Consider the following 57,671-nt stretch of genomic DNA (forward strand, 5'->3'; position numbering starts at 1 on the left):
CCGTGGCCGCCTCGAGCTCGAGGTGACCGAGGGCGCGCTCATCCATAACGTGGAGGCCGCGTTCCTGCTGCTGGACCGGTTGTCCCGGTCTGGCATCAAGATTGCCGTCGACGACTTCGGAACCGGCTATTCAAGCCTCTCCTACCTCAAGCGCTTCCCGCTGAACCGGGTGAAGATCGACCGGTCCTTCATCAGTGAGCTGGACAGTGCCGGCGAGGACCGGGCCATCGTCGGCGCAATCGTCTCGCTCGCCCATGCGCTCGGAATGGAAGCGATCGCCGAAGGCGTGGAAACGTTGGCCCAACAGCGCTGGCTGGCCACCATCGGCTGCGATCAGGCGCAGGGCAACCGCTATGGTCGCCCCCTGCCGCACAATGAGATCGTCACACGCTGGAGTAGCGGCGATCGCCAACCGGCGCAGGGTGACAGGCAGACGGCCAACGTGCTGGCTGAAGCGCCGTCCTGACGGCGCGGCCGCCTTGACAGCGCCGATGTCCGCCGTCTCCGCTCCTGCCGGGGTCTGAGCGAGGAAGGATCATGCAACGCGGACTCGGCCTGATCGGCACCGGCTACTTGGCCAAGGCGTTTGCGGTCGGCTACCGGGCAATGCCCGTCCTATTCGGTCCGGACGCGGGGGTTCCGGTGCTGGAACTGGTCTGCACGTCCAGCCTGCCCGGCGCCGAGCGGGCGGCGGCGGCGCTTGGTTTTAACCGCGCCACAGCGACGTCGGAGGATGTGATCGTCGATCCGTCGGTTGAGATCGTCGTCGTGAACACGCCGAACCACCTCCATGCGCCGATGGCGCTGGCGGCCATCCGGGCAGGCAAGCACGTTCATTGCGAGAAGCCTCTGGGGCTGTCGCCCGCGGAGTGCCGCTCCATGACGCTAGCGGCGGAAGCCGCGGGGGTTCGCACCATCGTTGGCTTCAACTACCGGCAGAACCCGGCGACGGCGCTGGCCCGGGAGATCATCCAGAGTGGAGAGATCGGCGAAGCGATTTCCATCCGCGCCACTCACAACGAGGACTTCATGGCCGACCCGGACATTCCGCTCGGCTGGAAGCATCGCAAGGCCACGGCCGGCCATGGCGCGCTGGTCGATGTGGGTTCGCACATCGTCTGCATCGCGGAGTATTTGCTGGGTCCGATCGCGCGGGTTTGCGGCCGGCTGCGTACGGTGATCGAGACCCGGCCGGTACAAGCCGGCGCGTCGGAGCGGGGACCAGTGGAGACAGACGACGAGGCCAGGTTCCTGCTGGAGTTCGTGTCCGGCATGGGCGGCATGATCGAGGCCAGCCGCATCGCGACCGGCCGGAAGATGCAGCTAGGCTACGAGGTCTACGGTACCAGGGGCTCGCTCTGCTTCGACCAGCAGCGCATGAGCGAGTTGCAGCTCTACGAAGCGAAGGGGCCAACTGGTCGGCGCGGGTTCAAGACCATCCCGATCGCCGCGGAGCACCCGGACTATGGCGCCTTCGGCGCAGGCCCGGGTCACGGCATAGGCTTCAACGATCAGAAGATCATCGAGTGCCGACGCTTTCTGGAAGCCATCGCCACCGGCAGGCCCGCGTCACCGGACTTTCGGGCGGCCTGGCAGGTGAGCGAAGTCCTTGAGGCCGTCGCCCGCTCGTCCGAATCGGGCAGCTGGGAAGCAGTATCACCAATCTGACCTCGGCTGACCGGCCGTAGCCGCGCCTTAAACCTGACCGGCGCGGCGTTTGTCCGCAGAACGACGCAGTAGCACTCCGTGAGCTGGAGGAGCTTGGCGTCGTCCGGTCCGTACCTAAGGCGAAGGTGAGGCGACTGGCCCGGAGACCTACGGACGCCGAATGGTCACGCCGGGAATACCGCGAACGTCGAGGTCACCCTCGGCCTTCACTTCGCCACCGCTAACAGCGCTTACCTTTGCGGTGGCGACGGCTGTTAGAGTGCCTCCGGCGCACATGACCAGCGCCGCCAGCAGGATGTCTTCAGAACGAGCCTGAAGGCCGTTTCGCCGTTGGCACGGTGAAGTCCTGCCTCCACCAGCGTCCTGCTGGTTGGGCTCGGCAGGCGATGCCGTTCCAGTCCAGCCGGCCGACGGCCCGCAGCTTCACCGTAGCGCTTCCGGCACCTGCCGACACCGCTCCTTCGGGGCCTGAAGTGCCCACAGCTCATGGCAGTTCATGCTGGCCGCCCAAGCTTGCGGCTACCGGCCGAGCCATCGACATCATCCCGCGGGGAAGGCGCAATGGTAGCCTATTGATCCTCGAATCGCAGGCTGCGCCAGTTCCGTGGATGCGGCAGATTGATCGTGAGGTTCAGCATGATCCGGTGGGTGGCAGGAAGAGGGCTGGCCGATCCTTGCTGCGATTCCCGTCCAGTTCCTGGAGATCGACTCCGGTCAGCGCGCCCAAGGCGGCGGTCGGTTCATCCAGGAGCAGCAGCCACGGCCGGTGCACGGGGAGCCTGGCAATCCCGTTTCGTTGCGCCGTCCCGCACGAACATCTTCTGCAGGCGATGCGCTCTGTCAGCGACCCGATCTGCGCCTGGACCACCATCGCTGCTCCCTCGGTGACCCCATCCACGCAGGTTCCATGACCGATTTCATGTTGTCCAACCCGTCGCTGAGTTGGGCATGGCACCGCCAACCGTTCGCGATGATCGTGCGCGGCGGCCAACTGGCCAGCATGTCGAACCGCGCGAACAGGACGAACCGCGGCACGGTACGGATCACCTGCCCTTCCAGCGGGAGGTGCCCCATGCCCTGGCTTGGGCTCGTGAATTCGGCTGCGGTTGCGCGCATTCAGCCGACCGCGATGCCGCCGCGCGGCCGCGATTTTGCCAGGCAGATCCGCTGGCAGCGGGATGCGTCGGACGAGGGCGAGCCGCCTGAATCCGTTCACACGCCTGCCAGCGGATTGAGGCCGATCGCGCTCGGCATGGCCAAGAGTGGCAGGCGTATCGGAATGAACGCAGGAAGCGCGATCGGTGCTACGCAGGCGAAACCAGACAATCGGCCGGTGCCCCCTGTCGCGTCGGGCCCAGTCAGCAACACCACCAGGCAGAGCTACCTGCAAGCGTGCCGAGGAGAGGTGCGAGCGCAACGCCGATGCGGGGCCGGACAAGCACCCGGCCGAGCGGGATACCAGCACGTGTTCCTGCAGGCCAGCACCCGTCCAAAACACTGCCAGGGCCTGGCAGGTGTCTGTAGGTGCTGTAGGTGTGCGACGGCGGCGGGAGGAAGCGGCTCTGCATCCGATCGGCTACTGATCCCCTTCCAGCAACACCGCCACCAGCAGGGGCAGCAGGAGACCATCAGCGCCGCGCGATCGACTGGCCATCGGCGCACCGCCCCAGGGCAAGCTCAGCGCCGCCATCACTGCCTGCACGTCGACATGCAGCCACGGTCCGCTCGGCCCGCACAAGCTGCCGGGACTGCAGCCTGCTGCGGCAGCTTGGCCACCTTGGCCGACAGAGCCTGCTGGTTCGCAAGCTCTGCATGGACGACGGCGGGTGCTTGCCCATGGTCGACCAGTATCTCGCGCACGTTCAACAGCCGATGTTGTTCAAGGCCCAGATCTCGGCGGAACAGGATCGAGCCGGGGCGGTTTGGGCTGCTTCATCATCGGTCGAGGCCTGCCCAGGCACCGGCGCGCAACGCTCTGGCACCAGGCGTACCTGATCGTGTTGCAGGAGAAGCAGCATCGCGTCCGCATGGCCGAGGTCGCGCCCCTCGCACGGACGGAGCAAGAACGCGAAAGCATCCGTCAGTCATGGCGAAGCTGCCATCTTTGGGCCGATCGTGGCCTCCGTCCCGGCATCGGGCCAGGTGATGAGCGTTGTCCATTCAGGCGTGGATCAGACTTGGCTGGCGCGGAAGCCTGCCGAACGGAACGATGGCACCTGTGGCCGAGCCGAAGTCGAGGTTGCCGGCGTTCAGGACCTCGACGGCCCCTGTTGCTACCGCGCGATCGCGCCCGTCGCACTGCCATCGTCCGCGACGCAGACGCTGCTCAGGGATCTCCCGGCTGTGCGGGATCGGACTGAGCGGCTTGTAGTGGATCTCACCAAGCTTGATGGTTCTCCGCCGGCAAGGAGGAGCGGCAGTGTCGCGCCACCGTCGGCATCCTGGCCAGGAGGCAGACCGTCCTGCAGTTCGCTGGCCGCATGAAATGGGCCATCGTGTTCCACCGCCCGACAGTCGGGATTCCGGCAGTGACTTTTCCAGGCGGAAGACTCATCTGCACGAGTGAACCCGGCAGCCAGGCCAGAACCGGGGGGCTGGATTTATCTACATCCTCTGGGACATGGCTCCCCGGGGAGGTTCAACCTCTCACGTCATGGGCAGCTCGACGAGGCAACCCTTGTCGATGGCCGGAAGCTTGGTCAGCAATCCCAGACGCCGTTGTTGGTATCGAAGCGGCTCCGGCTGGCTCTGGCGGCATTCCGGACATGTAGCGTTGCGGCTCCTGCCTTTCCCGGCTCTTGGCCCGTACCGGCCCGGCCGATTGTGGCAACGCGTATCCAGCCGGCCGCTGCAGCGAGATATCGCCTTTCCAGTTGGCTCGGCACGCTGCCAATGGCCGTCTGCGAAAGCCAGGCAACGTCGGCCTGCGCTTCCACCTGCTCAACACAGAACACCGGGTGATCGTCGCCTGACGGCCATGTTCCCCGACTGGCGAGCCACCAAACTACCGCCTTCCCTCGTCAATGAGCCGTCCCGCGCCCGCTGGAGCAGCGTACCTGTTGCGGAGAGCGTGACACCATGGTCGGACCAAGGTGAATTGGTCCGGACCCTGCGGTGACCGGATCCGGCCGTCGGCGCAGTTCCGGGCCACAGCGTGGTCGACGGCGGGCCGCGCCTCTCTGCCTCAGGAATTGAATTGCCGTAGATAGGCTCGATCTCACCCGACATGCATGGATGCGGGCCAGATCCGCCAGCCACTACTTGCCGAGGCCGTACAGCCGGCAAGGCGAAGCAACATGACTGCCGGCTTCGGAGCGCCGGACATCCTGTCAACGGCGTGCTGACCTGGGGTCCGATGTTCCTCCAGCGGACAGGCAAGGACGCCAAAGAGCCTTAGCTTCATTGGAACCCCAGGTCATTGAAGCGTTCGCGCTACCAGCCACCCGTGAGGGCAGCGATGCTTCACCTGCTCCAGACTGCCAGGTCGCCCATGGCCTGCTCCGCCGCGAAGCCCTGTGCCCAGTCTGCCAGCTGTCCGGCTACGATCGCGGCCCGCATGCCCCGCATCAAGGACTGGTAGTACCAGAGATTGTTCCAGGTCAGCAGGATGGCGCCCAGGATCTCGTCGCTGCGCACCAGATGGTGCAGATAGGCACGGGAATAGTCGCGGGCGGCCGGGCAGTCGGAAGCCTCGTCGAGCGGACGCGGATCATCGGCGTGGCGGGCGTTGCGCAGGTTCATCGTGCCGCGCCGGGTGAAGGCCTGGGCGGTCCGCCCGGAGCGGGTGGGCATCACGCAGTCGAACATGTCGATGCCGCGCATGACCGCTCCCACCAGGTCGGACGGCTTGCCTACGCCCATCAGGTAGCGCGGCCGGTCGGCCGGCAGGTGAGGCTCGGTTCCCTCGATCGTGCGGAACATCTCCGCCTGCGGCTCGCCGACCGCAAGGCCGCCGATGGCATAGCCGTCGAAGCCGATCTCCCGGAGGCCCATCGCCGACAAGCGGCGAAGCTCGGCATCCGTGCCGCCTTGGACGATGCCGAACAGGCCGTAGCCCGCGCGCGGCCGGAACGCGTCCTTCGAGCGCGCCGCCCAGCGCAGCGACAACTCCATCGCGCGCCTGACCTCGTGGCGCTCGGCCGGCAGTTTCAGGCACTCGTCCAGTTGCATGGTGATCGTCGCATCGAGCAGATGCTGGATTTCGACGGAGCGTTCCGGCGTCAGCTCGTAGCGGGTGCCGTCGATATGCGAGGCGAAGGTCACGCCCCGCTCGGTAAGCTTGCGCAGCTTGCCCAGCGACATGACCTGGAAGCCGCCGGAATCGGTAAGGATCGGGCCTGGCCAGTTCATGAAGCGATGCAGGCCGCCCAGGGCCGCCACCCGTTCCGCCGACGGGCGCAGCATGAGATGATAGGTGTTGCCGAGTACGATCCCGGCACCGGTCGAGCGGACCATTTCGGGCGTCATGGCCTTCACCGTGGCAGCGGTGCCGACCGGCATAAAGGTGGGGGTTGGCACCTCGCCGTGGACGGTGTGCAGGATACCTGCCCTGGCCGCCCCGTCTGTGGCGACGATCTCGTGATGAAACTGGGTCAAGCCGCGTCCGCGTCGTTGCGCTCAAGAAGGGAGGCGTCGCCATAGCTGAAGAAGCGGTAGCCAGCACGGGCGGCGTGGGCATAGGCAGCCTTCATCCTGCCGGTGCCTGAAAAGGCGCAGGCCAGCATGAACAGCGTGCTCTTCGGCAGATGGAAGTTCGTGAAGAGCCGGTCGACGACGCTAAAGCGGAAGCCCGGCGTGACGAACAGGCGGGTCTCGGCAGTGCCCGGGCGCACCGAGCCATCCGGTCCCGCCATCGATTCCAGCGTGCGCAGCGCCGTGGTCCCGACCGCCACCACCCTTCCACCTGCACGGCGGTGCGCCTCGATCCTGGCGGCCGCCTCGGCCCGGAGTTCCAGCCACTCGGCATGCATCACATGATCGGCCGTGTCGTCAGCCTTCACGGGCTGGAACGTGCCCATGCCGACATGGAGCGTGACGAACTCGGTCGCAACTCCACGCTCGGCAATCTGATCCAACAGCGCCCCCGTCAGATGCAGGGAGGCGGTCGGAGCTGCCACCGATCCGTCCCTGCGCGCGAAAACCGTCTGGTAATCCCTCAGATCCTTCGGATCGCCTCCCGGTGCCCGGCGGATATAGGGAGGCAGCGGCATGCGGCCCTCGGCCTTGATCAGGTCCAGCAGGCGCTGTCCATCCTGATCGAACCGCAGCAGCACCCGTCCCTCGGGATCCTTCTCGACCACCCACGCAGCAAGGTGAGCGGAAAGCTGCAACCGGTCATTCGCCCGCAGGCGCTTGCCAGGCCTTGCCAGGGCCCACCAGGCATCGCTGCCCGCCGGCTGCACCAGCGTAATCTCGACGGCGACCTTGTCGCGGCGGCCAAAGAAGCGGGTCGGCAGGACCGCCGTGTCGTTGAGGACCAGGAGGTCCCGCGCGTCCAGCAGGCCCGGGAGGTCCCGGACGTGGAGGTCGGCCAGGTGGCCGGCGACATGGAGGAGCCGCGCGCTTTCCCGCGGCTCCGCCGGCGCCTGCGCGATGGCACCTTCCGGCAACTCGAAATCGAACTCGGCGACCCGCAAGGTTCAGCCGCGCCCCCGGCGCTGGTCCAGCTGGAGCAGGATGTGCGGGCTGACGAAGCTGGAGATGTCGCCGTTGAGCTTGTGGATCTCCTTGATGAAGCGCGACGAGATCCACTGGCAGTGCTCGGAGGCCATCAGGAAGATCGTCTCGATCTTCGGAGCCAGCCGCTTGTTGTTGGCCGCCATCTGGAATTCGAACTCGAAGTCGGAGACGGCCCGGAGCCCGCGCACGACGATGTCGGCCCCCTGCTCCTGGCAAAAATGCATGAGCAGGTTCTCGAACGGCTTCACCTCGATCCGGGTGCCGTTGCCACCCTCCATCACGTCGATCTCGGCACGGATCATGCCGATCCGTTCCTCTAGGGAGAACAGTGGGTCCTTGCCGACATTGACGGCGCAGGCGACGATCAGCCGGTCGACCAGGGCGGTGGCACGACGGATTACGTCCATGTGCCCATTATGCAGGGGGTCGAAGGTGCCTGGGTAGATCCCCACACGGGCTCTGGTCACGGCAGCCTCTCCTGGCGGCAAGGACGAGGCGGACGAAGGCCGCCGCGTCGCATCGATCACTCCACGACCGGCTCGGTCGAGTCGCCGTTCTCTTCGTCCAGCGCAGCATCCGCGAGACGCACGGCGCCGACGACATGCTCGTCCTCTTCCGTATGGAAGAGCTTCACGCCCTGCGTGTTCCGTCCGGCGATGCGGATACCGGTGACCGGGATGCGGATGAGCTTCCCCTTGTCGGTCATCAGCATCAGGTGATCCAGGTCGCCGATCGGGAAAGTCGAGGTGACCTGGCCGTTGCGAGGCGAGGTCTCGATGTTGATGACGCCCTGCCCGCCTCGGCTGGTGATCCGGTACTCATAAGCCGAGGTGCGCTTGCCAAAGCCGTTGCGGGTGACGGTCAGGAGGAACTGCTCGCCGGCGCGCAGGCGCTCCACCTCCTCTTCCGGCAGGCCAGGCCCGACGGCCTCGCCATTGCCGTTCTCGACCTCCTCGCCCTCGGCGCGACGGCGGGCCGTCGCGATGCGCAGGTAGGCGTCCCGGTCCTCGATGGTCAGGTCGGTATGCTTGAGGATCGACATGGAGACCACCTCGTCTCCCTCGGCCAGGTCCATGCCGCGCACGCCTTCGGAGCTGCGCGAGCGGAACACCCGCAGGCTCTCGACCGGGAAGCGGACGGCACGACCGCCGCGGGCGGCCAGCAGCATGTCGTGGCTGTCGTCGCAGACATCCACCCCGACCAGCCGGTCGCCCTCATCCAGCCCCATCGCGATCTTGCCGTTGGAGGGCACGCGGATGAAGTCGGACAGGTCGTTGCGCCTGATCTTGCCCCTGGCAGTCGCGAACACGATCGACAGGTCGCCATAGGTGCTCTCGTCCTCGGGCAAGGGCAGCACGGCGGAGATCGCCTCGCCCTCCTCCATGGCCGGGAACAGGTTGATCATCGCGCGTCCGCGCGCCTGGGGGTTGCCCAGCGGCAGCTTGTAGACCTTGAGCTTGTAGACCCTGCCGCGCGTCGTGAAGAACAGGACGGGCGTGTGGGTCACCGCCACGAACAGGCGCGTGACGACGTCGTCCTCATGCGTCCGCATGCCCGCCCGGCCCTTGCCGCCACGACGCTGCGAACGATAGGTCACCAGCGGCACGCGCTTGATGTAGCCAGCCTGGGTCACGGTGACGACCATGTCCTCGCGCTGGATCAGGTCCTCGAGGTCCTGGTCGAGATCACTGTCCAGGTCGATCACGGAGCGACGCGCGTCCGCGAACCGGTCGCGGATGTCGATCAGCTCTTCCTGCATGACCTCGAGCAGGCGCTCGCGCGAATGGAGGACATGCAGCAACTCCTTGATCTCGACCGCCAGCTTCTCGACGTCCTCGACCAACTCGTCGCGTGCCAGGGCGGTCAGGCGCTGCAGCTGCAGAGCCAGGATCGCGCGCGCCTGCGCTTCGGAGAGATTGTAGGTCTCGGACGGCGGCGGCGCGTCCACCAAGCCGGCCTCGGCCCGCTCGAGCAGCGGCAGGATATCGGCCGAGCGCCAGCTGCGCTCGGTCAACCGCACCCTGGCTTCGGCGGAATCGCGCGACGAGCGGATCAGCGCGATCACCTCGTCGATGTTCAGCACCGCGATCACCAGGCCGATCAGGCCATGGATCCGCTGGCGGGCCTGACCCAGCCGGTAGGCGGAGCGGCGGAGGATCGTCTCCTCGCGGAATTCGATGAACGCCTTCAGCGTGTCGATCAGGCCGAGCGTGGTCGGCCGGCCGCCCACGAGCGACACCATGTTGATGCCGAACGAGGTCTGCACCGGCGTGTAGCGCCAGAGCTGGTTGAGCACGACGTCGGGATCGGCATCACGCTTGAGCTCGATGACGACCCGGATGCCCTGTCGGTCGCTCTCGTCGCGCAGGTCTGCGATACCCTCGACCTTCTTGTCACGGACCACCTCGGCGATCCGCTCCACCATCCGCGCCTTGTTCACCTGGTAGGGAACTTCGGTGATGATGATGGCCGGCCGGTCCTTGCGGACCTCTTCGACATGGGTCTTCGAGCGGATCAGGATGCTGCCACGGCCGTTCTGGTACGCCGTCATGATTCCGCCGCGGCCCAGGATGATGCCGGCGGTCGGAAAGTCCGGCCCCGGCACGATCTCCATGATCTCGGCGAGCTCGATCGACGGGTTCTTAATGAGCGCGATGCAGGCGTCGATGATCTCGCCCAGATTGTGCGGCGGGATGTTCGTCGCCATGCCGACGGCGATTCCGCCGGCCCCGTTCACCAGCAGGTTCGGGAAGCCCGCAGCCAGCACCGACGGCTCTTCGGTGCTCTCGTCGTAGTTCGGCCGGAAGTCGACGGTATCCTCGTCGATCTCGCCGATGACCGCCAGCGCCGCCCGCGACAGCCGCGCTTCCGTATAGCGCATCGCCGCCGGCGGATCGTCGTCCTGCGAGCCGAAATTGCCCTGGCCATCGATCAGGGGCAGGCGCAGCGAGAAAGGCTGCGCCATGCGGACCATCGCGTCGTAGATCGCGCTGTCGCCGTGCGGATGGTACTTACCCATCACGTCGCCGACGATGCGCGCCGACTTGCGATGCGGCTTGCCCGGATCGAAACCGCTTTCCTTCATCGAATACAGGATGCGGCGCTGCACGGGCTTCAGCCCGTCGCGGACATCCGGAAGCGCCCGCGACACGATCACGCTCATCGCGTAATCGAGGTAGCTCTTCCTCATCTCCTCTTCGATGGGGACGATGTCGTACGGACGCGGCTCGGTTGCCAAGGTGCGTGATCTCTGACGATGTGACGGAACGGCGAACGGCACCGAGCGGAATTCTCCGTCTCAGTGCGCGTGCCTTCTAGCAGGCTGGAACGGCGCGTGCCAGCACCGCCCAGCAACAGGCCAAAGGCCGATACGAGCAGCCGGGACCGACGGACCATCCCACTGGAATCAAGGGTTTATATGGGCATCCGGCGGCTCGGCGCAATCCGGCGGCAGGCGATCAGGCAGAGCCGTCTAGCGTCGTCGAGCCGTAATAGTGCCACAGGAACATGGCGCCTACGCCGCGCCACGGCGCCCAGTGCTCGACCATCGGGCGCAATGCCTTCGGTGTCGGCCGCCTGTCCAGCCCGCGCAGGCGCTGGTAGCCCACCTGGACCGCCAGATCGTCCGCAGGGAACACGTCCGCGCGGCCAAGCGCGAACAGGAGATAGATGTCGGCGCTCCATCGGCCAAAGCCGTTCAGCGCGATGATCTCTGCGGCCACCTCCTCGTCGGAAGCCGCATGGTGCCGGTCCAGGCCGAGCCGTCCATCCATGACGGCAGCCGCCAGCCCCTGCGCATGGGTGATCTTGCGAAAGCCGACGCCGCAGGCCCGCAGTGCCTCGACCGTCTGGCCGGCGATCCAATGATGATCGGGAGGCGCACCGGCGGCCTGTTCCAACCGGCGCCAGATTGCGGCGGCAGCCCGCACCGAGATCTGTTGCGCCGTCATGATCTGCAGCAGCGTCGCGAACCCCGGCGGCAGGATCCGTGGCGGCGGATCGCCGATCCGCTCCCGCAGTGCTGCCAGCTGTGGATCCCTTGCCGCCAGGACATCCATGGCGTCCCGGATCCGCGCCTGGTCCAGGAGACTAACTGTCGATGCAGGCGTGCTCATCTGGCACGGCCGTACGCCGGCCGGCGCCGATCCGCGTCGGCCCTTGTCGAAGATAGTGAGCGTGTAACCATGCCGCGTTCCTGATCCGGCGAAGAGCGCCGACTTCTAGGGGCCCCAGGTGCCAGGTACTAGCCCGGGCGCATCGGCCACGGCCTTGTGGAGGCGGTCACTTCCGGATGAATGCCATGAGGAAAGGTCGAACCATCAAGACCCTGATACCGCTGGTGATCGGCCTTGCCATCCTGTCGGCTGCCACGGTGCTGACCGTGTGGAACGAACGGCGGGCGGGTGGCGGGTCGGATCTGCGCACCTTCATCCGCGCAGCCCTGAAGGACGTACCGGCCGAGCACGTTCCTGACGGCGTGGAAGGGCAGATCGTCCGGATCGCCGGGACGACCAGTGCCGCGGGCGACGTCCTGGAGCCTGTCCTGCAGCGATCGGCGCCTGTCCTGCGTCTCGACCGGATCGTGGAAACGGCGCAGTGGCAGGAGCGGCAGATCGTGACCCAAGGTGGCCGCGACCTCGTCTACGAGTTGGTCTGGTCGAGCGTCCGGATCGATTCCTCCAGGTTCCGTGACGCGGGCGGGGCCCATCCCAACCCGCCATTGCGCCTGCAGAGCGAGCGGCTGCTGGCGCCGTCGCCGAAGCTCGGCGCCTGGTCGGCCGACCTGGCCATCTGGCATGCCATCGAGGCTACGGCCCCATGGGAATTTCCCGAGCAACTGGTGGTGGACGCCGTCGGCACCGTGCGAAGGTTCGGCACGTGGTGGTGGTCCGGTGATCCTGAGCACCCCGCGCCCGGTGACCTGCGCCTGCGCTACCTCGCCGTTCCCCACGGCGACGTCACGATGATCGGGCGGGCCACGTCCCGCAGGCTAGCGGCGCCGGTCGACGAGTTGGGCAATCCGTTGCCCCTGGCAGCCGCCGGCAAGGTTCCGGCCGACGTCATCCTGGGCGACGCGGGCAGGACCGCCGCGATCGAGGCGTGGAAGGTCCGGGCCGTGGCGCTCGCGGTATTCCTGCTGGGTAGCCTCATTCTCGCGTCGGGCTTCAAGCGCTTGGCGCCCGAGGTCCTCGGGCGCTTCGGCGGGAGCGTGCCGTCGCTCGGGAGTCTTCTTGGCCTGCTTCTATGGCTGGCGCTGTCCGTAACCACCTGGTTACTCTTCCGCCTGCGCTAACCTACGAGACAGACGTGGGTTTTTGGCATGCCCTGAGTGCTTCAAAGGACGGCTGGGGCATGCTAGGCCCGTGATCTGGCTTGGCTGGAAGCCGATAGGCAGCGCCGAAAGGATCGGGAGCGATGGAACGCGAGCAGATGGCCTACGACGTGGTGATCGTAGGCGCCGGCCCGGCCGGGCTCGCCTGCGCCATCCGCCTCAAGCAGCTGGCAGGCGAGGACCTCTCTGTCTGCGTCATCGAGAAGGGGGCCGAGGTCGGCGCGCACATCCTGTCCGGTGCGGTGCTGGAGCCGCGTTCGCTCAACGAACTGCTGCCGGAATGGAAGAGCACCGGAGCCCCGGTCGAGACCGAGGTCACCGAGGACCAGTTTCTTTTCCTGACCGAGAAGACCGCCCGGCGCCTGCCGACGCCGCCGCAGATGCACAACCAGGGCAACTACATCATCTCGCTGGGCCTGCTCTGTCGATGGCTGGCCGAACAGGCCGAGGGCCTGGGTGTCGAGATCTATCCCGGTTTCGCCGCGGCCGAAGTGCTCTACGATGACAAGGGTGCGGTGCGGGGCGTGGCGACCGGCGACATGGGCGTGGGCCGCGACGGCCAGCCGACCGACGCCTACCAGCCGGGCATGGAACTGGTCGGCCGCCTCACCGTGTTTGCCGAAGGCTGCCGAGGCTCGCTCACCAAGACGCTGTTCCAGCGCTTCGACCTGCGGGACGGCGTGGATCCGCAGACCTATGCGATCGGGATCAAGGAACTGTGGGAGGTCGACCCGGCGCAGTTCCACAAGGGCCGCTCGACCCACTCGATCGGTTGGCCGCTCGACCAGCAGACCTATGGTGGATCCTTCCTGTACCACTGGAAGGACAACCAGATCGCGTTCGGCTTCGTCGTGGGCCTGGACTATGCCAATCCCTATCTGTCGCCGTTCGACGAGTTGCAGCGGCTGAAGCTGCACCCGGCGATGCGCCCGACTTTCGAAGGGGGGCGACGCATCAGCTACGGCGCCCGGGCGCTGAGCGAAGGGGGCTTGCAGTCCATTCCCAGGCTGATCTTCCCTGGTGGCGCGCTCATCGGCGACACGGCCGGTTTCCTCAACGTGCCCAAGATCAAGGGCACCCATACCGCGATGAAGTCCGGCATGCTCTGTGCCGAGGCTGCGGTGGATGCCCTGAAAGCAGCCAGCGACACGCCGGTCCTCCTGGAATCCTACCCTGACTCGTTCCGGAAATCCTGGCTCTACGAGGAGCTATACGCCGTCCGGAACATCCGGCCATCCTTCCGGCGCGGGCTGATGGCCGGCCTCGCCTACTCCGCGACCGACACCTACGTCTTCCGCGGCAAGGTGCCCTGGACCCTGCATCACCATGCCGACCACAGCGCCACCGAGCCCAAGGCCAAGCACCAGCCGATCCCCTATCCCAAGCCTGACGGCAAGCTGACGTTCGATCGGCTGAGCTCGGTCTTCCTGTCCGGAACCAACCACGAGGAAGACCAGCCTTGCCACCTGCAGCTGAAGGACCCGACGGTCCCGATCCGGATCAACCTGCCGGAGTATGACGCACCCGAGCAGCGCTACTGTCCAGCCGCCGTCTACGAGATCGTGCAGGAGAGCGACGGCCAGCCACGACTGCAGATCAACGCGCAAAACTGCGTCCACTGCAAGACCTGCGACATCAAGGACATGACGCAGAACATCAACTGGGTCACGCCGCAAGGCGGCGGCGGCCCGGTCTACGGAACGATGTAGAGCCTACGTGGCGCCAGCTCGCCTCGCCATGTAGATTGCGCCGTTGACCCGGATGCGCCGGCCACCGATGCTCTGGTCCGCTCGGCCCGGTCCTGAGGAACGTCATGAACAACGCGCCGCTTGCTGTTGTCCTGCTTGCATCTATCGGCTTGCTGGGTGCCTGCGCGCCCGCCGGCACTGAACGTCCCGGAACGGCTGCTGCCGAGGCGGTGCCTAAGCCGTCCGAAGCGGCGACCATCGATGCCGCGGTGGAGGCTTCCCTCCTCGACCTCTACCGTGCGGCCCCAGGCTCCCAGGCGCTGGTGGAGAAGGCGAAAGGCGTGCTGGTCTTCCCGTCGATCACCAAGGCCGGGTTCGTCGCAGGTGCGGAGTACGGCAAGGGTGCCTTGCAGGTCGGCGGGCAAACGGTGGGCTATTACAGCCTGACCGCCGGCTCGATCGGCTTCACCGCCGGCGTCCAGGAGACGGCCCAGGCCATCCTGTTCAACACGCAGGAATCGCTCGACGCATTCCGCGCGAGCAATGGTTGGACGGCCGGGGTGGACACGTCGGTAGCACTGCTCAAGATCGGCGGTTCCGGCACGATCGACAGCCGGACAGCCAACTCGCCCGTCCAGGCCATCATCTACAACACGTCCGGGCTGATGGCAGACGCATCGGTCCAGGGTCAGAAGATCACCAAGATCACGCCCTGATTCCTGGGCAGGGGACGTCGTGGCGTGAAAGATGCACGGCGGCTCCCGGGCGGCCTGTCCGAGCTCACGCCCGCCGAATATCGGGCAGACGCGACCGTCCAGGTCGCGGGCCTGCTGCTTGGAATCGTCGGCTCGACCGTGCTTCTGGCAACCGCCCCGCCCCGGACATCGCCCTGGCAAGCCACGGCCCTGGCAGCCTACGCCATCGGGCTCGTCGCCATGCTCGGCTGCTCCGCTCTCTACCGCCTGACCCGTGACCCCGTCCGCAAGCACATCTTCCGTCGTCTCGACCACGCCGCGATCTTCCTGATGATCGCCGGCACCTATACGCCGCTGATCGTGAATGGCGGGCGCCACGCCCTGTTCCTGCTGGCCCTCGTCTGGCTCGTCGCGCTGGCCGGCATGGCGATCAAGCTGCTGGCCCTGCCGGTTCCCGAGAAGCTGTCGGTCGGGATCTACCTGGCCCTTGGCTGGACGATCCTCCTTGCGCCGGGAGAGGTGTTCGCCTTGCCGGCCGGGGCCCTGGCCCTGCTGGTGATGGGCGGGCTGCTCTACAGCATCGGGGTCCTGTTCTACCTCTGGGAACAGCTGCGCTTCCACGTCGCGATCTGGCATGGCTTCGTGCTTGCCGCCGCCGCATGCCATTACATTGCGATCATGCTGACGCTGCCAGTCTGACCGGCCGGTCCAGCGTGGGCGCCGTCAGGCACTGCCCGGTCGCGTAAACAGTTCCACGCCGTCCGCGGTGATGCCGACCGTGTCTTCCGCCTGGGCGGCCCAGCCCCGGTCGCGGGTCACCATCGACCAGCCGTCCGGCAGCGTCTTGAGGTCCGGCCGACCGGCCACGAGGATCGGCTGGACCGACAGGAACATGCCTTCCTCCAGCCGTTCGCCCTGGCCGGGTGTGCCATGGTGGGGGACGTGCGGCTCCATGAAGAACTCGCGGCCGATGCCATGGCCGCCAAGATCGCGGACAACGGCAAAGCCCACGCCGTTCACCCGCGCTTCCGCCACCGCCTGGATCGCGTGACCCAGGTCACCGATGGTCATGCCCGGCCGGAGCATGGCGATCCCCGCGGCCAGCGCCTGCTCGGCGCGCTCCGCCAGCAGACGGCCGCGCGGCGTGGGTGTCCCGACATGGAAGCTGCGCGCGATCCCGGCATGCCAGCCGCCGAGCTTTGCCTTGAACGCGATCTTCACGAGGTCGCCAGGAGCCAGCTTCTTGGCCGCGCTCGGGATGCCATGACAGACGACGTGGTTGACCGAGATGCAGGTCGCGTTCGGGAAGCCGCGCATGCCCTTGGTGGCCGCGACGCCCTCATGTTCTTGGATGCACTGCTCGACGATTGCATCCAGATCGGCCGTGCTGGTTCCCGGACGGACGGCGCTGGCCGCAGCTTCCATGGCGAGCGCCGCCAGTCTGCCCGCGGCGCGCATGCCGGCGAACGCCGCAGCCAGTTCGGCCGAGCGCGTCACGCCGCCTTCTGGACCAGCTTGTAGGGCGGCTTCTCGTAGCCCAGTGCGGAGCGCGTGAAGACCTCCACGCCCGTCTCGGTCACGGCGACCGTGTGCTCGAACTGCGCGGACGAGGTCTTGTCGCGGGTGACGCAGGTCCAGCCATCGGCCAGCACGAGCACGTCCGGGCGGCCCACGTTCACCATGGGCTCGATCGTGAAGAACATGCCGGGCTGGAGCACGACGGGATCGCGCCGCTCGAACTGCAGCTTGCGCGGGATCTTGTAGTGCTTGACCTCGGGCGCATCGTGGAAGTTGCGGCCGACACCGTGGCCGACGAACTCCTCCACCACCGAGAAGGCGACGCCGTTGCGCCGTTCTTCCACCACCTTCTGGATCGCCTCGCCGACATCGTCGAGTGTGGCACCCGGCTTGACCGCGTCGATGCCAGCCCACATCGCCTCGTAGGTGCGCTCCATCAGGAGCAGGTCCTTCACCTTGGCGCGCGGCAGCGCGAACATCCGCGAGGTGTCGCCATACCAGCCGTCGAGGATGACGGTGACGTCGATGTTGAGCGTGTCCTCGGGCGTCAGCAGCTTCTTCTCGCTGGGGATGCCGTGGTTCACGACCCGCCCGATCGAGATGCAGGACGAAGCGGGATAGCCCTTGTAGTTCTTGGTGGCGGGGATGCCGCCATGGTCCAGCATATAGCCTTCGATCAGGCGATCGAGCTCGGCGGTGCTGATGCCCGGCCGGATATGCGGCGTGATGAAGTCCAGCGTATCGGCGGCGAGGCGGCCTGCCTTGCGCATGCCCTCGAAGCCGGCCTCGTCATGGATCGGGATCGAACGGTTCTCGAGGCCATGCTCGATGAAGCGGTTGGCGAAATTCTCGGCAGCCGCCGAGATCCCGGCGAGGGTGCCGAAGTCGAACGCCTCGTCGGGCTTCTTGAAGATGGTCTTGGTAGGCTTGGCGGGGCGGTTCATGCGGGACGATCGCTGGAATGCTGCGCAACGTGCGACGGGTCCGGCTACACGGCGGTGCGCGGATCCGTCAACCTGGGCGGGCGCGCAGCTTCTCCCGCCAGGCTGCATAGAGCCCGCTCGCGACGATCAGCATCGCGCCCATCACCACATAGATGCTGGGCACGTCGCCAAAGACAATCCACCCGGACAGCGCCGCCCAGATCAGCATGGTGTAGGTGAAGGGCTGCACGACCACCGCCGGGGCGAACTGCAGGGCCAGCACCAGACCGTAATGGCCGAACACCCCGAGCGCGGCAATCCCGCCCAGCAGGAGCCACTGCCCCGTCGTCGGCGGAGTCCAGAAGAACGGTCCGACCAGGCTCAGCGCGATCGTGCCGCCAACTGTCTGCCAGACCATCGAGGTCGCCGCCGCATCGTGGCGACCGGCGATGCGGGTCATGATCTGGTAGAACGCGTACATGATGCAGCAGCCGAGCATGATCAGCATGCCGGGCGTGATCTCGGCAAAGCCCGGACGCACGATGATGAGCACGCCCAACAGGCCCACGCCCACCGCGATCCAGCGCCGCAATCCCACCTGCTCGCCCAGCAGCGGCACCGACAGGGCGGTGACGACCAGCGGGGTCAGGGCGAAGATCGCATGCGCGTCGGCCAGTGGCACGGTCTGGTAGCCGAACACGACGAAGGTCATCTCTGCGGAGATCAGGATTGCCCGGCCGATCTGCAGCCTCGGCCGGGCACTGCGCAGGGTCGAACGCAGCCCGCCGGGTGCCGCCAGCGCCAGGGCCAGCGGGATGGAGAGGGCATAGCGGACCCAGAGGATCTGCACCGGCTCCAGCTGGGTGGACAGCGTCTTGCTGGCCGCGTCCATCCAGCCGAAGCAGAACATCCCGCACAGGCAGATCAGGATGCCTTTGGCCGTCTGGTCGAGCTTCACGCCTCCGCCATGGCGAAGACCTTGGGCCGGTACGGCCCGTGGCTGCGCTCGACGGCCGCGGCCGCCTGCAGCACCAGCGCCTCGGCAAATGGCCTTCCGACGATCTGCAGGCCGATCGGCATGTTGTTGCTGTCCAGGCCCACCGGCACCGAGATGGCTGGCAGGCCCAGCCAGTTGAAGACGCCGATCAGCTGGCCGATCGCATTGGCGGTCTCGACGAAGCGCGCATCGCCACCCGTGTCGGTATCGACGATGCGCGGTGTCTGGACCGGACAGGTCGGCAGGACGACGAGATCGGCCTTGCTGAAGATGGCAGCGCAGAACGCGTCCAGAGCCGGGCCCCGGCTGCGCTGGGCCAGCAGATAGTCGACCGCCGAGAGGGCGAAGCCCGGCTCCATGCGCGCCAGCGTCTGGGGGACGAAGTCGCTGCGCCGCTCGGCGACATGGTCGCGATGCACGGAGCCGCACTCGGCCATCAGCACGAGCCGGCGGATCGCGTTGATCGCCTCGACCTTGTCGAGCGAACCCTCGGCGATGGTCGCTCCTTCCTGGCCCAGCCGTGCGATCGCGTCGCGCACCGCCAGATCGATGACCGGATCGACCGTACAGCCGAGCCCGCCGGTCGCATGGAACAGGCGCAGCCCGCGCACGCCGCGCTCCAGCCCGGCATGATAGGCCGGCACGGGACGACGGCTCGTCGTCGTGTCGTCGGGGTCATGCCCGGCGATCGCCTGCAGCATCGTCGCGACATCGCGGGTGGTGCGCGCCAGCGGCCCGATATGGTCCAAGGAGAAGCTGAGCGGCATGGCCCCTGCCCGGCTGACCAGGCCATAGGTCGGCTTCAGCCCGACCAGCCCGCAGAACGAGGCCGGAATGCGGATCGAGCCGCCCGTGTCGGAGCCGAGGGTCGCCGGGATCAGGCCCGCCGCCACGGCCGTGGAGCCGCCCGAGGTCGAGCCGCCGGTGATCCGCTCCAGGTCGTGGGCGTTCTTGGGCGTGTCGGTGTGGTTGTTGTGGCCGGTCACGCCCAGCGCGAACTCCACCATGTTGAGCCGCCCGACATCGATGGCCCCCACCAGGTCCAGGCGCTGCAGGACAGCCGCGGTGCGGCTGGCCACGTACGTGCCGCGGATCCTGGAGCCCTGCCCTGCGACCTGGCCCTCCCGGTAGAACATGTCCTTGTGCGCCATCGGCACGCCATGCAGCGCGCCGCGCAGCCTGCCCTTGGCCCGCTCGGCGTCACAGGCGGCTGCCAGCTCGAGCGCCCGCTCGGGCCAGAGCAGCGCGGTGGCGTTCAACGCGCGTCCCCGTCCGTCCAGCGCCGCGATCACGGCACGCGTCGCTTCCACCGAGCCGATCTTGCCGCTGCGGATGGCGTGGGCCAGTTCGTCCAGCGACAAGGCGAGGATGTCGCTGCTCATCGGCCGCTCTCCGGCTGGGCATTGCGGTCGAGCGCGACCAGGAAGTCGCCCGGCTCCGCCTCCATGGGAATGCCCGTGCAGGCGTCGCGCAGGATCGCCACCAGCTGGGCACAGGTCGCTGCGGCGGATGCCGGCACGTCGATGCCAGCCGGTGTCGCCACTTGTTGCTTGTCCTCGCCAGCCATCGCAGGTTTCCTCTCCCTTGGACGCGACGCACAGCGCTTAGCACCCCGCCCCATCCGGAGACAGCCGTCCCGTCGCCATGGATCGAGGCGGGACGGTTAACTGGCGCGTCCGTGCAGGTTGTCCACGGCCGGCGTGGTGGAAACTGGAACCGGTCAAGAGTCTTGCGAGTTTCCAGCTACTCGGGCACCGGTTGACCGGGCCGAGATGAACAAGAGGAACGCTGTACATGGACATGACCGGCGAGTACCGGATCCCGGCTCCGCGGCAGGTTGTCTGGGAGGCATTGAACGACCCGGAGACCCTCAAGGCTGCCATCGTCGGCTGCGATGAGCTGAACCGGACCGGCCCGAACAGCTTCGAGGCGAAGGTGACGGCGAAGGTCGGCCCGGTGAAGGCCAAATTCGGCGGCAAGGTCCAGCTTGAGGACCTCGATCCGCCGAACGGCTACCGGATCGTCGGCGAGGGCTCGGGCGGCGCTGCCGGTTTCGCCAAGGGCGGGGCGAAGGTCGACCTGATCGAGGATGGCGACGCGACGATTCTGCGCTACGCCGCCAAGGCCGACGTCGGCGGCAAGCTGGCCCAGATCGGCTCACGGCTGATCGCCGGCACCGCGAAGAAGATGGCTGACGATTTCTTCGGCCGGTTCTCGCAGCTGGTCACCACTCGCATGGGTGCGTCCCCGGCAGCGACGGCGACACCTATCGCGTCCACCGCTGCTCCGACGGCCGCGGCCGCCGTGGCAGGCCCGGTCGTGGAGACGCCGTCGCAACCCGTGGCAGCCGAACCGCTGGTCATCGAGCCGTTCGGCAACGACCCGGCGACCACGCGCCCGGCGGCGACGGACACTTCCCCGGCCCCCGGAGCGGCGACCGGTCTGCCGTCCCGCGAGGAACTGGACCAGATGGAAGCCGCCCAGCGGGGCGTCCCGGACCGGCCGGTGGACGTGCCACCGGAACCGCTCGCGCCGATGCACGGCAGCGGCATGACCGCGGCGGGCGCGGTCCATGGTGCCACCGTGGAGGAGACGCCGGTCGGCTATGAGCCCGGCCGGATCACCCAGGCGCCCGTTACCGCTCCGCCCGGTCCCGTGCCTGGCATGCCGGAGCCCACTGGCACCGTGCCGGTCGACGACCCTGCGCGGACTTCCGCGCATATCCAGGCTTCGGCCGAGCCCTCGGCCGTCACGCCACCCCCGCCCGTCGGCCCGGCTGCCACCGGCACGCCGCGCGCGAGCACCGGGCCCACGACCGCGACGGGGTCGACCCCGGCCAAGGGTGGTCTGCCGTGGATGTGGATCATCATCGCGATCCTGGTCGTCCTGGCGCTGATGTTCCTGCTGGATTGACCGGCATCTTCGCCGAACGGCGCGTTGACGCTGCGCTGGCGTTTCAATAGCTTCCGCGGAAAGGCAGCACGGTTCCAGGGGTCGCCGCGCATGAGCGCGCCCCTGGTCTTCCGCCGCTGCCGCGAGGGGCGCACTGACGGTTCGGGACCGCGATCCTGGCCAGGGAGAGGTTGATGACGACCGTTTCAATGACCGTGAACGGCAAGGCGGTCACGAAGGACATCGAGCCGCGCATGCTGCTCTCCACCTTCCTTCGCGACGAGCTTGGCCTCACCGGCACGCATGTCGGCTGCGACACCTCCCAGTGCGGCTGCTGCGTCGTCCATGTGGACGGCGATTCGGTCAAGGCCTGCACGGCGCTGGCCGTCCAGTGCGAGGGCTCGCAGGTCACCACCATCGAGGGCTTGGCCACGAACGGCACCCTGCATCCGATGCAGGAAGCATTCCGCGACAATCACGGCCTGCAGTGCGGCTTCTGCACGACCGGCATGATCATGTCGTCGGTCGACCTGGTGAAGAAGGCCAAGGAGCAGGGCGTCACGCTCGACGAGCACTATGTCCGCGACGGCCTGCAGGGGAACATCTGCCGCTGCACGGGCTATCACAACATCGTCAAGGCAGTACTGGCCGGCGCGCAGTCGATGTGAACTGGCCCAGCGCCAGCATTGTAGAAGAACAAGCAGCGGCCGGATGACCTCGATCAGGGGGCGGACAGGAACATGGCGACGAACGGAATCGGTTCGGCAGTGAAGCGCAAGGAAGACTTGCGCTTCATCACGGGTAGTGGCCGCTACACGGACGACATCAACGTCGCGAAGCAGGCCTATGCCTGCTTTGTCCGCAGTCCGCATGCGCACGCGACGATCGGGACGATCGACAAGAGCGCGGCCGAGGCCATGCCTGGCGTGATCGGGGTCTTCACCGGCGAGGACGTCGCGGCCGACGGCCTTGGCGGGCTGATCTGCGGCTGGATGGTCAAGTCAAAAGACGGCTCGCCGATGAAGGCCGGGCCGCACCCGATCCTGGCGCACGGCAAGGCCCGCTATGTCGGCGACCATGTCGCGGTGGTGGTGGCCGAGACCTACGAGCAGGCCCGGGACGCTGCCGAGGCGATCGTGGTCGACTACACCCCCCTCCCGGCGATTGCGGACGTGGCGAGGTCGCACGACAGTGGCGTGCCGATCCACGACGACATCGCCAACAACCTGGTCTACGACTGGGAGATCGGCGACAAGGCTGCGACCGACAGCGCATTCGCCAATGCGGCGCACGTCACCAAGGTCGAGATCGTCAACAACCGGCTCGTGCCGAACGCGATGGAGCCGCGTGCCGCCATCGGCCATTACGAGTTCGGCACGGACAGCTTCACGCTCTACACCACCAGCCAGAACCCGCACGTGGCCCGGCTGGTCATCTCCGCCTTTGTCGGCATCGCGCCGGAGCACAAGCTCACCGTGATCGCGCCGGATGTGGGCGGCGGGTTCGGCTCGAAGATCTTCATCTATGCCGAGGAATGCGTGGCGCTCTGGGCGTCGCGCAAGCTGCGCCGGCCGGTAAAGTGGACGGCCGACCGGACCGAAGCGTTCCTCTCGGATGCGCATGGCCGCGACCATGTCTCCGTCGCCGAGATGGCGATGGACCAGGATGGCCACTTCCTGGCGCTGCGGGTGAACACCAAGGCGAACATGGGTGCCTATCTCAGCACCTTCGCCTCCTGCATCCCGACCTACCTCTATGCGACGTTGCTGGCCGGTCAGTACAAGACACCGGCCATCTATTGCGACGTGCAGGCCTACTACACCAACACGGCCCCGGTGGATGCCTACCGTGGTGCCGGGCGTCCGGAGGCGACCTACCTCCTGGAGACGCTGGTCGAGGAATGCGCTCGCGAGATGAAGCTGGACCCGGCGGAGATCCGCCGGCGCAACTTCATTCCGAAGGATGCCTTCCCCTACCAGACGCCGGTCGCCCTGCAGTACGACACGGGCGACTACGAGATCTGCATGGAGAAGGCGCTGGAGCTGGCGGACTATGCCGGCTTCCCGGCACGTCGCCAGCAGTCGGAAGCCAAGGGCAAGCTGCGCGGCGTGGGCTTCTCCGCCTATATCGAGGCCTGCGGCATCGCACCTTCCGCAGTGATCGGCTCGCTCGGCGCCGGCGTGGGCCTGTGGGAGAGTGCCAAAGTCCGCTTCAGCCATACCGGCAAGGTGCAGGTCCTGACCGGCACGCACAGCCATGGCCAGGGCCATGAGACGACCTTCGCCCAGGTGGTCGCCGAGAAGCTCGGCGTCGCCTACGAGGATGTCGACGTGATCCATGGCGACACGTCGAAGACCACGGTCGGCATGGGCACCTACGGCTCGCGCTCGCTCGCGGTGGGCGGCGAGGCGCTGGTCAAGGCCTGCGACAAGATCGTGGCCAAGGGCAAGAAGATCGCGGCGCACCTGCTGGAGGCCGCGGAAGCGGACATCGTCTTCAAGGACGGATCGTTCTCGGTGGCCGGCACGGACAAGGCGAAGTCGATTGGCGAGATCGTCTTCGCTGCCCTGGTGCCGCACAATTATCCGGCCGGCCTCGAGCCCGGCATGGAAGAGACCGCCTATTACGATCCGGCGAACTTCACCTATCCGTCGGGCGTATATATCTGCGAGCTCGAGGTCGACCCGGACAGTGGCGTGACCGAGATCCAGCGCTTCACCGCGGTCGACGACTTTGGCAACGTCGTCAACCCGATGATCGTCGAGGGGCAGGTCCATGGCGGGCTGGCCCAGGGCATCGGCCAGGCGCTGCTGGAAAACGCGGTCTATGACGAGAGCGGCCAGCTCCTGTCGGCGTCCTACATGGACTACGCCATGCCACGCGCCGACGACCTGCCGTCCTTCGTCGTCCACACGACGGCCGGCACCGCCTGCACGCACAATTCGCTGGGCGTGAAGGGCTGCGGCGAGGCCGGGGCCATTGGTTCGCCGCCGGCGGTGATGAACGCCATCGCCGATGCGATCGGCACCCGGGTCTCCATGCCGGCGACGCCGGAAAAGGTCTGGCGGGCCATTCAACAGTCCAAGAATCTGGCCAGAGCGGCCGAGTGAACACGAGAGAGAACTGAAAGATGTACGCTTTCGGCTATCACAGGCCTGGATCGGTGGCGGATGCGGTGAAGCTGCTCGCCGACAACCCGGACGCCAAGCTCCTGGCTGGTGGGCAGACCTTCATCCCGACCCTGAAGCAGCGCCTGGCGCAACCTTCGGACGTGATCGACCTGGGCGGCATTCCGGACCTGCAGACCATCCGGGCCGAGGGCGACAGGCTCGTGATCGGCGCCATGGTCAAGCATGCTGCCGTCGCGAAGGATTCGACGGTCAGGTCGATGATCCCGGCGCTGGCGGCCATGGCCGGCGACATCGGTGACGTGCAGGTCCGCAATCGCGGCACCATCGGCGGCTCGGTCAGCAACAATGACCCGGCCGCCGACTATCCGGGTGCCGTTGTTGCACTCGGCGCCACGGTCACCACCGACCGTCGCACCATTGCCGGCGAGGACTTCTTCACCGGCATGTTCGAGACGGCGCTGGAAGAGGGCGAGATCCTGACCTCGATCGCCTTCCCGAAGCCGATCGCAGCCGCCTACGAGAAGTTCCGCAACCCGGCGTCGCGCTATGCGATGGTCGGCGTGTTCGTTGCGAAGCTGCCCTCGGGTGTGCGCGTCGCGGTCACCGGTGCCGGTCCATGCGTGTTCCGCCTGCCCGACTTCGAGGCGGCCCTTGCGTCGAACTTCTCCGCGTCGGCGATCGAGAACCTCACGGTCGACGCCAGCGGCCTGAACTCCGACATCCACGCCTCGGCGGATTATCGGGCGCATCTCGTGAAGGTCGTGGCCAAGCGGGCGCTCGCGAAGGCGAAGTGATCCGCTTCAACGGGACATTCCGTGACGTGAAGGGGCCGGCTCGACCGGCCCCTTCATGCATTTCAGCTCAGCTGTTAAGCGCGCCGCGCTCGGCCGGCTGCGGCGGCTCGATCCAGAGCGGGTCGAGGAGCTCGATGATCCTGCCATAGATTTCTGCCGTCACCTGGTCGACTCCGCCGGCCGGGGCACCCCGCAGAAAGGCCTGGATCTCGTTCTCCAACTCGTCTGGCTGGGCGGGATCCAGGCCCAGCCTGACAAGATCCGGGACGACCTGCTCGTCGGGCTCGAGATAACGATTCGTGCTTTCCACCAAGCTGACGGACGCTGGCACGCGGAGCATGATGATCCGGGTGATCGACGGTGGCCTGGAGGGGCCCATCAGCGCAGCACCCGCCAGGTGCCCCATCATCACGCTGGTGGGCGGGTTCGGGCGCACCATCGAGAAGAACAGCGGCAGTTCCCCGTCCTCATGGAGAAGGTTCAGGAACAGTGACTGGCCGCTATCGTAGGTGGTGCCTCGCATGCGCGTGAGGTCACCTTGAAGTGTCTCGCTGTACACCACGTCCGGCCGTCCGACCCGCCGGGACTGCGTCACCACCAAGGTGCCCCGGATGATCCGGCCGTGTCGATAAGGGGACCAAGCCCAGCTATAGGCGGCGAACACCCCCTCCAGCTGCCGCCGCAGCCCCATGGGCGAGGCCTGATCAGGCACATCCTCACCGAGAAAATCCATGGCCTGCTGCCAGAGCCGTTCCGGCCCGACCTGCCGCTTGAGGCTCACCACCGTCAGGAACTGGTCCGACGTGCAGTCGAGCAGCCACTCCCTCGTCCTGTCGATTCCGAGAAGATCGATCCACTCGCGATAGAGCTTCGGATCGCGTGGCTGTGCGCGACCCTGCAGCCACTTATAAGAGCGATCCAGATCGAAACTGGTGGCAGGATCAGCCTTGGCAAAGGCGCGTGCCAAGTCCTTTCTGGTCGCACAACCCAATGCGGCAGCCGTGATTGCGAACTTCACGGCCAGACTGACTGCCATCCGACTCACCCTGACTGGATACGTCGCCTCATCGAGTTGCCCGTCATCATCAAGGTCCGGGCAGGGAAATGTGCGAATGTCGACATGAAGAACAGGGATGAGTCAATGGCGGGAAAGGTGAACAAGCAAGTAGATATCTCGCTCGGTTACCTTAGCATCGGACCTCCGGCGATGCCAGATTCAAGCGCTGACTGTTCATTTCCGGAAGGAGACGGCGTTCCGGTTCCAGCTTCCGGGCGTGCCGTCGCAAGCATATGGACCGAGCCGCTCCAGCGGCATTCGATCCGCATCCCAAGGTGATCGGGCAGATCATGCGCGCGCTGCTTCTTGGAGTCGTTTTCTTCCTCCTGGCCGGCTGCGGACCGCGCTACGAGACCCGTTACATCTACACGCCGCCCGCTGATTCGCCTCAGACAAGGCAATGCCTGCAGAACTGCGAGTTCCAGCGACAGCAATGCCTGGTCATCGCCGACAACAACCAGCAGCTCTGCGAGTTGCAGGCAGAGAACGAGGCGTTCCGCTGCGAGGCGGAGTCACGCTACTACTATGAGCGCTGCCTGAACCGGAACCCTGACCAGCCGGAGCGGTGCCGGTACCCCAGGGCGTTCTGCCCGCGGCGGACATGCTGGCGCAACGACGGGCGCTGCGACGATCTCTATCGCTCCTGCTACACCTCGTGCGGCGGGAGCATCCGCGGCGAGACCGTCTGCACGGCCAACTGCGAAGAGGCCCCTCCGCCGGTCACGACGCCGCCCTGAGAGTGCGGGACATCACCAGGCAAGCGCCGGCTGGGCCTCCACGGCCTGCTGGCGGCGAGGCGGCGGCTCCTGGGCGATGACATAGCGGTGATGCGCATTGCCGCGGTTGGCTTCGGCCAGCCTGCGCCACTGCTCGAGGGCCAGACCGTAGGTGCTGAACGGTCCGGCCACGCTCTCCGTCCCGGCGATGACGGCGCCGAAGCTGATGTCGGCATACTCGCCGCCGATGATCCAGAACTTGCCGCAAGGCTTGTCCATCGATCGCACTCCCTCGTCAGTGGAACTGGGCTGTCTCGGTCGATCCGCTGAGCGCGGTGGTCGCGGCCTTGCCGCCGGAGATGGCCAGGCTCACCAGATCGAAATAGCCGGTGCCGACTTCGCGCTGATGTCTGGTCGCCGTATAGCCATGCTCCTCTGCAGCGAACTCGGCCTGCTGCAGCTCCGTGTAGGCCGCCATCTGCCGGTCCTTGTAGCTGCGCGCCAGCTCGAACGTGGCGTAGTTCAGGCTGTGGAATCCGGCCAGGGTGATGAACTGGAACTTGTAGCCCATTGCCCCCAGCTCGCGCTGGAACTTCGCGATGGTGGCGTCGTCCAGCTTGGCTTTCCAGTTGAAGCTGGGCGAGCAGTTGTAGGCCAGCAGCTTGCCCGGGAACTCGCGGTGGATGCCTTCCGCGAACCGGCGGGCCTGCGCCAGGTCCGGCGTCGAGGTCTCCATCCAGAGGAGGTCGGCGTAAGGCGCGAAGGCCAAGCCGCGCGCGATGCAGTACTCCATCCGGTTCTCCTTGCGGATCGGATGGAAGCCTTCCTCGGTGCGGGTGGCACGGTCGATGAACGGATGATCCCGCTCGTCGATGTCGGAGGTGATCAGCTTGGCGCTTTCGGCATCGGTCCGTGCCACCAGCACGGTCGGCACGTCCATGACGTCAGCTGCGAGCCGAGCGGCGTTCAACGTGCGCACGAAGCTGTTCATCGGCACCAGCACCTTGCCGCCCAGGTGCCCGCATTTCTTCTCCGACGCCAGCTGGTCCTCGAAATGGACCCCTGCGGCACCGGCCTCGATCATCGCCTTCATCAGCTCGAAGGCGTTGAGGGGGCCGCCGAACCCGGCCTCCGCATCGGCGACGATCGGTGCGAACCAGCGCCGCTTGGCACCCCCCTCCGCGTGCTCGATCTGGTCGGCACGCTGCAGGGTTCGGTTGAGACGGCGCACGACTTCCGGCACCGAGTCGGCGGGATAGAGGCTCTGGTCGGGGTACATGGCCCCAGCGGTGTTGGCGTCGGCGGCAACCTGCCAGCCCGACAGGTAGATCGCCTCCAGGCCGGCCCGGACCATCTGCATCGCCTGGTTGCCGTTGGTGGCACCGAACGTGTTCACGAAGTCGCAGGTGTGGAGCAGCTTCCACAGATGCTCTGCGCCCAGCCGTGCCAGCGTCTGCTCGATGCGGACCGAGCCGCGCAGGCGATCCACGTCCTCGTCGCGGTAGTCGCGACGGATCCCGTCGAAGCGTCCGGGAGGCACCGGATGTCGCTCTGGGTTGCTCATCTTGTAAAACCTTTACAGTTTATCCCCATTTGTTGCATGGGTTGTCTATGATCTTGCCGAGACTCTGCTCAAACACAAGGATCGGCAGTCGTGTAATCGAGCGGATCTGTAACTGACGACGAGTTCGATTTTGTAAACTTGTAAAGCATTGTGGAGGTGCAAGGTGAGCCGCAAGCGCATGTTGGGGCACAAGATCCGGCGTCTGCGGCGCGACCAGGCCCTGACCCAGGCCCAGCTCGCCCAGCGCCTGGGCATCTCGACCAGCTACCTGAACCTGATCGAGAGCAACCAGCGCGCCGTCACCGTCGAGATCCTGCTGAAGATCGGGTCGATCTTCGGTGTCGAGCTGTCGTCCTTTGCCGAGGACGAGGGAGAACGTCTGGTCAGCGGGCTCACCGAGGTGTTCGGCGATCCTCTCTTCACCCAGTCCGGCCGCGCCGGCACTTCGCTCGGACGTCAGGACCTGATCGACCTCTCGATGCAGTCGCCCGCGGCGGCCGAGGCCGTCATCTCCATGTATCGCGCCTACAGCGAGGCCCGCGAGACGCTGCGGCTGATGGCAGAGGGTCACAGCCTGCCGGACGGGCCGGTGCGCAGCGCTTCGCCCTTCGACGAGATCAATGAATGGGCACAGTCGCGCGAGCATTACTTTGCCGAACTGGAAGCCGCTGCCGAGGAGATCTGGCAGGCTGGCGCCATCGAGGAGGGCGATCCCCTGCGCGGGCTGACCCGCTACCTCGAGCAGGAACTGTCCCTGCGCGTGAAGGTCATGCCGGTCGACGTGATGGGCATGGTGCGCCGCCGCCACGACCGGCATGGCCGCCGGATCCTCCTGTCAGAGATGCTGCCGCTGTCCAGCCGGACGTTCCAGCTGGCCGTCCAGATTGCCCTCCTGCGCTACCGCCCCCTGCTCGACGAGTTGGTGGCACGGACCGGCCTGTCCGGCCCGGATGCTGGCACGCTCGGCCGCATCTTCTTCGCCAACTATTTGGCCGGTGCGGTCATGATGCCCTACGACCGCTTCTGGCGTGCCGCCACGGCGCTTCGCTACGATGTCGAACTGCTCCAGAGCCGCTTTTCCGCCTCGTTCGAGCAGGTCTGCGTCCGCCTCACGACGCTGCAGCGTCAGGGCGCCAAGGGCGTGCCTTTCGTCCTGATCCGGGGCGACAAGGCCGGCAATGTGTCCAAGCGCCTGGGCGGTGCCCACACCGCCTTCGCGCGCCAGGGCGGCGCGTGTCCACGCTGGAATCTCTACGACGCCTTCCGCGCACCCGGACGCATCCTCGTCCAGGTCTCGGAACTGCCGGACGGCATGCGCTGGTTCAGCATCGCGCGGCTGGTCAGCAAGCCCGGGCTCGGCTACCGCACGCCCGGCAAGACCTTCGCCCTGGCCCTGGCCTGCGACGTCGCGCATGCCGCCAGCATCGTCTACGCTGACGGAATCAATTTCCGCTCCGACGAGGCCGTCGTGCCGATCGGCCTGCACTGCCGGCTGTGCGAGCGGCTGGAATGCGACCAGCGCGCTTTCCCGCCCCTCAATCACCGCATCGTCGTCGACGAGAACCTGCGCGGTCCCAATACCTACCTGTTCGAGCCGCGGATGCCTTGAACTTCCGAACAAATGGGGAGCCGGTCACCGGGGGCGTCGCCTGTTTCGCCCGAACAGCCGGCAAGTAACTGGCACCTTGCTGAAATTGCACTATCTTCGGGGGCAGGCACTCCTCGATCCATACCCGCGAGATCCCGTCCACATGTCCCTGCCGTTGCCCTCGTCCGTCGACGAAACCGTCGACCTGCTCCGTCACGGCTCCTATGTCCCCGACCGCGCCCTCTCCACATCGCTGTTCCTGGCGTTGAAGCTGGGCCGCCCCCTGTTCCTCGAGGGCGAAGCCGGTGTCGGCAAGACCGAGATCGCCAAGGTCCTTTCGGAGACGCTCGGGCGCAAGCTCGTCCGGCTGCAGTGCTACGAGGGGCTGGACGTTTCCTCGGCCGTCTATGAGTGGAACTACGCCCGGCAGATGCTGGAGATCCGGATGGCCGAGGCCTCCGGCAACACCGACCGGACGTCGCTCTCCAGGGATATCTTCAGCGCGGACTTCCTGGTCCACCGGCCGCTCCTGCAGGCGCTGGAGGCGGACGTCAACGGCCCGCCCGTGCTGCTGATCGACGAGCTGGACCGCACGGACGAGCCGTTCGAGGCCTACCTGCTCGAAGTGCTTTCCGACTTCCAGGTCACCATCCCGGAGTTCGGCACGATCAAGGCCGAGCATCCGCCGATCGTGATCATCACGTCCAACCGCACCCGCGAGATCCACGACGCGCTCAAGCGCCGCTGCTTCTACCACTGGGTCGACTATCCGAACGCGGCCCGCGAGGTGGAGATCGTCCGCGCCCGGCTGCCGGAGGTGGAGCGGGACTTAAGCGAGCAGATCGTGGCCTTCGTCCAGAAGCTGCGCCAGCAGGACCTGTTCAAGCTGCCGGGCGTGGCCGAGACGCTGGATTGGACCCGCGCGCTGAACACGCTGGACTGCATGGAGCTGACGCCGGAGGTCATCAACGACACGCTGGGGACGCTGCTGAAGTACCAGGACGACATCCAGCGCATCCAGGGCAGCGAGGCAGCCAAGCTCTTGAACGAGGTCAACATGGCGGCCCGGCCGAGCCCGCGCTGACATGGCTGACATGGAAGCCACCGCACCTGGCATCCGGCCGAAACCCGTGGTCGACGTTTTCGAGACCACCGGCACGCCCGGCCGTCTTGCGCTGAACATCATGCACTTCGCACGCACCCTGCGGGCCGCCGGGCTGCCCGTGGGCCCGGGCCATGTGCTGCGCGCCATGGAGGCCGTGCAGACGGTGGGCGTCGGCCGGCGCGACGACTTCTACTGGGCCCTGTTCTCGGTGTTCGTCGCCCGCCGCGAGCACCAGGCGCTGTTCGACCAGGCCTTCCACATCTTCTGGAAGGACCCGAAGCTCCTCGATCGCCTGATGCAGCTGCTGCTCCCGGCGATGCGCCAGGAGGACGACGGCAACCGCCGCACCGATTCGCCAAGCCGCCGCCTTGCCGAGGCGCTGGTCCCGGAGAAGCTGCCGGGGCTTGGCGAGGGCGAGGAGGACGAGCTGACCGAGGAGGTCGAGCTCGACATGGCGATGACGTGGTCCGACAAGGAGATGCTGCAGAAGAAGGACTTCGAGCAGATGTCGGCGGCCGAGTTGGAGGAGGCCAAGCGCGAGATCGCCAGGCTGCGCCTGCCGATCGTCGACCTGCCGACCCGCCGCTTTCGTGCCGATGCCCATGGCAGCCGGGTCGACATGCGCGCGACGCTGCGGGCTTCCCTGCGCGGTGGTGGCGGTGCCATCGACCTGTTGCGCAAGGAGCGGGTCCGTCGCCACCCGCCACTCGTGATCCTCTGCGACATCTCCGGCAGCATGGCGCGCTACTCCCGGATGCTGCTCCTGTTCATGCACGCGATCACCAATGACCGCGACCGCGTGTTCTCCTTCCTGTTCGGCACGCGCCTGACCAACATCACCCGGGCGCTGCGCTCCCGGGACGTCGACGTGGCGCTCGACAAGGTCGGCAAGCTGGTCGACGACTGGGAAGGCGGCACCCGGATCGGCCATTCGCTCCAGGAGTTCAACCGGTTCTGGTCGCGCCGCGTGCTGGGCCAGGGGGCCCTGGTCCTGTTCATCACCGACGGGCTGGACCGGGACGCCGGCGACGGCCTCGACGAGGAGATGGAGCGGCTGCACAAGTCCTGCCGCCGCCTGATCTGGCTGAACCCTTTGTTGCGCTATGATGGCTACGAGCCCATTTCCAAGGGTGCGCAGGCGATGATCCGGCATGTCGACGAGTTGCGCTCGGTGCACAACCTGTCGAGCCTGAAGCAGCTGACGGAGATCCTCTCCCATGAGGGTCGCCGGCGGCCGGAGAGCGTCGCCGGCTGGGTGGCACGTGCCCGAAAGGAAGCCGCATGATCAGTGACGACAACCTCCTGGACCTGGCGCGCGACTGGCGTCAGGCGGGCAAGAAGGTGGCCCTGGCGACGGTGGTGACGACCTGGGGCAGCTCCCCTCGCCCCGCCGGCAGCCAGCTCGTGGTCGACGACGCGGGGACGATGATGGGCTCCGTCTCAGGCGGCTGCATCGAAGGTGCCGTCGTCCGCGAGGCCATCGAAGTCATGAAGGGCGCTCCGCCCAAGCTCCTGGATTTCGGCGTGACCAATGAGCAGGCCTGGGAAGTAGGCCTCGCCTGCGGCGGCAAGGTGCAGGTCTGGGTCGAGGCCGTGGAATGAAGCTCGAACTTCTCGAGAAGCTGGAGGCGGCTCGCGCCGCCAAGCGGCAGGTCTGCCTCGTGCGCCTGCTCGACCAGGGCGGTGTCCAGGCCTTGGTCGTCGATGGTGAGCAGACCGAGGGTGATCCCCTGCCCCCGGACGTCCTCGACGCCGCCAGGAAGGCGCTGCGCGAGGATCGCTCACCCTCCGTCGACACGAGCGTCGGCAAGGTCTTCCTGCAGGTCTTCAATCCACCGCTTCGCATGATCGTGGTGGGTGCCGTCCACATCACCCAGTCCCTGGCGCCGATGGCGGAACTGGCCGGCTACGATGTGACGGTGGTCGACCCGCGCCGGGCCTTCGCCTCCGATGCCCGCTTCCCGGACACCAAGGTGACGCAGGACTGGCCCGACGAGGCCCTGGAGCAGTTGGCCCCGGACCGGCGCACCGCCGTCGTCACCCTTACCCACGATCCGAAGCTGGACGACCCCGCGCTGGACGTGGCGCTGAAGAGCGATGCCTTCTATATTGCTGCCCTGGGCTCGAAGAAGACCCATGCCGGCCGGGTGGAGCGGCTGAAGGCGCTGGGCCATGGCGAGAACGCGATTGCGCGCATCCACGGCCCTGCCGGAATCGACATCCGCGCGATCAGCCCTGCGGAGATCGCCATCTCGGTGCTGGCCGAGTGCACGAAGGTCTTGCGTGACGGTAGGTGAAACGAACGCCCATCGCCCAGGGACGATCTCCACGCGTGGGAACTCTTCCCGCGGACCGGGCGCCACGCCCATGGTCCCTGAACATGTTGGCTAAGCCGTCCCCTTCACCCGCGAAGATGCCCAGGACGACGGCTTCCTGCCGCAATGAGCGGCTTTATGCGGGTTGAAGCGGTAGATCGGCAGACTAGAATCGTTCGTACAGGCTGAGTATGTCGGGCGCAGCGCACGACGTCGGGGGATCGCATGGTTAAGTTCGGTTTCGGACAATCAGTAAAGCGGGTCGAAGATGCCCGCCTGATCAAGGGCGAAGGACGCTACACGGTCGACGTGACCCTGCCCGGCCAGGCGGTAGGCTTCGTGCTGCGTTCGCCGATGGCTCATGCGACCATCCTGTCGATCGACACGAGCGCCGCGGAATCCGCCCCGGGCGTTCTTGCGGTGATTACTGGCGCGGAGCTCGCCGCCCAGGATGCCAACAACCTGCCGTGCCTGGTGCCGATCAAGAACCAGGACGGCTCCGATCGTGCCGATCCCGGTCGGCAGATCCTGGCCGTGAACAAGGTCCGCCACGTCGGCGACCAGATCGCCTTCGTGGTGGCCGAGACCATGGCGCAAGCCAAGGATGCGGCCGACCTGATCGCAGTCGACTATGACAGCCATTCGGCCGTCGCCGACATGATCCAGGCACTCGAGCCCAGCGCGCCGCTCGTGCACGAGAGCACCGGTTCGAACTTGTGCTTCGACTGGGTCTATGGCGATGCCGGCGCTACCGAGCAGGCGTTCGCTTCCGCCGCCAAGACCGTCAAGATCGACCTCGTGAACAACAAGGTCATCGCCAACTCGATGGAACCTCGCGCCTGCGTGGCGCAGTGGGATGCCGCCGAGGGCAAGCTCACCATGCACGCGGGCACCCAGGGCGGCTGGATGTTCCAGGACATGCTGGCCGAGCAGGTCCTGAAGCTGCCCAAGGACAAGGTCCGCGTAATCACGCCGGATGTCGGCGGCGGCTTCGGCATGAAGGGCTTCTTCTATCCTGAATACGCCATGGCGGCCTGGGCCGCCCGCAAGATCGGCCGTCCCGTGAGCTGGATCGCCGAGCGCTCCGAGGGCTTCCTGTCCGACGTCATGGGCCGCGACCACCTGACCACCGCCGAGTTGGCCTTCGACGCCAACAACAAGGTGCAGGCGATGCGGGTCACCGTGACCGCCGGCATGGGCGCTTACCTCTCGATGTACGCGCCGTTCATCCCGACCTATGCGGCGCTGAAGGTCCTGCCCGGCGTCTACGACATCACGGCGCTGACCTATCGGGTGAAGGGCGTGTTCACCCACACCACCCCGGTCGATGCCTATCGCGGCGCCGGCCGCCCGGAATCGATCTACTGCGTCGAGCGCCTGATGGACGCGGCCGCCCGCCAGTTCGGCGTCGACCCGATCGACCTGCGCAAGCAGAACTACATCGCGCCGGACCAGATGCCGTACAAGACGGCCGCCGGCGAGGAATACGACACGGGCGAGTTCGCCAAGGTCACCGACCTGACGCTCGCCAAGCACGGCTATGACGGCTTTGCGGCTCGCAAGGCGCAGAGCGAGGCCAAGGGCATGCTCCGCGGCATCGGCCTCGCCTACTACATCGAATCAACCATGGGTAACCCCGAGGAAGCGGCGGCGATCAAGTTCGTCGACGATGGCACGGTCGAGGTCTGGGTCGGCACGCAGACCAATGGTCAGGGCCACGAGACGGCCTATGCCCAGGTCTTCGCCGATGCGCTCGGCATCGACATGGAGAACATCCGGGTCAAGCAGGGCGACACCGACGTCGTACCGTTCGGCGGTGGCACGGGTGGCTCCCGCTCCCTGACCGCCCAGGGCGTGGCGATCCGGGCTGGTGCGCGCGAGGTGATCCGCAAGGGCATCGAGGCCGCGGCTGCCCAGTTCGAGACGGCTGCCGCCGACATCGCCTACGAGGACGGCGTCTTCAAGGTGAAGGGCACCGACAAGCAGGTCGACCTCTTCACCCTGGCCCGCACGGTCAAGGCCCAGCCCGCCATGGTCGACGGCCTGAACGCCGACGTGAAGATCAAGCTGGACGCCTGGACCTTCCCGAACGGCTGCCATATCGCCGAGGTGGAGATCGACCCGGAGACGGGTGTTACCAAGGTCGACCGCTACACGGTCGTCGACGATTTCGGCAAGGTGCTGAACCCGATGCTGGTCGCGGGTCAGGTCCATGGCGGCGTGGCGCAGGGTATCGGGCAGGCGCTGCTGGAGCAGGTTGTCTATGACGACAGCGCCCAGCTGATCTCCGGCTCGTTCATGGACTACACCATGCCGCGCGCCGACGACCTGCCGAACTTCGACACCGACACCTACGAGGTTCTCTGCAAGAACAACGAGATGGGTGTGAAGGGTTGCGGCGAGGCCGGCTCGGTGGGCGCCTGCGGTGCCGTCATGAACGCGATGCAGGACGCGCTCTCGCAGGTCGGGGTGAAGTGGGTCGACATGCCGGCCACGCCCGAGAAGGTCTGGCAGCTGATCCAGGGTGCCCGTACCCAGAAGGCCGCCTGACCGGTACCGACCGGCTGTAGCTGGAAAATCGACGGAGGGCGGGATCGGCGACGGTCCCGCCCTCGCGATTCGTGGTGGTCGTCGCTATATCCGACAGGAAACGACGGACGGTACGGATGTTCTTCGGCAACATGCCGCTGCGCGACGCGCTGGGAGCGACCCTGGCGCATGGCGTCAAGTTCGACAAAGGCGGCTTCAAGAAGGGCCGCCGGCTGGGCGAGGCTGACATTGCCAAGCTCGGTGCCGCCGGCGTGACCGAGGTCAGCGCGGTGCGGTTCAATGCGAACGACGTGCAGGAGGATGAGGCGGCCGAGCGGCTTGCCCGTGCGATCGCCGGACTGGGCCTGACCGTGGCGGAGCCGTTCACGGGCCGCTCCAATTTGTTCGCGGCCGAAGCCGGCATTGTCCTGCTCGAGCTTTCCCGCCTGCATCAGTTGAACCGGATCGACCCCGACCTCACCGTGGCGACCCTGCCGCCATTCGCGCGCGTGGCGGCAAAGGACATGGTGGCGACCGTCAAGGTGATCCCGTTCGCGACCTCGCGCGACGCGCTGGACCGATGCCTCACCCTGGCCGGGGATGGCCCGCTGCTCAGGCTGGCTCCGTTCAAGGGCCTAAAGGCACGCCTCGTCCAGTCGCGGACATCGGCAACCTCCGACAAGCTGCTCGACAAGACCGTGGAAGTGACCCGCCAGCGCCTCCAGTCGGTGGGCGGTTCGATTTTGGGGGAGCGGCGCTGCCCGCACACGACCGACGGCATCGCCGAGGCCGTGCGCGCCAGCCTGGACGCAGGTGGCGACATCGTGCTGATCGCCGGCGCTTCGGCTGTCACCGACCGGCGCGACGTGCTGCCGTCGGGCATCGAGGCGGCCGGCGGCGTCGTCGAGCATGTCGGGATGCCGGTCGATCCCGGCAACCTGCTGGTCTTCGGGCGCCATGGCGACATCCCCGTGATCGGCCTGCCCGGCTGCGCCCGATCCATCAAGCTGAACGGCTTCGACTGGGTGCTGGAGCGCCTGGCCGCCGGGGTCCGGGTGACGCCCTCCGACATCATGGCCATGGGCGTGGGCGGACTTCTTTCGGAGATCCCGAGCCGCCCGCAGCCGCGCGGCGAGGCCCGCCCGGCCGACCGCGGCAATGCCTCGATGCGTGCACCCAGGATCACCGCCCTGGTGCTGGCGGCCGGCCGCTCGTCGCGGATGGGACCGAACAACAAGCTGCTCATCCCGCTGGAGGGCAAGCCGCTGGTCCGCCATGTCGTGGATGCGGTGCTCTCATCCGCCTGCGAGCAGGTGGTAGTGGTCACCGGCCACATGCGGGAACAGGTGACTGCCGTCCTGGACGGCTTGCCGGTCCTGACCGTGCACAATGCCGACTTCGCGCGCGGCCTCGCGTCATCCCTGGCCACGGGCCTGAAGGCCGTGCCGGCGGATGCCGATGGCGTGATCGTGCTCCTCGGTGACATGCCGAAGGTCGACCGCAAGCTGATCGACCGCATGATCGCCGCCTTCAGCCCGGCCGACGGGCGCTCGATCGTGGTGCCCGTGGTCAACGGCAAGCGCGGCAATCCCGTCCTCTGGTCGGCAAGCTACTTCGCCCGCATGACGGCGCTGGAAGGCGACACCGGTGCGAAGGCGCTGATCGGCGAGAACGAGCAGCAGGTCGTCGAGATCGCGGCCGACGACGATGCTCCCCTGGTGGACCTGGACACGCCCGAAGCGCTGGCCGCCTATTTGGATGACCGCCCATGAACGAGCTACGCCAGGACTTCCCCGCCTATGACACGGCGGACGGTGCCTTCCACTTCCTGGACAATGCCGCCACCAGCCAGATCTGCCGCCCTGCCCTGGAGGCGCTGGTCGAGTTCGAGACCAACGACCGGGCGAACGTGAAGCGGGGCGTCTATGCCAGGGCGGAGCGTGCCACCAACGCCTTTGCTTCAGCGCGCAAGGCTGCGGCGTTCTTCATCAACGCCCCGTCGCCGGACGAGGTGATCTTCACCTCTGGCGCCACGCTAGGCCTGAACACGGCTGCCCATATCCTCCAGCATCATCTGGAGTCCGGCGAGGTGATCCTGGTCAGCGAGCTGGAGCACCACAGCAATCTCGTCCCCTGGCAGCTGGCGGCCGAGCGCCGCGGTGCGAAGGTACGCGCGATCCCCGTCACCGACGACGGCCGATTGGACCTGGACAAGCTCGACGACCTTGCCGACCGCGTGAAGATCGTGGCGGTGACGCACACGTCCAACGTGACGGGCGCCGTCACCGACGTGGCGCGCCTGCGCAGCTTCTGCGACGCGACCGGGGCCTTGCTGGTCCTCGATGGCGCGCAGCGGGCGCCGCACGGGCCCCTGGATGTCCAGGCACTCGGCTGCGACATGTATGCGTTCTCCGGGCACAAGGCTTTCGGCCCGACCGGGATCGGCGTGCTCTGGGGCAGGTATGACCTGCTCGATTCGTCGCCGCCCTTCCTTGGTGGCGGCGAGATGATCCGCCGTGTCTCCATCGAGCGCTCGACCTTCGCGCCGCCGCCCCACCGCTACGAGGCGGGCACGCCGCCGATTGGTGGCGCCATTGCGCTCGCCGCTGCCCTGGAGTGGTCGATGAGCCAGGATTGGGCCGCCCTGGGCGCGCAGGAGCGTGATCTCACTGAGAAGATGCTGAACGGCCTGTCGGACATGTGCGGCTGTCGCCTGTACGGCCCCACGGGAACGCAGCAGCGGGTGGGTGTGGTCTCCTTCGAGCTGGAGGATGTCCACGCGCATGACGTCTGCCAGCTGATGGACAGCGACCACGGCGTCATGCTTCGCGGCGGCCATCATTGTGCCCAGCCGCTGATGGACCGCTTCGACACCGTGGCCACGGTCCGCGCCTCCCTGGCACCCTATAGCGACCAAGCTGATGTCGACGCCCTCCTGAACGGCCTGGAGGCCGTCCGCCGGAAACTCGCATGAACGATGCCCTTTACGATCAGGCCATCATCGCCGAGGCCAGGTCCAAGACCGGCGCCGGCCGACTGGAGGCGCCTTCCATCACGGCCGAGTGCGACAATCCGCTCTGCGGCGACCGGATCGCGCTGGACCTGCTCGTGGACGGCGGAAAGGTGGCCGACATCGCCCACAAGACCAGGGGCTGCCTCCTCACCCAGGCCTCAGCCTCCCTTCTGGCCCGCCATGCGAAGGACGCGTCGGCCGCGGATGCGCGGGAGCTCCGCGATGCGGTAAGCGCCTTCCTGCATGGCAAGGACGATGAGCGCTTCGCGATCCTGACCCCGGTCCGCAACGCGAAGAGCCGCTGGGATTGCGTCACCTTGCCCTTCCAGGCCCTTTCGGACGCCATCAGCGATCTGGAGAAGCGCTCATGAGCGAGAAGATCACCAAGTCGGACCAGGAGTGGCGCTCGCAGCTTTCCGAACTGGAGTACCGCGTCACCCGCGAGCACGGCACGGAGCGGGCGTTCACCGGCCGCTACTGGAACACCAAGGGAGCCGGCATCTATCACTGCGTCTGCTGCGGCGAGCCCTTGTTCTCGTCGGAAGCCAAGTACGAGAGCGGCACGGGCTGGCCGAGCTTCTGGGCGCCGATCGACGAGAGCAAGGTCGAGACCACCACGGACCGCTCCCATTTCATGGTCCGGACAGAGGTCCACTGTGCCAAGTGCGAGGCCCATCTCGGCCACATCTTCCCGGACGGCCCTCGACCGACCGGGCTGCGCTATTGCCTGAACTCGGCATCGCTGAAGCTCGAGGAGACGTAGGGGCCGGTGGCCTGGGCCGGCCTTGATCTCGATCAAGGTCGTGCGGCGCAGGTAATGGCACTCGCACCCTTCCAGAGACATGATGGGGGCAGGGACGGTGGCGACGGCTGTCGATTCGAGAAATGACCTGGATGCCGTCCGCCAGGCGGGCACTCATTGGCATGCCGTCCCTGCGGACGAGGTACTGCGCTCCCTGAAGACGGACCCGCAGGGCTTGGCAGCCGATGAAGCCATGCGCCGGCTGGAGCGCCACGGTCCGAACAGGCTGCCGGAGGTCGCGGCCCGCCACCCGGCCATGCGGCTCCTGGCCCAGTTCGACAATGCGCTCATCTACTTCCTGCTGATGGCGGCGGTGGCTGCTGCGGTCATCGGCCACTACGTGGACGCCGGGGTGATCGCAGCCGTCGTGATGATCAATGCCGTCATCGGCTTCGTTCAGGAAGGCAAGGCAGAGCAGGCGCTGTCGGCCATCCGCCAGATGATCTCACCGCGCGCCAGCGTCCTGCGCCGGGGCCAACGCGTCGATGCCGCCGTGAGCGATCTCGTACCGGGCGACCTGGTCGTGCTGGAGGCGGGCGACCGGGTGCCGGCCGACCTTCGGTTGCTGCGGGCGCGCAGCCTGCTGATCGACGAGGCGGCGCTGACCGGCGAGTCGGTCGCTGCGGAGAAGCACGAGGCGGCCGTGGCCGCCGACGCGCCGCTCGGCGATCGCAGGAGCATGGCCTTCTCCGGTACGCTGGTCGTGGCCGGTCAGGCGACCGGCGTGGTGGTTGCCACGGGTTCCGATACGGAGATCGGCCATATCGGCAAGCTGCTGAGCACGGTCCAGTCGCTGACCACGCCCCTTTTGCGCCAGATCGCGCGGTTCGGCCGCCAGTTCACCTGGATCGCCCTGATTTCGAGCGTCCTGATCTTCCTGTTCGCGACCTTCGTCCGGGGCTATCCTTGGCCGGATGCGCTGATGGCAGTCGTGGCGATCGCGGTAGGTGCCATTCCCGAGGGGCTGCCGGCCGTCATCACCATCACCCTGGCGATCGGCGTGCGCCGGATGGCGGCGCGCAATGCCGTGGTACGGCGCCTGCCGGCCGTCGAGACGCTGGGCGCCACGTCGGTGATCTGCACCGACAAGACCGGAACGCTCACACGCAACGAGATGACGGCCCGCCGGGTCGTCACCGGCGGCCACCGGATCGAGGTCAGCGGCGCGGGCTACGAGCCTGAAGGCACGCTGACCGCCGCGGACCATGACGACGATGTCGGCGCCGTGGCCGCCGCAGCGCCGATCCTGCGCGCCTGCCTGCTCTGCAACGACGCGGAAGTGCAGGACAAGGGTGGCCAGTGGACGGTCGTGGGCGATCCGATGGAAGGAGCGCTCGTCACGCTGGCCAAGAAGGCCGGGCTGGACGCGCAGCATGTCCGCCGTGAGTGGACAAGGCTGGACGAGATCCCGTTCGATGCCCAGCACCGCTTCATGGCGACCCTGCATCGCGGGCCGGTGGGTGAAGTGGTGATCTCGGTAAAGGGTGCGCCGGAGCGCGTGCTCGCCATGTGCGCCAGGCAGATGACGGCCAATGGCGGCGAGGCGCCGCTGGAGCCTGGTTACTGGACGGTTCAGATCGCGAACGCGGCCTCCGAGGGCGAGCGGGTGCTGGGATTCGCCATGGCCAGGCTTTCAAAGGCGCCGGACCGCCTGGACGTCGCCCACCTGGAGCAAGGCCTGATCTTCTTGGGTATCGTCGGCTTCATCGACCCGCCAAGGGCAGAGGCCGTGGCCGCGGTGGCCGATTGCCGTTCCGCCGGCATCCGCGTGAAGATGATCACGGGCGACCATGCCGCGACCGCTGCGGCCATCGCCGGCCAGCTGGGCCTGGACGACGCGTCCGAGGTCGTGACCGGCGCCGATATCGACCGGCTGGACGACGAGGCGCTCCTGCCGGTGGCCAAGCGCGCTGCCGTGTTCGCCCGCACCAGCCCGGAGCACAAGCTGCGCATCGTCCGTGCCCTGCAGCACGAAGGCGCGGTGGTCGCCATGACCGGCGACGGCGTGAACGACGCGCCCTCGCTCAAGCAGGCGGATGTCGGCGTGGCCATGGGCAACAAGGGCACCGAGGCGGCCAAGGAAGCGGCCGAGATGGTGCTGCTCGATGACAATTTCGCGTCGATCGTCGCGGCCGTGCGCGAAGGGCGGACGGTATACGACAACATCCAGAAGGTCGTGGCATGGACGCTGCCGACCAATGGCGGCGAAGCCCTGGCGGTGGTGGCAGCCATCCTTTTGGGCTTCGTCATGCCGATCACGGCAGCGCAGATCCTCTGGATCAACCTCGTGACGGCGGTGACTCTAGGGCTCGCGCTGGCCTTCGAGCCATCCGAGCCGGGCGTGATGGCCCGGCCGCCGCGCCGCCCGGATGCGCCGCTGCTGTCATCCTTCCTGCTCTGGCGGGTCGTGTTCGTCTCATGCCTGTTCACCCTGGCAGCGATCGGCATATTCGAATGGGCACGCGCCATTGGGCACGAGCTGGAACTTGCGCGTACCATGGCCGTGAATACCTTGGTCATCCTGGAGATCTTCTACCTGTTCAACGTCCGCTACCTGAACGTACCGTCGATCACCATGCGCGGCGTGCTCGGCACGAAGAGCGTGCTGATTGCCGTGGGTGTCGTCACCGCAGCGCAGCTTGCATTCACCTACCTGCCGATCATGAACTCGCTGTTTGCGAGCCGCCCGGTACCGCTGCTGGACGGCCTCCTGATCGTGGCACTGGGTGTGGCTCTCCTGCTGGTACTGGAAGCGGAGAAGGCCTTGCTGCGCTGGGCCGGTGGCCGGTCCGCGCGCCCCGGCACACAGCAAAGAACGGCCTAGGCCCGTAGATTGGCGGCGGACCTTTGGCTAGGTTCGCTTGCGACGGCTAGCGGATGCGCACCATGGACATAACGGACATCCTGATCGGCAAGTCGGGCGTGCTCGACGAGCACCTCCTGCTCCGCCAGGCGAACCGTCATGGCTTGATTGCCGGCGCCACCGGTACCGGCAAGACCGTCACGCTGCAGACCCTGGCCGAAAGCTTCGCCCGTGCCGGCGTCCCAGTGTTCGCCGCCGACATCAAGGGCGACCTGTCCGGCATCTCCAGGCCCGGCACGATCGATTCGAAGCTCGCGGTGCGTGCCCGGGAGATGGCGATCCCTGGCTGGGCGCCGGCTGCGGTGCCGGCCCTGCATTGGGACGTGTTCGGTGAACAGGGTCATCCGGTGCGCACCACCATCGCCGAGATGGGGCCGTTGCTGCTGGCCCGCCTGCTCGACCTGAACGATGTCCAGGAAGGTGTCCTCAACATCGTGTTCCGGCTGGCCGACGAGCAGTCCATGCTGCTGCTCGACCTGGCCGACCTGCGCGCGATGCTGGCCTCGGTGGCCGAGCGTGCCGACGAGCTGCGCGCCACCTATGGCAATGTCAGCAGCGCCTCCGTCGGGGCCGTGCAGCGCGCCCTCCTGGTCATCGAGCAGCAGGGCGGCGGGCGTTTCTTCGGCGAGCCGGCCCTCAAGCTGGAAGACCTCATGCGAGTGGCGCCGGACGGCCAGGGCTACGTGAACCTGCTGGCCGCGGACAAGCTCCTGCAGAGCCCGCGCCTTTATACGACCTTCCTCCTCTGGCTCCTGTCCGAGCTGTTCGAGGAGCTTCCAGAGGCCGGTGACCTCGACAAGCCGAAGCTCGTGTTCTTCTTCGACGAGGCGCACCTGCTGTTCGACGGCGCGCCCAAGGTCCTGGTCGACAAGATCGAGCAGGTCGTTCGCCTGATCCGCTCGAAGGGCGTGGGCATCTACTTCGTGACCCAGAACCCGCTGGATGTGCCGGACGAGGTGCTGGGCCAGCTGGGCAACCGGGTGCAGCATGCCCTGCGCGCCTTCACCCCGCGCGACCAGAAGGCGGTCCGGACGGCTGCCGAGACGTTCCGGCCCAACCCCGACCTCGACACTGCGAAGGTCATCACGGAGTTGGGGGTCGGCGAGGCGCTGGTATCCGTCCTGGACGACAAGGGCGTGCCCACCCCCGTGCAGCGCTGCAAGATCGCCCCGCCGCGCAGCCGGGTCGGTCCCCTCACCTCGGCCGAGCGCGCCCAGGAACTGGCGGCCAGTCCGGTGGCCAAGGTGTACGACACGCCGATCGACCGTGAATCCGCCGCCGAGATGCTGGCGGCGCGGGCGACCGGCGCGCCGCCGCCGCCGCCCGCCAACCTGCCACCTGGCATCGATCCTGCCCTGGCGGCACGGCTGGATGCGGCGATCGGGTCGATCGCGCCATCCGCGCCGGGTGCCGGAACATCCTACCCGCCGCCGCAGGCTAAGGCCGGGCGGGCTGCTCGGACGGTCGCACCGGCCCGAGAGAAGCCTTCGGTCGCGGAGCAGATCGCGATGTCCGTGGCGAAGAATGCCGCCTCCTCGATCGCCCGCTCGGTGGGCAGCCGGGTGGGTTCGGCGCTGGTACGCGGCGTGCTGGGATCGCTACTCAAGTAAGCCTGATGACGCCCTGGATTGTCTCGGAACAATTCCACGGCGACTTGACCGATACTGTCTTTCCGGGGCACCCCGTCACACAAATTCCATCACGATAGTAGACAGGATCGATTCATCGGCTCAGTTTGCGGATCCGGCGCTTTCCGGGGTGCTGCCGTATCGATCCGATGCCTGCCCCGATGCCGTGATGGCCCGTTCAAGGGCGCGACCGTATCGGGTGATGTTCCCATGGCTTCCGGCCCCGTGGCCTCTGGCACGCTTGTCTCCGACCCGTCCATATCGGCCCCGGTCCAGCGGACCGGCAGCGAGATCGCCATCGCGATCCTGATCTCCGCCAGCGTCTGCCATCTGCTCAACGACATGATGCAGTCGATGCTGGCTTCGATCTATCCGATGATCAAAGGCGACTTCCACCTGGACTTCGCCCAGATCGGCATCATCACACTGACCTTCCAGCTGACGGCGTCGCTGCTGCAGCCCTTCGTCGGGATGTGGACGGACCGGCACCCGATGCCGTTCTCCCTGCCGATCGGCATGGGCTCGACGCTCATGGGCCTCGTGCTCCTGGCCTTTGCGGGCGGCTTTGCGACCGTGCTCGTCGCCGCCGCCCTGATCGGCGTCGGCTCCTCGGTGTTCCATCCCGAGGCTTCCCGCGTGTCACGTTTGGCATCGGGCGGGCGGCACGGCCTGGCGCAGTCCCTGTTCCAGGTCGGCGGCAATTTCGGCACGGCCATCGGGCCGCTGCTCGCCGCCTTCATCATCGTTCCCTATGGGCGCCAGAACGTGCTCTGGTTCACGCTCGCCGCCTTCTTGGGGATCGCAATCCTCACCTACATGGGCAGCTGGTACAACCGGCACCTGATCGCTCATCGCAGCAAGCATGGCAGCGGCAAGGGCACTGCCTCGCCGGTCGCGCGCAACGTCGTGATCATGTCGATGACGATCCTGATCATCCTGACGTTCACCAAGAACTTCTACATGGCGAGTTTCCACTCCTACTACACCTTCTACCTGATCGACCGGTTCGACCTGAGCGTGCAGAGCGCGCAGATCCACCTGTTCCTCTTCCTGGGCGCAGTCGCCGCCGGCACCATCCTGGGCGGCCCCATCGGCGACGCGATCGGCCGCAAGTTCGTGATCTGGTTCTCCATCCTGGGCGTCGTGCCGTTCACCCTGGCGCTTCCCTATGTGAACCTGTTCTGGACGGACGTGTTCGCGATCCTGACCGGGCTGATCATGGCCTCGGCCTTTCCGGCCATCGTGGTATATGCCCAGGAACTGCTGCCCGGGAAGGTCGGGATGGTGGCCGGCCTGTTCTTCGGTTTCGCATTCGGCATGGGCGGCCTCGGTGCAGCGCTGTTGGGCTGGCTCGCCGACCATACGAGCATCGGCTTCGTCTATCAGGTCTGCTCCTTCCTGCCGCTGCTGGGGATCCTCACCTGGTTCCTGCCGAACCTCGAGACCGCGCGCATGCGCCTGCGGGCTGGCTTGGCCAAGACCTGACGCCAGCCGGCTCGTCCGTCGCGGAACCTGGACAGGCCGACGGTGCTTCCGCCTGCGGCCTAAGAATGCTGGAGGATGCCTCATGGAGGCGGGAAGAACCACGCGCACGCTGGCAGCGCTGACGCTGCTCCTGGCGGTGGCGACCGCCTGCAGCGGCGGCTGCGAGGACGGAAGCACGTCCGCTAGCTGCAACGTCGGCAGCACCGGCTCGGGCGGAACGGGCGGCATGGGTGGCGCTACCGGCAGCAGTGGTAGCGCCAGTGGCAGCGGTGCCGGCGGTGGCGGCTAGATGAATACCCTCTCCGGCCATCCGCCCAGCCCGTCGTCCGGGCTTGTGGCCGGAGAGGAAGGGTCACCCTACGTCAGGGCGCCGCGGCCGCCACGCAGTGGTCGAGCCCGCTTGAGCGATGCGCCCCACCCTCGCAGCGAAGCCCCACGATGTCCGGCACCGGGACGGGTCCACTGCGCTGGGCGGCTGCCGCCATCGTCTGCGACGGCAGGGACGGCAAGGCCTGCTCGTATAGCCAGTCGTTCAGGAGCGAGCGCACGCCTGAGGTACGGCTGACCGAAACGGCCGTGTCGATGAAGTTCCGGGAGGTGGCGTTGCCGTCCCGGTACTTCTGCAGGAACGTCCGCAGGACCTTGTAGAAGGTCTTCTGCCCGACCTTCAGCTCCAGGGCATGGAGCGCCAGGGCGCCGCGCACGTAGGTGCGGTTGCTGAAGATCTGGTCGGGACGCTCGACCACGGCCGGCCCCAGCTTCACCCTTTGAGCGTAGGCATAGAGCGCCGCCATTTCCGCCTCGAAGGCGGCCCGGTTGCTGCGGTTTGGCCAGAGCGTCTCGAAATAGGTGGCCGCCCCCTCGGCGATCCAGAGATCCCGCCACTGGGCGACGGACACCGAATTGCCGAACCACTGGTGCGCCAGCTCATGGGCGACGATGGCCTCGTCGGCGGCTCCCACCGGGAAGGTCGACATCGCCTGGGTTTCCAGCGCGTAGTAGAGGGCCGGGTCGTCGACGACGACGCTGCCGTAGCCGTCGAACGGGTAGCGGCCGATCAGCTTCTCGAGATACGGGATCATTTCCCGGCTCTCGGCATAGCCCGCGATGTCTTCAGCTGGTGTCGCCGCCGTCGTGTAGAAACGCAGCGGAATGCCGTCCTTGGTCCTGGCCGTCGTGAGCTTGAACTTGTTGACGTGGACCGTCGCCAGCCAGGTCGTCATCGGGTCGCGCATGAGCCAGACGAAGCGCCGCTTGTCCCGCAGGCTGTCCTTCCTGACCAGCACGCCGTTGGCGACCGCCGTATAATCGGCTGGCACGGTAATGTCGAAGGTGAAGCTGGCCTTGTCGGTCGGCTCGTCGTTGGCCGGGTAGAAGGTCGAAGCCCCTACCGGCTCGCTCAGCGCATAGGTCGAGTTCTGGTACTTGAACCATCCCAGCAGATAGTCAGGATCGCCGGGCGCCGTCGGATCCTGGATCGGTACCGGCGTGCCGTCATAGGCGATCGCGACGACGAACTTCCTGCCCTTCGCAATGGGCGCCTTCGGCACGATCGTCAGCTTGTCGTTTGCTTGCGAGAAGCTGGCCCGCACCCCGTCGACCCGGACGCTGCTGACGTCGAGGCCGGCCAGGTCGAGCGTCATCCGCGACAGCCGCTGCTCCGCCCTGGCCAGCAGCTTGGCATACCCATCCAGGTGGTGGGGTGCCACGGAGACGTCGAGATCCAGGTCGTAATGGATGACGTCGTAGCCATCGTTTCCGAACGTCGGAAAGAATTCGTCGATCGCACTGGCCGGTCCCGAGGCGACCATGGCCGCCAAGGCCATGCCCGCGCCGGCGATGAAGGATCGCATACCCCGCTCCCTCTTGTTCTGCCGGAGCAGGCTAGGCCCATGGCATCGGAAGGGAAGCAGTAAATGTAGCAGAAACTCTGCTTGCGGCCAGAGGCGATACTTCCGCCTATCCGGAACTGGAACCCTGCCGACATTGCCCGCGCGCAGGACACGGGCGGCCGGAGCGGGACCAGCGGCGGCCCGACATTGGTCTCCGAGGACAAGACAGATGGCCAGCCTGACAACGTCCTGGCAGGCGTTCTTCATGCAGGGAAGGAGAGCACCGTATCCACCGGCACGCTGAGCTTGGCACGTCCGCCCAGCCCATCAAGCTCGATCAGGAACACGGCACCCACCGGGTCGGCACCGACCTTGCGCAGGAGCTGCAGGGATGCCTCGGCCGTCCCGCCCGTCGCGATCAGGTCGTCGATCAGCACGACCCGGGCGCCCTGGGGGATCAGGTCCTCGACGATCTGGACGGTATCGCTGCCATATTCCAGGTCGTAGGCGTGGCTGACCACGGCCCCAGGCAGCTTGCCCACTTTACGAACCATGACGAAGCCGCGATCCATGTGCAGCGCCAAGGGCGCTGCGAAGATGAAGCCCCGGCTTTCGATGCCTACGAGCACGTCCGGCCGGTACTTTGCGGCGAGCGCCCCCATCTGCTCGATGGCTGCCCTGTAGGCGGCCTGGTTCGCGAGCAGGGTCGAGATGTCGTAGAAGAGGATACCGGGCTTGGGAAAATCGGGGACTTTGCGGATGTGGGCGGAGATATCCATGGGTGGCGGGTCCGTGGCTTGGGCGGCTCGCATCGTTGCCAGAGCCCTGTCCTGTGGTAAAGCCACCCTCCTCCTCGTGGTTCTGCTCCAGCTGCCGTTCACGGCGGCGGCCATGGACCGGGCCGAGCTGGTCATCCAGACCCGGCAGGGCTCGCTCACCTATTTCGTCGAGGTGGCGCGCACCGCCGCGGAACGCTCGCAGGGCCTGATGTACCGCAAGGAGTTGCCCAGGGACCACGGCATGCTGTTCGATTTTGGGCGCGAACAGCCCGTCTCCTTCTGGATGAAGAACACGCCGCTCTCGCTGGACCTCCTGTTCATCGACGGCAAGGGGGAGATCGTCCGGATCGCCGAGCGTGCCGAGCCCTTCTCCCAGGACCTCATCCCGTCCACCCGCCCGGTCCGCTATGTGCTGGAGATCATTGGCGGATCGTCGGAAAGTCGTGGCATCAGGGTCGGCGACCGGCTGGGCGGCCCGCTGTTCGGCCCCTCCTGAGCGGGAGCAGGCGCCGGGCCGTCAGGCGGTGCCGATCAGCACGCCCGCGGCGAACACCAGGGAGCCGCCTAGCACGACCTGCAGGGCAGCGCGCCAGAACGGCGTGTCCATGTAGCGGTTCTGCACCCAGGCGATGGCCCAAAGCTCGAAGAACACCACGACGAAGGCGATGATGGTCGCTGTCCAGAACTCGGGGATCAGGTAGGGCAACGCATGCCCGAGCCCACCCAGCGCCGTCATCACCCCCGAGGCGATGCCGCGCTTGAGCGGCGAGCCGCGACCGGAGATGGCGCCGTCATCGGAGGCAGCTTCGGTGAAGCCCATGGAGATCCCGGCCCCGACCGAGGCCGCAAGGCCGACGATGAAGGTCTGCCAGGTATTCCCGGTGGTGAAGGCTGCCGCGAAGATCGGCGCCAGCGTGGACACCGAGCCGTCCATCAGGCCCGCCAAGCCCGGTTGCACCCAGGTCAGCACGAACTGCCGGTGCGCCTCGGCATCCTCCCCGGCACGGGCGGGAGCTGGAAGATGCTCTTCCTGCAGCCTGTCCCAGGTAGCTTCATGGCCGGATTCGGCAGCGCTCAGCCAGTCGAGCAGTTGGCGGGTCCCGGCATCGCTGGTCCGCTGCGCAGCCCGCAGGTAGAAGTCGCGCGCCTCCGTTTCCATCCGCGCCGCCTCGGTCCGGATCCGCGCCAGCCCGAGATTCTCCACGAGCCAGACCGGGCGCCGGTTGTAGAAGCCCGCCACATGCTCCCGCCGGATCAGGGGAATGACCTCGCCGAACCGCCGGCGATGCTCCTCGATCAGCCGGGACCGGTGCTGGTCCTCTTCGGCCGCCATCGCCTCGAACGTGTCGGCCGAGCCCGGATAGTCATGGCGCAGGCGCTGCGCGTACCAGCGATAGATCCGCGCATCGTCCTCCTCCGAGGAAATCGCCAGCGCCAGCACTTCCTGTTCGGACAGGTCGGCAAAGCGTCGCCGCTGCGAGATGCCTGGGATCATCGCCCCGTCCCCAGGCCGCCAAGGAAATCGAATCGCATGCGGGCACCTTCTTTAGAACTCTTCTAAAGATAGTGCCGGGCGCGGTCGGGGAGAAGTGCCGCAAGGGACGGAGCCGGGCGGTTCGGCCCCGCACCCCTTCGCAAGGTTGTCAGCGCAACTCGGCGCAGGCCTTCTGGATGCGCGCGCACGCATCTTCCAGCACATGCGTCGCGGTCGCGTAGGAGATCCGGAAGTAGGGGTCGAGGCCGAACGCGCTGCCATGCACGACCGCCACGCCCACGCCTTCCAGCAGGTAGCGGGCGAATTCCTCGCTGGACTGGATGACCTGCCCGCCAGGCGTCGTCTTGCCGATCACGCCCTGGCAGGACGGATACACGTAGAAGGCCCCTTCCGGCTTGTGGCAGCTCAGGCCCGGCGCCTCGTTGAGCTTCGCCACCACCATGTCGCGGCGCTGCCGGTAGACCTCGTTGCGCTCCGGCAGGAAGGACAGGTCGCCTTCCAGGGCCGCCACCGCCGCCGCCTGGCTGATCGAGCTGGGGTTCGACGTGCTCTGCGACTGGATCGTGCCCATCGCCTTGATCAGATGCTTGGGCCCGCCGGCATAGCCAATCCGCCAGCCGGTCATCGCGAAGGACTTGGACACGCCGTTGCAGGTGAGCGTGCGGTCGATGAGCGCCGGCTCGACCTGGGCCGGCGTGGCGAACTCGAACCCGTCATAGACGAGATGCTCGTACATATCGTCGGTCATGACATGGACATGCGGGTGCTTCACCAGCACGTCGGTGAGCGCCTTCAGCTCGGCTGCGGTATAGGCGCTGCCGGTCGGATTGCTCGGCGAGTTCAGCACCAGCCACTTGGTCCGCGGCGTGATCGCCCGCTCCAGATCGCCGGCCAGCAGCTTGAAACCGTGCTGTTCCAGGCAGGGCACGAACACGGGCGTGCCACCGGCCAGCAGCACCATGTCGGGGTAGCTCACCCAGTAGGGTGCTGGGATCACGACCTCGTCGCCGGCGTTCAGTGTCGCCATGAACGCGTTGTAGAGCACCTGCTTGCCGCCCGTGCCGACCGTGATCTGGTCGGCAGCGTAAGTCAGCCCGTTCTCGCGCTGGAACTTGGCGACGATCGCCTTCTTCAGGCGCGGCGTCCCGTCCACCGCCGTGTACTTGGTCTCGCCGCGGGTGATCGCGTCGATCGCCGCCGACTTAATATGGTCCGGCGTGTCGAAGTCCGGCTCGCCGGCCGCCAGTCCGATCACGTCCCGGCCCTGGGCCTGGAGCTCGCGGGCGAGGTTGGTGATCGCGATGGTCGGCGAGGGCTTGATCCGGCCCAGAGCCGCGGAGATGAAAGCCATGGGAAGTACCCGAGCGTAGTCGGAACGGTTTTGCCGGCTGCATCTAGCAGGCAATCGCCGTCCTTCCCACCCCCGGGGCGATCGAAGAACTGCGCCGGCACACAGATCCGGCGCAGCTGTCACTCAGCCGCGCTGGTCGAGCGGCACGAACGGGCGCTTGTCGTAGCCCATGTAGAGCTGGCGCGGACGGCCGATCTTCTGCTCGGGGTCCTGGATCATCTCGTCCCACTGCGCGACCCAACCCACCGTGCGGGCCAGGGCGAAGATGGCGGTGAACATCTTGGACGGGATGCCCAGCGCTTCCAGGATGATGCCCGAATAGAAGTCGACGTTCGGGAACAGCTTGCGCTTGACGAAGTAGTCGTCGCTGAGCGCGATCCGCTCCAGCTCGCGCGCAATCGCGAGCAGCGGGTTGTTGGACTTGCCGAGCTGGGCCAGCACCTGGTCCGCGCTCTCCTTTAGGACCTGCGCACGCGGATCGTAATTCTTGTAGACCCGGTGGCCGAAGCCCATCAGCCGGGCCTGGCTGTCCTTGTCCTTGGCCTTCTCGATGAACTCAGGAATCCGCGAGGGATCGCCGATCTCGCGCAGCATGGTCAGCACCGCCTCGTTGGCCCCGCCATGGGCAGGCCCCCACAAGGCCGCGATGCCGGCCGCGATCGCCGCATAGGGGCTGGCCCCGGTCGAGCCCACCAGCCGCACCGTGGAGGTCGAGGCGTTCTGCTCGTGGTCGGCGTGGAGGATGAAGATCCGGTCCAGCGCCTTGGCATGCACCGGGTCGACCTCGTAGCGCTCGCACGGCACCGAGAACATCATGTGCAGGAAGTTCTCGGCATAGGAGAGGTCGTTGCGCGGGTACACGAAGGGCTGGCCGACCGTGTACTTGTACGCCATCGCCGCGATCGTCGGCAGCTTCGCGATCAGCCGGTGCGTCGCGATCATCCGGTGGCGCGGGTCCTCGACGTGCAGGTCCTCGTAGTAGAAGGCCGACAGCGCGCCCACCACGCCGATCATCACCGCCATCGGATGGCTGTCGCGGCGGAAGCCGCGGAACAGGAAGTGGATCTGTTCGTGCAGCATCGTATGGTAGGTGATGTCGCTGACGAACTTGGCCTTTTCCGATGCCGTCGGCAGTTCGCCGTTCAGCAGCAGATGACAGACCTCCAGGTAGTCGCTCTTCGTGGCGAGGTCCTGGATCGTGTAGCCGCGGTGGAGCAGGACGCCTTCGTCGCCGTCGATATAGGTGATCTTGGAGGTGGTGCTGGCCGTCGACGTGTAGCCGGGATCGTAGGTGAACATCCCGGTGGCCGCGTAGAGCTTGCGGATGTCGATGACGTTCGGTCCCAGCACGCCGCCCAGCACCGGCAGTTCCGCCGTCTTGCCGTCCGGCGTGGTCAACGTCGCCGACTTGCCGGTTGAAGCTGTCATCGAGCTCTCCTCATGGACATCCTGCGTATCACGACAACGGTGGCCGCGGTTCTCGCCACCGCTGGCAACCTCGATTTCCATGGCTGTTGGCTGGATCGCGGCCGACAGGCATCGGCCGCTCAAAGGGGCTACGGCATCCTGCTGCGAAACAGCCGAGCCTGCCTTCGGTTTCCGCGCCTATTGCCGTGCCTTCTTCTCCCCGTTGCGGCCCTGGGCCGCATCGTCCAGTCGCGCCACCACCTCGTCCTTGCCGAGCACGGCCATGACCTCGAATAGCCCGGGCGATACCGTAGAGCCAGTGAGCGCCACGCGCAGCGGCTGTGCGAGTTTGCCGAAGCCGACGCCCACCTGTTCGGCATGCTGCCGGCAGGCGGCTTCCAGCGCGGCCTCGCTCCACTCCTCGACATCGGCCAGCTTCGGCGCGATCGCGGCCAGGCGCTGGCGCGCCGCCTCGTCCAGGATCTTCACCGCATCGTTCGCGATCCGGATCGGCCGCGGCTCGACATAGAAAGCAGCCGCCTCGGCCAGTTCGTTCAGCGTCCGGCAGCGCGCCTTCAGCCCGGCCATCCCGGCGGCCAGCCGCCGGTGGCCGGTGGCATCCAGCGAGAAGCCTTCCGCCTGGATCAGCGGCTCGATCATCCCGATCAGGTCCTCCTCGCTGCGCTCGCGCAACCAGTGCGCGTTCAGCGACGTCAGCTTCTGCATGTCGAAGCGCGACGGCGAGCGGCCGACCTGGCTCATGTCGAACCACTGGACCGCCTGCTCGGTTGAGATCACGTCGGCATCGCCATGCGACCATCCCAGGCGCATCAGGTAGTTGCGCATGGCCTCGGGCAGCATGCCCATGTCGCGGTAGGCCTCGATGCCGAGCGCCCCGTGCCGTTTGCTGAGCTTGGCGCCATCCGGCCCGTGGATCAGCGGGATATGCCCGAAGACCGGCGGCTCCACGCCCATGGCCCGGTAGAGCTGCACCTGCCGGAAGGTGTTGGTCAGGTGGTCGTCGCCGCGGATCACATGGGTGATGCCCATGTCCGCGTCGTCGACCACGACCGAGAGCATGTAGGTGGGGGTGCCGTCGCCGCGCAGCAGCACCATGTCGTCGAGCTGGGCATTCGGCACGGTCACCTCGCCCTGCACCATGTCGTGGACCGTCGTCTCACCGGTCTGCGGCGCCCGCAGGCGCACCACCGGCTTCACGTCCTTGGGCGCCAGCGCCGGGTCCCTGTCCCGCCAGGTCCCGTCATAGCGGGGCTGGCGGCCCTCGGCCCGGGCCTTGGCCCGCATCGCCTCCAGTTCCTCTTGCGTGGACCAGCAATGATAGGCCTTGCCCTCGCTCATCAACATTTGCGCGATATCGGCATGACGGGCCGCCCGCGCGAACTGGAAGACCGGCTCGCCGTCCCAGTCCAGCCCGAGCCAGCGCAGGCCCTCGAAGATCTTCTCGATCGCATCGTCCGTGCTGCGCGCCCGGTCGGTGTCCTCGATGCGCAGCAGGAACTTGCCCCCCTTGGACCGGGCGAACAGCCAGTTGAACAGCGCCGTGCGCGCTCCGCCGATGTGGAGATAACCTGTAGGCGAAGGGGCAAAGCGGACGACTACACTCATAGTTGATATCCTACAGCGCACGCGTTAACCAAAGGGTTGATGCGGCGGCGAATTGCGCCTCGCGCTTTAGCACGGGGACGCTCGCACGTGCAGCAACGTCGGCAGGCTTGGTGGGCGATGCGCTCGCCCGGCACCTGGGGGCCTCCCTGGCCGCCGGCCGCACGGTCTGCCAACCTCCTGCGCGACCTCCTTCTCGCCGAACGGCACCGCTGGGCGCTGTGGACTCCGGTGCTGATGGGCGGCGGCGTGCTGCTCTACCTGAGCCCGGCCACCGAGCCCGCTCCCTTCCTTGCAACCCTGGCCCTCGCGACGGTCCTGGCCGGGCTGGGCTGCGCCGTCCTGGCCCTGCTCGCCGACCGCGCCGCCCTGGCCACGCTCTGCATCCTGCTGGCTGCCCTTCCCGCCGGCTACCTGGTCGCAGCCTGGCGGACGGCGGCAGTCACGACGGTCTCCCTATCCCGCCCGGCCTCGCTCGACATCGAAGGCCGCGTCGTCATGGTCGAGGGCCGCGAGCGCGGCCACCGGCTCACCCTGGATTCGATCGCCGTGCGGGATCGCGAGCTGGACCAGGTGCCGGGCCGCGTCCGCATCGGCGTCGCCAAGGGGGCGGACCAGATCCAGCCGGGGGACCGGATCCTGGTCAGGGCCCGCCTGGAAGCGCCGCAACCGCCCTCCCTGCTTGGCGAGTATGACTGGGCGCGCGATGCCTGGTTCCAGGGATTGGGTGCCGTCGGCTGGTCGCTGGGCACCCCGACACTGCTCCAGGCGGGAGACGGCGAGGCCGGCTTGGCGCTGCAGGTGGAATCCCTGCGCACCGCCCTCACCGCGCGGATCGCCGCCGCCACGCCCGGGCCAGGTGGTGCCGTCGCGGCGGCGCTGGTGACGGGGCATCGGGGTGCGGTGGACGACCAGATCTGGCAGGACATGCAGCAGTCCGGCCTGGCGCATCTCATCTCGATCTCCGGCCTGCACTTCACGCTCGTCGCCGGTGTCGTCTTCTTCCTGGCCAGGTGGGGCCTGGGCCTCCTGCCCGCCGTCTGCCTGCGCCTGCCGGCCCAGAAGGGCGCGGCCCTCGCGGCGATCCTCGCCTGTGCGTTCTACCTGGTCATCTCCGGCGCGTCCGTGCCGGCCCAGCGCTCGTTCGTTATGGCGACCGTCGTGTTCACGGCGATCCTGGTCGACCGCGACCCGATCTCGCTGCGCCTGCTGGCGCTGGCCGCCATCGCCGTGCTGGCGGTCGCACCACAGAGCCTGCTGGGCCCCTCCTTCCAGCTCACCTTCGCCGCCATGGTCGCCCTGATCGCCCTGTTCGAGGCGCTGGCGCGGCGCCGGGCGGCGCTACCCTCGTCCCCCAAGGGGCCCGTGCGCCAGGTGGCCGACTACCTAGCCGGCATCGCTTCCACCACGGTCGTCGCCACGATCGCCACGGCACCGTTCGGCGCCTGGCATTTCGGCACGGTCGCCAGCTGGGGCGTGGTCGCGAACATGCTGGCGATCCCGCTCACCTCCTTCGTCGTCATGCCGGCTGCCGTGCTGGGCATCGTGCTCCTGCCGCTGGGCCTCGACCAGCTGGCCTTCACGGTCATGGGCCGGGGAGTCGAGGTCGTCCTGGCGACCGCCGCCATGGTGGCCAGCTGGCCGCACGCCAACGTCGCCATCCCCGGCATGAGCGCACCCTGCGTGGCGCTGGTCGTGGCGGGGGGACTGTGGCTGGCGATCTGGCAGGGGCGGTGGCGGCTCGCGGGTGCGCCGGTGGCACTGGCGGGATTGCTGCTGGCCCTGGTCGGCGAACCGCCCCGAATGTTCGTCGCACCCGATGCCATGGTCGCCGGCGGCTGGACCGATGACGGCCGGCTGGTCCGCACGTCCGGGTCCCTGGACGGCCGGGTCGGGGATGCCTGGCGCACCCGCACCGGTGCCACCGGCCGGCTGGCCAAGTGGCAGGCGGCCGCCCCCGGGTCGAACTCGCCCTGCGACGGCATCGGCTGCACGGCCAGCCTGGCCGGGCACCTTGTGGCCGTGCTCACCGGGCCGGGCGATGCCGGCGATGATTGTCGCCATGCGAGCCTGGTCATCGACCTCGTGGCCGAGCGCCGCTGCCCGCCGCCGGTCCTGTTCCTGGGCCGCCGGCAGTTGCGCGCGGCCCAGGGGCTGGAGATCGACCTGAGCGGGCCGGCGCCGGTCGTCTCCACCGTCGCCGAGAGCCGCGGCGACCGGCCCTGGACGCAGCGTTCTCCTATCCGACCGCAACCTTGAGCCCCGGATGACGAAGATGCCGCAACTCATCGAGCGATCTGTCCGGCCCGCATGGATGCCGCGACGGGCCCGGCTTCGCACGGTCGACCTGATGACGGCGCTGCTGGTGGCCTCCGGCCTGGCCACGATCGGTGCGGCGACCCTGGCCGCCTACCGACACGGCACGCCGCCGGCAGCGCCGAGCCTGGAGGTGGCGGATTCCCTGGCGGTATTGCGCCAGACCTTCGGCTATGACGGCGTCGCGCTGGAACTCGACCGGCTGCGCCACGGAACGGACGCGCAGGCGACCCAGAACCTGATGCGGAGCCTTCGCGCCGCCCGTGCCGCGATCGGGTTGCTCCGCAAGGAGCTGGCCGACAGCGACGCCGAGGCCGGGCGCGCGCTCGACCAGCTGGAATCGGCCAACCGCCGGCTGGAGACGGTGCTGCATGCCGGCCAGGACGGGCTCCCGGCATCGATCGTCGACTTGCCCGTGCTGGAACCCTTGTTCGTGCTGGACAGGTCGACCGAGGCACTCGAGGAAGCTGTCTTCCGGCAGGATGGCAGCCGGGTCGAGCACATGCTCTGGCTGACCGCCGCCGCCGCCGCCCTGCTGGCCACGAGCGGCCTGTTGCTGGCGGGCTGGACCCGCCTGACCGTGCTGACGCCCCTGCACCGGCTGGCCGCCGATCTCGCCCAAGACAGCCGCAGCGTCGTCGAACAGTTCCGACACCGCCGCGACGAGTTCGGCACGCTCGCCCGCCTGATCCCGGACCGGGCCTCACCCGGCCAACCCGTGGCTGCCGAGGAGCGCGAGTTGCGCACGATGCTGCAGGACCACGCCGGCATGCTGGAACGAACCCGCGACCTGCTGGAAGAACTTGCCCGGCAACGCACGAACGAACCCGAGCCGATTCCCGTCGCTTCGGCCTCGGCCACGCCTCTCGTCATCCACGGCCAGGAC

Annotated in this window: 47 protein-coding genes (1 of these 47 running past the window's edge); 28 read left to right on the plus strand and 19 right to left on the minus strand. The window is 67.2% G+C overall.

Annotation, left to right across the window (positions count from 1 at the left end; translation table 11 throughout):
• Together VHL31_RS15575 and VHL31_RS15580 are read left to right on the plus strand one after the other, a co-directional pair.
• Positions 1-466, plus strand: a 466-nt coding sequence (locus VHL31_RS15575) for an EAL domain-containing protein (RefSeq protein WP_329662145.1), incomplete at its 5' end; no start/stop codon positions are given.
• Positions 467-537: 71 nt separating this feature from the next.
• Positions 538-1,668, plus strand: coding sequence for a Gfo/Idh/MocA family oxidoreductase (locus tag VHL31_RS15580; protein WP_329662146.1), 1,131 nt, complete (start codon positions 538-540; stop codon positions 1,666-1,668).
• A gap of 3,462 nt (positions 1,669-5,130) precedes the next feature.
• Here the strand turns inward: VHL31_RS15580 and tgt are convergent.
• From tgt to VHL31_RS15605, 5 genes are all read right to left on the minus strand, one after another.
• Complete coding sequence (gene tgt, locus VHL31_RS15585; protein ID WP_329662147.1) at positions 5,131-6,264, minus strand: tRNA guanosine(34) transglycosylase Tgt; 1,134 nt, start codon at positions 6,262-6,264, stop codon at positions 5,131-5,133.
• The gene (queA, locus tag VHL31_RS15590; protein ID WP_329662148.1) at positions 6,261-7,304 is read right to left on the minus strand and encodes a tRNA preQ1(34) S-adenosylmethionine ribosyltransferase-isomerase QueA; all 1,044 of its coding nucleotides are present in this window, start codon (positions 7,302-7,304) and stop codon (positions 6,261-6,263) included. Before queA ends, tgt begins: the two co-directional genes overlap by 4 nt.
• 3 nt (positions 7,305-7,307) lie before the next feature.
• The gene (coaD, locus tag VHL31_RS15595; RefSeq protein WP_329662149.1) at positions 7,308-7,814 is read right to left on the minus strand and encodes a pantetheine-phosphate adenylyltransferase; all 507 of its coding nucleotides are present in this window, start codon (positions 7,812-7,814) and stop codon (positions 7,308-7,310) included.
• A 56-nt stretch (positions 7,815-7,870) separates the two neighbouring features.
• Entirely contained in the window at positions 7,871-10,585 is a 2,715-nt protein-coding gene (gyrA, locus tag VHL31_RS15600) for a DNA gyrase subunit A (protein ID WP_329662150.1), read from the minus strand.
• 220 nt (positions 10,586-10,805) lie between these two features.
• The gene (locus VHL31_RS15605; RefSeq protein ID WP_329662151.1) at positions 10,806-11,462 is read right to left on the minus strand and encodes a hypothetical protein; all 657 of its coding nucleotides are present in this window, start codon (positions 11,460-11,462) and stop codon (positions 10,806-10,808) included.
• Between the two features lie 185 nt (positions 11,463-11,647).
• On the opposite strand from VHL31_RS15605, the gene VHL31_RS15610 reads away from it, so the two are divergent.
• The 4 genes from VHL31_RS15610 to trhA all read left to right on the plus strand — a co-directional run bounded on the left by VHL31_RS15610 (position 11,648) and on the right by trhA (position 15,761).
• Positions 11,648-12,640, plus strand: coding sequence for a TMEM43 family protein (locus VHL31_RS15610; protein WP_329662152.1), 993 nt, complete (start codon positions 11,648-11,650; stop codon positions 12,638-12,640).
• Positions 12,641-12,762: 122 nt separating this feature from the next.
• Positions 12,763-14,388 (plus strand): electron transfer flavoprotein-ubiquinone oxidoreductase, encoded by a 1,626-nt coding sequence (locus tag VHL31_RS15615; RefSeq protein ID WP_329662153.1) that lies wholly within the window; start codon positions 12,763-12,765, stop codon positions 14,386-14,388.
• A 104-nt stretch (positions 14,389-14,492) separates the two neighbouring features.
• Complete coding sequence (locus VHL31_RS15620) at positions 14,493-15,083, plus strand: BPSL1445 family SYLF domain-containing lipoprotein (protein WP_329662154.1); 591 nt, start codon at positions 14,493-14,495, stop codon at positions 15,081-15,083.
• Between the two features lie 24 nt (positions 15,084-15,107).
• Entirely contained in the window at positions 15,108-15,761 is a 654-nt protein-coding gene (trhA, locus tag VHL31_RS15625) for a PAQR family membrane homeostasis protein TrhA (RefSeq protein ID WP_329662155.1), read from the plus strand.
• Positions 15,762-15,785: 24 nt separating this feature from the next.
• On the opposite strand, the gene map (VHL31_RS15630) is transcribed toward trhA, so the two are convergent.
• From map (VHL31_RS15630) to VHL31_RS15650, 5 genes are all read right to left on the minus strand, one after another.
• Positions 15,786-16,559, minus strand: a complete 774-nt coding sequence (map, locus tag VHL31_RS15630) for a type I methionyl aminopeptidase (protein WP_329662156.1) — start codon at positions 16,557-16,559, stop codon at positions 15,786-15,788.
• Positions 16,556-17,350, minus strand: a complete 795-nt coding sequence (map, locus tag VHL31_RS15635) for a type I methionyl aminopeptidase (RefSeq protein ID WP_414653747.1) — start codon at positions 17,348-17,350, stop codon at positions 16,556-16,558. The genes map (VHL31_RS15630) and map (VHL31_RS15635) overlap by 4 nt, the downstream gene beginning before the upstream one ends.
• 241 nt (positions 17,351-17,591) lie before the next feature.
• Positions 17,592-18,461, minus strand: a complete 870-nt coding sequence (locus VHL31_RS15640) for a DMT family transporter (protein WP_329662158.1) — start codon at positions 18,459-18,461, stop codon at positions 17,592-17,594.
• The gene (locus VHL31_RS15645; protein WP_329662159.1) at positions 18,458-19,882 is read right to left on the minus strand and encodes an amidase; all 1,425 of its coding nucleotides are present in this window, start codon (positions 19,880-19,882) and stop codon (positions 18,458-18,460) included. Before VHL31_RS15645 ends, VHL31_RS15640 begins: the two co-directional genes overlap by 4 nt.
• Positions 19,879-20,067: a hypothetical protein gene (locus VHL31_RS15650; RefSeq protein WP_329662160.1), complete on the minus strand. Its 189-nt coding sequence runs from the start codon at positions 20,065-20,067 to the stop codon at positions 19,879-19,881. Before VHL31_RS15650 ends, VHL31_RS15645 begins: the two co-directional genes overlap by 4 nt.
• Positions 20,068-20,294: 227 nt before the next feature.
• Here VHL31_RS15650 and VHL31_RS26980 point away from each other — a divergent pair, with 227 nt between their 5' ends.
• The 4 genes from VHL31_RS26980 to VHL31_RS15670 all read left to right on the plus strand — a co-directional run bounded on the left by VHL31_RS26980 (position 20,295) and on the right by VHL31_RS15670 (position 25,317).
• A complete protein-coding gene (locus tag VHL31_RS26980; RefSeq protein ID WP_329662161.1) occupies positions 20,295-21,413 on the plus strand; it encodes an SRPBCC family protein in 1,119 nt (372 codons plus the stop codon).
• Positions 21,414-21,586: 173 nt separating this feature from the next.
• A complete protein-coding gene (locus VHL31_RS15660; RefSeq protein ID WP_329662162.1) occupies positions 21,587-22,060 on the plus strand; it encodes a (2Fe-2S)-binding protein in 474 nt (157 codons plus the stop codon).
• Positions 22,061-22,132: 72 nt separating this feature from the next.
• Positions 22,133-24,502: a xanthine dehydrogenase family protein molybdopterin-binding subunit gene (locus VHL31_RS15665; RefSeq protein WP_329662163.1), complete on the plus strand. Its 2,370-nt coding sequence runs from the start codon at positions 22,133-22,135 to the stop codon at positions 24,500-24,502.
• A 20-nt stretch (positions 24,503-24,522) separates the two neighbouring features.
• Complete coding sequence (locus VHL31_RS15670; protein WP_329662164.1) at positions 24,523-25,317, plus strand: xanthine dehydrogenase family protein subunit M; 795 nt, start codon at positions 24,523-24,525, stop codon at positions 25,315-25,317.
• 67 nt (positions 25,318-25,384) lie between these two features.
• On the opposite strand, the gene VHL31_RS15675 is transcribed toward VHL31_RS15670, so the two are convergent.
• Positions 25,385-26,353: a hypothetical protein gene (locus VHL31_RS15675; protein ID WP_329662165.1), complete on the minus strand. Its 969-nt coding sequence runs from the start codon at positions 26,351-26,353 to the stop codon at positions 25,385-25,387.
• Between the two features lie 311 nt (positions 26,354-26,664).
• On the opposite strand from VHL31_RS15675, the gene VHL31_RS15680 reads away from it, so the two are divergent.
• Positions 26,665-27,111, plus strand: coding sequence for a hypothetical protein (locus VHL31_RS15680; RefSeq protein ID WP_329662166.1), 447 nt, complete (start codon positions 26,665-26,667; stop codon positions 27,109-27,111).
• 12 nt (positions 27,112-27,123) lie between these two features.
• On the opposite strand, the gene VHL31_RS15685 is transcribed toward VHL31_RS15680, so the two are convergent.
• Together VHL31_RS15685 and aceA are read right to left on the minus strand one after the other, a co-directional pair.
• Positions 27,124-27,369, minus strand: a complete 246-nt coding sequence (locus VHL31_RS15685) for a DUF4170 domain-containing protein (RefSeq protein ID WP_329662167.1) — start codon at positions 27,367-27,369, stop codon at positions 27,124-27,126.
• A 16-nt stretch (positions 27,370-27,385) separates the two neighbouring features.
• Positions 27,386-28,654, minus strand: a complete 1,269-nt coding sequence (gene aceA / locus VHL31_RS15690) for an isocitrate lyase (RefSeq protein ID WP_329662168.1) — start codon at positions 28,652-28,654, stop codon at positions 27,386-27,388.
• 163 nt (positions 28,655-28,817) lie between these two features.
• Here aceA and VHL31_RS15695 point away from each other — a divergent pair, with 163 nt between their 5' ends.
• The 14 genes from VHL31_RS15695 (at position 28,818) to VHL31_RS15760 (ending at position 46,271) form a co-directional block, all read left to right on the plus strand.
• The gene (locus VHL31_RS15695; RefSeq protein ID WP_329662169.1) at positions 28,818-30,263 is read left to right on the plus strand and encodes a helix-turn-helix domain-containing protein; all 1,446 of its coding nucleotides are present in this window, start codon (positions 28,818-28,820) and stop codon (positions 30,261-30,263) included.
• A gap of 142 nt (positions 30,264-30,405) precedes the next feature.
• A complete protein-coding gene (locus VHL31_RS15700) occupies positions 30,406-31,326 on the plus strand; it encodes a MoxR family ATPase (RefSeq protein WP_329662170.1) in 921 nt (306 codons plus the stop codon).
• Between the two features lies 1 nt (position 31,327).
• Complete coding sequence (locus tag VHL31_RS15705) at positions 31,328-32,632, plus strand: VWA domain-containing protein (RefSeq protein WP_329662171.1); 1,305 nt, start codon at positions 31,328-31,330, stop codon at positions 32,630-32,632.
• Positions 32,629-32,949, plus strand: a complete 321-nt coding sequence (locus tag VHL31_RS15710) for an XdhC family protein (RefSeq protein WP_329662172.1) — start codon at positions 32,629-32,631, stop codon at positions 32,947-32,949. Before VHL31_RS15705 ends, VHL31_RS15710 begins: the two co-directional genes overlap by 4 nt.
• On the plus strand, positions 32,946-33,644 hold the full coding sequence (locus tag VHL31_RS15715; RefSeq protein ID WP_329662173.1) for an XdhC family protein: 699 nt from the start codon (positions 32,946-32,948) through the stop codon (positions 33,642-33,644). Before VHL31_RS15710 ends, VHL31_RS15715 begins: the two co-directional genes overlap by 4 nt.
• A gap of 243 nt (positions 33,645-33,887) precedes the next feature.
• Complete coding sequence (locus tag VHL31_RS15720) at positions 33,888-36,212, plus strand: xanthine dehydrogenase family protein molybdopterin-binding subunit (RefSeq protein ID WP_329662174.1); 2,325 nt, start codon at positions 33,888-33,890, stop codon at positions 36,210-36,212.
• A 116-nt stretch (positions 36,213-36,328) separates the two neighbouring features.
• Positions 36,329-37,963 carry a molybdopterin-binding/glycosyltransferase family 2 protein gene (locus tag VHL31_RS15725; RefSeq protein ID WP_329662175.1) on the plus strand — a complete coding sequence of 545 codons (1,635 nt, stop codon included), beginning with the start codon at positions 36,329-36,331 and terminating at the stop codon, positions 37,961-37,963.
• Complete coding sequence (locus VHL31_RS15730; protein WP_329662176.1) at positions 37,960-39,165, plus strand: aminotransferase class V-fold PLP-dependent enzyme; 1,206 nt, start codon at positions 37,960-37,962, stop codon at positions 39,163-39,165. The genes VHL31_RS15725 and VHL31_RS15730 overlap by 4 nt, the downstream gene beginning before the upstream one ends.
• The gene (locus VHL31_RS15735; protein ID WP_329662177.1) at positions 39,162-39,575 is read left to right on the plus strand and encodes an iron-sulfur cluster assembly scaffold protein; all 414 of its coding nucleotides are present in this window, start codon (positions 39,162-39,164) and stop codon (positions 39,573-39,575) included. Before VHL31_RS15730 ends, VHL31_RS15735 begins: the two co-directional genes overlap by 4 nt.
• Complete coding sequence (msrB, locus tag VHL31_RS15740) at positions 39,572-39,967, plus strand: peptide-methionine (R)-S-oxide reductase MsrB (protein ID WP_329662178.1); 396 nt, start codon at positions 39,572-39,574, stop codon at positions 39,965-39,967. The genes VHL31_RS15735 and msrB overlap by 4 nt, the downstream gene beginning before the upstream one ends.
• A gap of 97 nt (positions 39,968-40,064) precedes the next feature.
• Positions 40,065-42,830 (plus strand): cation-transporting P-type ATPase, encoded by a 2,766-nt coding sequence (locus tag VHL31_RS15745; RefSeq protein WP_329662179.1) that lies wholly within the window; start codon positions 40,065-40,067, stop codon positions 42,828-42,830.
• A 53-nt stretch (positions 42,831-42,883) separates the two neighbouring features.
• The gene (locus VHL31_RS15750; RefSeq protein WP_414653745.1) at positions 42,884-44,479 is read left to right on the plus strand and encodes a helicase HerA-like domain-containing protein; all 1,596 of its coding nucleotides are present in this window, start codon (positions 42,884-42,886) and stop codon (positions 44,477-44,479) included.
• Between the two features lie 228 nt (positions 44,480-44,707).
• On the plus strand, positions 44,708-45,982 hold the full coding sequence (locus tag VHL31_RS15755) for an MFS transporter (protein WP_329662181.1): 1,275 nt from the start codon (positions 44,708-44,710) through the stop codon (positions 45,980-45,982).
• Positions 45,983-46,064: 82 nt separating this feature from the next.
• Positions 46,065-46,271: a hypothetical protein gene (locus VHL31_RS15760; RefSeq protein ID WP_329662182.1), complete on the plus strand. Its 207-nt coding sequence runs from the start codon at positions 46,065-46,067 to the stop codon at positions 46,269-46,271.
• A gap of 73 nt (positions 46,272-46,344) precedes the next feature.
• On the opposite strand, the gene VHL31_RS15765 is transcribed toward VHL31_RS15760, so the two are convergent.
• Both VHL31_RS15765 and VHL31_RS15770 read right to left on the minus strand, forming a co-directional pair.
• Positions 46,345-47,835, minus strand: coding sequence for a M1 family metallopeptidase (locus tag VHL31_RS15765; RefSeq protein WP_329662183.1), 1,491 nt, complete (start codon positions 47,833-47,835; stop codon positions 46,345-46,347).
• 242 nt (positions 47,836-48,077) lie between these two features.
• A complete protein-coding gene (locus tag VHL31_RS15770; protein WP_329662184.1) occupies positions 48,078-48,593 on the minus strand; it encodes an adenine phosphoribosyltransferase in 516 nt (171 codons plus the stop codon).
• On the opposite strand from VHL31_RS15770, the gene VHL31_RS15775 reads away from it, so the two are divergent.
• Positions 48,592-49,089: a DUF192 domain-containing protein gene (locus VHL31_RS15775; protein WP_329662185.1), complete on the plus strand. Its 498-nt coding sequence runs from the start codon at positions 48,592-48,594 to the stop codon at positions 49,087-49,089. The two genes, VHL31_RS15770 and VHL31_RS15775, sit on opposite strands and share 2 nt — an antisense overlap.
• Positions 49,090-49,110: 21 nt before the next feature.
• Here VHL31_RS15775 and mbfA read toward each other — a convergent pair whose 3' ends face one another.
• The 4 genes from mbfA to gltX all read right to left on the minus strand — a co-directional run bounded on the left by mbfA (position 49,111) and on the right by gltX (position 54,472).
• On the minus strand, positions 49,111-50,088 hold the full coding sequence (mbfA, locus tag VHL31_RS15780; RefSeq protein ID WP_329662186.1) for an iron exporter MbfA: 978 nt from the start codon (positions 50,086-50,088) through the stop codon (positions 49,111-49,113).
• A gap of 148 nt (positions 50,089-50,236) precedes the next feature.
• The gene (locus VHL31_RS15785; protein ID WP_329662187.1) at positions 50,237-51,439 is read right to left on the minus strand and encodes a pyridoxal phosphate-dependent aminotransferase; all 1,203 of its coding nucleotides are present in this window, start codon (positions 51,437-51,439) and stop codon (positions 50,237-50,239) included.
• A 123-nt stretch (positions 51,440-51,562) separates the two neighbouring features.
• Complete coding sequence (locus tag VHL31_RS15790; protein WP_329662188.1) at positions 51,563-52,867, minus strand: citrate synthase; 1,305 nt, start codon at positions 52,865-52,867, stop codon at positions 51,563-51,565.
• Positions 52,868-53,044: 177 nt separating this feature from the next.
• Positions 53,045-54,472, minus strand: coding sequence for a glutamate--tRNA ligase (gene gltX / locus VHL31_RS15795; RefSeq protein ID WP_329662189.1), 1,428 nt, complete (start codon positions 54,470-54,472; stop codon positions 53,045-53,047).
• An 87-nt stretch (positions 54,473-54,559) separates the two neighbouring features.
• On the opposite strand from gltX, the gene VHL31_RS15800 reads away from it, so the two are divergent.
• Both VHL31_RS15800 and VHL31_RS15805 read left to right on the plus strand, forming a co-directional pair.
• Positions 54,560-56,728 carry a ComEC/Rec2 family competence protein gene (locus VHL31_RS15800; RefSeq protein ID WP_329662190.1) on the plus strand — a complete coding sequence of 723 codons (2,169 nt, stop codon included), beginning with the start codon at positions 54,560-54,562 and terminating at the stop codon, positions 56,726-56,728.
• 7 nt (positions 56,729-56,735) lie between these two features.
• Positions 56,736-57,671, plus strand: the 5' portion of a protein-coding gene (locus VHL31_RS15805) for a hypothetical protein (protein ID WP_329662191.1). It continues 360 nt past the right edge of the window; 936 of the gene's 1,296 nt are visible here — the first part of the coding sequence; its start codon is at positions 56,736-56,738; the stop codon falls past the right edge of the window.

Source organism: Geminicoccus sp., from assembly GCF_036263595.1.
Taxonomy (GTDB): Bacteria; Pseudomonadota; Alphaproteobacteria; order Geminicoccales; family Geminicoccaceae; genus Geminicoccus.

Bases quoted from the DNA above. Each gene is read 5' to 3' on its own strand.
- VHL31_RS15580 (WP_329662146.1), top strand. From the start codon at position 538: ATGCAACGCGGACTCGGCCTGATCGGCACCGGCTACTTGGCCAAGGCG.
- VHL31_RS15605 (WP_329662151.1), bottom strand. From the start codon at position 11,462: ATGAGCACGCCTGCATCGACAGTTAGTCTCCTGGACCAGGCGCGGATC.
- VHL31_RS15610 (WP_329662152.1), top strand. From the start codon at position 11,648: ATGAGGAAAGGTCGAACCATCAAGACCCTGATACCGCTGGTGATCGGC.
- VHL31_RS15615 (WP_329662153.1), top strand. From the start codon at position 12,763: ATGGAACGCGAGCAGATGGCCTACGACGTGGTGATCGTAGGCGCCGGC.
- VHL31_RS15620 (WP_329662154.1), top strand. From the start codon at position 14,493: ATGAACAACGCGCCGCTTGCTGTTGTCCTGCTTGCATCTATCGGCTTG.
- map (WP_414653747.1), bottom strand. From the start codon at position 17,350: ATGCGCAAGGCAGGCCGCCTCGCCGCCGATACGCTGGACTTCATCACG.
- VHL31_RS15645 (WP_329662159.1), bottom strand. From the start codon at position 19,882: ATGAGCAGCGACATCCTCGCCTTGTCGCTGGACGAACTGGCCCACGCC.
- VHL31_RS15650 (WP_329662160.1), bottom strand. From the start codon at position 20,067: ATGGCTGGCGAGGACAAGCAACAAGTGGCGACACCGGCTGGCATCGAC.
- VHL31_RS26980 (WP_329662161.1), top strand. From the start codon at position 20,295: ATGGACATGACCGGCGAGTACCGGATCCCGGCTCCGCGGCAGGTTGTC.
- VHL31_RS15660 (WP_329662162.1), top strand. From the start codon at position 21,587: ATGACGACCGTTTCAATGACCGTGAACGGCAAGGCGGTCACGAAGGAC.
- VHL31_RS15665 (WP_329662163.1), top strand. From the start codon at position 22,133: ATGGCGACGAACGGAATCGGTTCGGCAGTGAAGCGCAAGGAAGACTTG.
- VHL31_RS15670 (WP_329662164.1), top strand. From the start codon at position 24,523: ATGTACGCTTTCGGCTATCACAGGCCTGGATCGGTGGCGGATGCGGTG.
- VHL31_RS15675 (WP_329662165.1), bottom strand. From the start codon at position 26,353: ATGGCAGTCAGTCTGGCCGTGAAGTTCGCAATCACGGCTGCCGCATTG.
- VHL31_RS15680 (WP_329662166.1), top strand. From the start codon at position 26,665: ATGCGCGCGCTGCTTCTTGGAGTCGTTTTCTTCCTCCTGGCCGGCTGC.
- VHL31_RS15685 (WP_329662167.1), bottom strand. From the start codon at position 27,369: ATGGACAAGCCTTGCGGCAAGTTCTGGATCATCGGCGGCGAGTATGCC.
- aceA (WP_329662168.1), bottom strand. From the start codon at position 28,654: ATGAGCAACCCAGAGCGACATCCGGTGCCTCCCGGACGCTTCGACGGG.
- VHL31_RS15700 (WP_329662170.1), top strand. From the start codon at position 30,406: ATGTCCCTGCCGTTGCCCTCGTCCGTCGACGAAACCGTCGACCTGCTC.
- VHL31_RS15705 (WP_329662171.1), top strand. From the start codon at position 31,328: ATGGCTGACATGGAAGCCACCGCACCTGGCATCCGGCCGAAACCCGTG.
- VHL31_RS15710 (WP_329662172.1), top strand. From the start codon at position 32,629: ATGATCAGTGACGACAACCTCCTGGACCTGGCGCGCGACTGGCGTCAG.
- VHL31_RS15715 (WP_329662173.1), top strand. From the start codon at position 32,946: ATGAAGCTCGAACTTCTCGAGAAGCTGGAGGCGGCTCGCGCCGCCAAG.
- VHL31_RS15720 (WP_329662174.1), top strand. From the start codon at position 33,888: ATGGTTAAGTTCGGTTTCGGACAATCAGTAAAGCGGGTCGAAGATGCC.
- VHL31_RS15725 (WP_329662175.1), top strand. From the start codon at position 36,329: ATGTTCTTCGGCAACATGCCGCTGCGCGACGCGCTGGGAGCGACCCTG.
- VHL31_RS15730 (WP_329662176.1), top strand. From the start codon at position 37,960: ATGAACGAGCTACGCCAGGACTTCCCCGCCTATGACACGGCGGACGGT.
- VHL31_RS15735 (WP_329662177.1), top strand. From the start codon at position 39,162: ATGAACGATGCCCTTTACGATCAGGCCATCATCGCCGAGGCCAGGTCC.
- msrB (WP_329662178.1), top strand. From the start codon at position 39,572: ATGAGCGAGAAGATCACCAAGTCGGACCAGGAGTGGCGCTCGCAGCTT.
- VHL31_RS15750 (WP_414653745.1), top strand. From the start codon at position 42,884: ATGCGCACCATGGACATAACGGACATCCTGATCGGCAAGTCGGGCGTG.
- VHL31_RS15755 (WP_329662181.1), top strand. From the start codon at position 44,708: ATGGCTTCCGGCCCCGTGGCCTCTGGCACGCTTGTCTCCGACCCGTCC.
- VHL31_RS15760 (WP_329662182.1), top strand. From the start codon at position 46,065: ATGGAGGCGGGAAGAACCACGCGCACGCTGGCAGCGCTGACGCTGCTC.
- VHL31_RS15765 (WP_329662183.1), bottom strand. From the start codon at position 47,835: ATGCGATCCTTCATCGCCGGCGCGGGCATGGCCTTGGCGGCCATGGTC.
- VHL31_RS15775 (WP_329662185.1), top strand. From the start codon at position 48,592: ATGGGTGGCGGGTCCGTGGCTTGGGCGGCTCGCATCGTTGCCAGAGCC.
- VHL31_RS15770 (WP_329662184.1), bottom strand. From the start codon at position 48,593: ATGGATATCTCCGCCCACATCCGCAAAGTCCCCGATTTTCCCAAGCCC.
- mbfA (WP_329662186.1), bottom strand. From the start codon at position 50,088: ATGATCCCAGGCATCTCGCAGCGGCGACGCTTTGCCGACCTGTCCGAA.
- VHL31_RS15785 (WP_329662187.1), bottom strand. From the start codon at position 51,439: ATGGCTTTCATCTCCGCGGCTCTGGGCCGGATCAAGCCCTCGCCGACC.
- VHL31_RS15790 (WP_329662188.1), bottom strand. From the start codon at position 52,867: ATGACAGCTTCAACCGGCAAGTCGGCGACGTTGACCACGCCGGACGGC.
- gltX (WP_329662189.1), bottom strand. From the start codon at position 54,472: ATGAGTGTAGTCGTCCGCTTTGCCCCTTCGCCTACAGGTTATCTCCAC.